This is a genomic window from Bradyrhizobium cajani, from assembly GCF_009759665.1.
GTDB classification, from domain to species: Bacteria; Pseudomonadota; Alphaproteobacteria; order Rhizobiales; family Xanthobacteraceae; genus Bradyrhizobium; species Bradyrhizobium cajani.
On the sequence record NZ_WQNE01000001.1, the window covers coordinates 457,563 to 515,233 of the forward strand.

The 57,671-nt window shown below is 61.7% G+C and carries 44 protein-coding genes (2 of these 44 cut by a window edge); 31 read left to right on the top strand and 13 right to left on the bottom strand.

Features of this window, described 5'->3' with window-relative positions; genetic code table 11:
• A protein-coding gene (locus GPL20_RS02055) for a hypothetical protein (RefSeq protein WP_157327196.1) crosses the window boundary here: on the top strand, window positions 1–164 show its end. The gene continues 217 nt to the left of window position 1, outside the view; the window shows 164 of its 381 coding nt (coding positions 218–381); its start codon lies off the left edge, out of view; it ends in the stop codon at window positions 162–164.
• Between the two features lie 53 nt (window positions 165–217).
• On the opposite strand, the gene GPL20_RS02060 is transcribed toward GPL20_RS02055, so the two are convergent.
• On the bottom strand, window positions 218–475 hold the full coding sequence (locus GPL20_RS02060; RefSeq protein ID WP_157327198.1) for a hypothetical protein: 258 nt from the start codon (window positions 473–475) through the stop codon (window positions 218–220).
• 252 nt (window positions 476–727) lie between these two features.
• Between GPL20_RS02060 and GPL20_RS02065 the strand changes: the two genes are divergently transcribed.
• The gene (locus tag GPL20_RS02065; RefSeq protein WP_157327200.1) at window positions 728–1,045 is read left to right on the top strand and encodes a hypothetical protein; all 318 of its coding nucleotides are present in this window, start codon (window positions 728–730) and stop codon (window positions 1,043–1,045) included.
• Between the two features lie 840 nt (window positions 1,046–1,885).
• Here the strand turns inward: GPL20_RS02065 and GPL20_RS02070 are convergent.
• The 3 genes from GPL20_RS02070 to GPL20_RS02080 all read right to left on the bottom strand — a co-directional run bounded on the left by GPL20_RS02070 (window position 1,886) and on the right by GPL20_RS02080 (window position 5,538).
• Window positions 1,886–2,095 (bottom strand): hypothetical protein, encoded by a 210-nt coding sequence (locus GPL20_RS02070; RefSeq protein ID WP_157327202.1) that lies wholly within the window; start codon window positions 2,093–2,095, stop codon window positions 1,886–1,888.
• A 372-nt stretch (window positions 2,096–2,467) separates the two neighbouring features.
• Complete coding sequence (gene glmS / locus GPL20_RS02075) at window positions 2,468–4,294, bottom strand: glutamine--fructose-6-phosphate transaminase (isomerizing) (protein WP_157327204.1); 1,827 nt, start codon at window positions 4,292–4,294, stop codon at window positions 2,468–2,470.
• 245 nt (window positions 4,295–4,539) lie between these two features.
• Entirely contained in the window at window positions 4,540–5,538 is a 999-nt protein-coding gene (locus GPL20_RS02080) for an aldo/keto reductase (protein ID WP_157327206.1), read from the bottom strand.
• 406 nt (window positions 5,539–5,944) lie between these two features.
• On the opposite strand from GPL20_RS02080, the gene GPL20_RS02085 reads away from it, so the two are divergent.
• A complete protein-coding gene (locus GPL20_RS02085) occupies window positions 5,945–6,913 on the top strand; it encodes an NAD-dependent epimerase/dehydratase family protein (RefSeq protein WP_254125346.1) in 969 nt (322 codons plus the stop codon).
• A gap of 398 nt (window positions 6,914–7,311) precedes the next feature.
• Window positions 7,312–7,548, top strand: coding sequence for a DUF6894 family protein (locus GPL20_RS02090; protein WP_157327208.1), 237 nt, complete (start codon window positions 7,312–7,314; stop codon window positions 7,546–7,548).
• Window positions 7,549–7,648: 100 nt separating this feature from the next.
• Here the strand turns inward: GPL20_RS02090 and GPL20_RS02095 are convergent, their stop codons facing one another.
• Window positions 7,649–8,341, bottom strand: coding sequence for a LuxR C-terminal-related transcriptional regulator (locus GPL20_RS02095; RefSeq protein WP_157327210.1), 693 nt, complete (start codon window positions 8,339–8,341; stop codon window positions 7,649–7,651).
• A 575-nt stretch (window positions 8,342–8,916) separates the two neighbouring features.
• On the opposite strand from GPL20_RS02095, the gene GPL20_RS02100 reads away from it, so the two are divergent.
• A complete protein-coding gene (locus GPL20_RS02100; RefSeq protein WP_157327212.1) occupies window positions 8,917–9,720 on the top strand; it encodes a LuxR C-terminal-related transcriptional regulator in 804 nt (267 codons plus the stop codon).
• Window positions 9,721–10,069: 349 nt separating this feature from the next.
• On the top strand, window positions 10,070–11,272 hold the full coding sequence (locus tag GPL20_RS02105) for a YncE family protein (RefSeq protein ID WP_246249999.1): 1,203 nt from the start codon (window positions 10,070–10,072) through the stop codon (window positions 11,270–11,272).
• A gap of 19 nt (window positions 11,273–11,291) precedes the next feature.
• Here GPL20_RS02105 and GPL20_RS02110 read toward each other — a convergent pair whose 3' ends face one another.
• A complete protein-coding gene (locus GPL20_RS02110) occupies window positions 11,292–12,290 on the bottom strand; it encodes a glycosyltransferase family 2 protein (RefSeq protein WP_157327214.1) in 999 nt (332 codons plus the stop codon).
• A 478-nt stretch (window positions 12,291–12,768) separates the two neighbouring features.
• Between GPL20_RS02110 and GPL20_RS02115 the strand changes: the two genes are divergently transcribed.
• The 19 genes from GPL20_RS02115 to GPL20_RS02205 all read left to right on the top strand — a co-directional run bounded on the left by GPL20_RS02115 (window position 12,769) and on the right by GPL20_RS02205 (window position 38,901).
• Window positions 12,769–14,073, top strand: a complete 1,305-nt coding sequence (locus GPL20_RS02115; RefSeq protein ID WP_157327460.1) for a lipopolysaccharide biosynthesis protein — start codon at window positions 12,769–12,771, stop codon at window positions 14,071–14,073.
• 167 nt (window positions 14,074–14,240) lie between these two features.
• The gene (locus GPL20_RS02120; protein WP_157327216.1) at window positions 14,241–15,113 is read left to right on the top strand and encodes a thioesterase domain-containing protein; all 873 of its coding nucleotides are present in this window, start codon (window positions 14,241–14,243) and stop codon (window positions 15,111–15,113) included.
• 2 nt (window positions 15,114–15,115) lie between these two features.
• Window positions 15,116–16,120 (top strand): NAD(+) synthase, encoded by a 1,005-nt coding sequence (nadE, locus tag GPL20_RS02125; protein ID WP_157327461.1) that lies wholly within the window; start codon window positions 15,116–15,118, stop codon window positions 16,118–16,120.
• 5 nt (window positions 16,121–16,125) lie between these two features.
• A complete protein-coding gene (asnB, locus tag GPL20_RS02130; protein WP_157327218.1) occupies window positions 16,126–18,153 on the top strand; it encodes an asparagine synthase (glutamine-hydrolyzing) in 2,028 nt (675 codons plus the stop codon).
• The gene (locus tag GPL20_RS02135; RefSeq protein WP_205751128.1) at window positions 18,153–19,727 is read left to right on the top strand and encodes a class I adenylate-forming enzyme family protein; all 1,575 of its coding nucleotides are present in this window, start codon (window positions 18,153–18,155) and stop codon (window positions 19,725–19,727) included. Before asnB (GPL20_RS02130) ends, GPL20_RS02135 begins: the two co-directional genes overlap by 1 nt.
• 34 nt (window positions 19,728–19,761) lie before the next feature.
• On the top strand, window positions 19,762–20,040 hold the full coding sequence (locus GPL20_RS02140) for an acyl carrier protein (protein ID WP_157327220.1): 279 nt from the start codon (window positions 19,762–19,764) through the stop codon (window positions 20,038–20,040).
• Window positions 20,041–20,378: 338 nt separating this feature from the next.
• Window positions 20,379–21,095, top strand: a complete 717-nt coding sequence (locus tag GPL20_RS02145) for a nucleotidyltransferase family protein (RefSeq protein ID WP_157327464.1) — start codon at window positions 20,379–20,381, stop codon at window positions 21,093–21,095.
• Between the two features lie 38 nt (window positions 21,096–21,133).
• The gene (locus GPL20_RS02150; RefSeq protein WP_157327222.1) at window positions 21,134–22,273 is read left to right on the top strand and encodes a DegT/DnrJ/EryC1/StrS family aminotransferase; all 1,140 of its coding nucleotides are present in this window, start codon (window positions 21,134–21,136) and stop codon (window positions 22,271–22,273) included.
• Window positions 22,270–23,001, top strand: a complete 732-nt coding sequence (locus tag GPL20_RS02155; RefSeq protein ID WP_157327224.1) for a sugar transferase — start codon at window positions 22,270–22,272, stop codon at window positions 22,999–23,001. The genes GPL20_RS02150 and GPL20_RS02155 overlap by 4 nt, the downstream gene beginning before the upstream one ends.
• 12 nt (window positions 23,002–23,013) lie before the next feature.
• The gene (locus GPL20_RS02160; protein WP_157327226.1) at window positions 23,014–24,054 is read left to right on the top strand and encodes an NAD-dependent epimerase/dehydratase family protein; all 1,041 of its coding nucleotides are present in this window, start codon (window positions 23,014–23,016) and stop codon (window positions 24,052–24,054) included.
• A gap of 60 nt (window positions 24,055–24,114) precedes the next feature.
• A complete protein-coding gene (locus GPL20_RS02165) occupies window positions 24,115–25,389 on the top strand; it encodes a polysaccharide biosynthesis/export family protein (protein WP_157327228.1) in 1,275 nt (424 codons plus the stop codon).
• A 279-nt stretch (window positions 25,390–25,668) separates the two neighbouring features.
• Window positions 25,669–26,334, top strand: a complete 666-nt coding sequence (locus GPL20_RS02170) for a helix-turn-helix transcriptional regulator (protein WP_157327229.1) — start codon at window positions 25,669–25,671, stop codon at window positions 26,332–26,334.
• Window positions 26,335–26,605: 271 nt separating this feature from the next.
• Window positions 26,606–27,793 (top strand): glycosyltransferase, encoded by a 1,188-nt coding sequence (locus GPL20_RS02175; RefSeq protein WP_157327231.1) that lies wholly within the window; start codon window positions 26,606–26,608, stop codon window positions 27,791–27,793.
• A complete protein-coding gene (locus GPL20_RS02180) occupies window positions 27,790–29,046 on the top strand; it encodes an O-antigen ligase family protein (protein ID WP_157327233.1) in 1,257 nt (418 codons plus the stop codon). The genes GPL20_RS02175 and GPL20_RS02180 overlap by 4 nt, the downstream gene beginning before the upstream one ends.
• A gap of 3 nt (window positions 29,047–29,049) precedes the next feature.
• Entirely contained in the window at window positions 29,050–31,038 is a 1,989-nt protein-coding gene (asnB, locus tag GPL20_RS02185) for an asparagine synthase (glutamine-hydrolyzing) (RefSeq protein WP_157327235.1), read from the top strand.
• A gap of 11 nt (window positions 31,039–31,049) precedes the next feature.
• Complete coding sequence (locus tag GPL20_RS02190) at window positions 31,050–32,924, top strand: GumC domain-containing protein (RefSeq protein ID WP_157327237.1); 1,875 nt, start codon at window positions 31,050–31,052, stop codon at window positions 32,922–32,924.
• 200 nt (window positions 32,925–33,124) lie between these two features.
• Complete coding sequence (locus tag GPL20_RS02195) at window positions 33,125–35,854, top strand: non-ribosomal peptide synthetase (protein WP_157327238.1); 2,730 nt, start codon at window positions 33,125–33,127, stop codon at window positions 35,852–35,854.
• A 316-nt stretch (window positions 35,855–36,170) separates the two neighbouring features.
• On the top strand, window positions 36,171–38,048 hold the full coding sequence (locus GPL20_RS02200) for a coiled-coil domain-containing protein (RefSeq protein WP_157327240.1): 1,878 nt from the start codon (window positions 36,171–36,173) through the stop codon (window positions 38,046–38,048).
• Window positions 38,049–38,214: 166 nt separating this feature from the next.
• Window positions 38,215–38,901 (top strand): N5-glutamine methyltransferase family protein, encoded by a 687-nt coding sequence (locus tag GPL20_RS02205; RefSeq protein WP_157327243.1) that lies wholly within the window; start codon window positions 38,215–38,217, stop codon window positions 38,899–38,901.
• A 103-nt stretch (window positions 38,902–39,004) separates the two neighbouring features.
• Here GPL20_RS02205 and GPL20_RS02210 read toward each other — a convergent pair whose 3' ends face one another.
• From GPL20_RS02210 to GPL20_RS39140, 3 genes are all read right to left on the bottom strand, one after another.
• A complete protein-coding gene (locus GPL20_RS02210) occupies window positions 39,005–40,510 on the bottom strand; it encodes an HlyD family type I secretion periplasmic adaptor subunit (RefSeq protein ID WP_246250012.1) in 1,506 nt (501 codons plus the stop codon).
• Window positions 40,510–42,351: a type I secretion system permease/ATPase gene (locus tag GPL20_RS02215; RefSeq protein WP_157327468.1), complete on the bottom strand. Its 1,842-nt coding sequence runs from the start codon at window positions 42,349–42,351 to the stop codon at window positions 40,510–40,512. Before GPL20_RS02215 ends, GPL20_RS02210 begins: the two co-directional genes overlap by 1 nt.
• A gap of 206 nt (window positions 42,352–42,557) precedes the next feature.
• Window positions 42,558–44,018: a calcium-binding protein gene (locus tag GPL20_RS39140; RefSeq protein WP_205751129.1), complete on the bottom strand. Its 1,461-nt coding sequence runs from the start codon at window positions 44,016–44,018 to the stop codon at window positions 42,558–42,560.
• 2,530 nt (window positions 44,019–46,548) lie between these two features.
• Here GPL20_RS39140 and zigA point away from each other — a divergent pair.
• Complete coding sequence (gene zigA, locus GPL20_RS02225; RefSeq protein WP_157327244.1) at window positions 46,549–47,754, top strand: zinc metallochaperone GTPase ZigA; 1,206 nt, start codon at window positions 46,549–46,551, stop codon at window positions 47,752–47,754.
• A 12-nt stretch (window positions 47,755–47,766) separates the two neighbouring features.
• Window positions 47,767–47,964: a hypothetical protein gene (locus GPL20_RS02230; RefSeq protein ID WP_157327246.1), complete on the top strand. Its 198-nt coding sequence runs from the start codon at window positions 47,767–47,769 to the stop codon at window positions 47,962–47,964.
• 501 nt (window positions 47,965–48,465) lie between these two features.
• On the opposite strand, the gene GPL20_RS02240 is transcribed toward GPL20_RS02230, so the two are convergent.
• Entirely contained in the window at window positions 48,466–48,966 is a 501-nt protein-coding gene (locus GPL20_RS02240) for an Lrp/AsnC family transcriptional regulator (protein ID WP_157327248.1), read from the bottom strand.
• 442 nt (window positions 48,967–49,408) lie between these two features.
• Between GPL20_RS02240 and GPL20_RS02245 the strand changes: the two genes are divergently transcribed.
• From GPL20_RS02245 to lpdA, 4 genes are read left to right on the top strand one after another with little or no spacing between them, the layout of a single operon-like run.
• Complete coding sequence (locus GPL20_RS02245) at window positions 49,409–50,641, top strand: 3-methyl-2-oxobutanoate dehydrogenase (2-methylpropanoyl-transferring) subunit alpha (protein WP_157327249.1); 1,233 nt, start codon at window positions 49,409–49,411, stop codon at window positions 50,639–50,641.
• Between the two features lie 4 nt (window positions 50,642–50,645).
• Complete coding sequence (locus tag GPL20_RS02250) at window positions 50,646–51,662, top strand: alpha-ketoacid dehydrogenase subunit beta (protein WP_157327251.1); 1,017 nt, start codon at window positions 50,646–50,648, stop codon at window positions 51,660–51,662.
• The gene (locus tag GPL20_RS02255; RefSeq protein WP_157327253.1) at window positions 51,662–52,954 is read left to right on the top strand and encodes a dihydrolipoamide acetyltransferase family protein; all 1,293 of its coding nucleotides are present in this window, start codon (window positions 51,662–51,664) and stop codon (window positions 52,952–52,954) included. The genes GPL20_RS02250 and GPL20_RS02255 overlap by 1 nt, the downstream gene beginning before the upstream one ends.
• A gap of 21 nt (window positions 52,955–52,975) precedes the next feature.
• Entirely contained in the window at window positions 52,976–54,373 is a 1,398-nt protein-coding gene (lpdA, locus tag GPL20_RS02260; protein WP_157327255.1) for a dihydrolipoyl dehydrogenase, read from the top strand.
• A 418-nt stretch (window positions 54,374–54,791) separates the two neighbouring features.
• On the opposite strand, the gene GPL20_RS02265 is transcribed toward lpdA, so the two are convergent.
• The 3 genes in view from GPL20_RS02265 to GPL20_RS02275 are tightly spaced (at most 21 nt apart) and all read right to left on the bottom strand, a layout consistent with a single transcriptional unit that may run on beyond the window.
• The gene (locus GPL20_RS02265; protein WP_157327257.1) at window positions 54,792–55,553 is read right to left on the bottom strand and encodes an SDR family NAD(P)-dependent oxidoreductase; all 762 of its coding nucleotides are present in this window, start codon (window positions 55,551–55,553) and stop codon (window positions 54,792–54,794) included.
• Window positions 55,554–55,574: 21 nt separating this feature from the next.
• Entirely contained in the window at window positions 55,575–57,314 is a 1,740-nt protein-coding gene (locus GPL20_RS02270) for a nitrilase-related carbon-nitrogen hydrolase (protein WP_157327260.1), read from the bottom strand.
• Window positions 57,315–57,327: 13 nt separating this feature from the next.
• Window positions 57,328–57,671, bottom strand: partial view of an acetamidase/formamidase family protein gene (locus GPL20_RS02275; RefSeq protein WP_157327262.1) — the end only. It continues 646 nt past the right edge of the window; 344 of the gene's 990 nt are visible here — the last part of the coding sequence; the start codon falls outside the window, past its right edge; its stop codon occupies window positions 57,328–57,330.

The following is a 57,671-nucleotide window of genomic DNA, read 5'->3' on the forward strand; positions in this document are numbered from 1 at the left end:
CGCTGCGTACCGGCCACGCCGGTGGCGTCCATGTGCGCCTTGTCCCGATGGGTGTCGGCTATCGCTATGCCGGTCCCGGCATCTGGGTCGATGGCTTCCGTGGAAATGCCCTGCTCAATTTCGGCAAGCACAGCCAGGTCGCCTGCACGATCGAGAACTACTGAATGGCGCGTGCGGGCGGCGCCTCTGCAAGGCGCCGCGTATCGCGCCCCGTGCGCTAGCCTTTGGTGCGAACGACGACCGCCCGCGCTCGCGGGTACATGTAAGCCTTGGGACGAACGTAGACCGGACAGTAATTGTCCCACTGGTATTGCTGCCAATTCCATTTCCAGCAGCCAGTCGCGATCTCGGGATCGGGATACCAGTTCAGCCGATACGGTTCATCGCCGAAGGGGTAAGGACCAGCCTGAGCGCTGGCAGGCGAAGCAAAAAGACAGACGGCGGCAGCAATCGCAAGGAGGCATGACTTGGACATGACTTTCTCCGAATATGCCGGCATAGTGTCAAACCAATACATCGGGATCAAGCCTGCAAACCTCGGTCGGCCCGGCGCTCCCCTCCTCGCCCAATCGCCTGCCTCGATGCGACGGGGCCGTTCGCCTGGTGCTCGCGCCTCATCTCGAGCTCGTTGACCGCGCGCCAATCGCAAGGCCGGTCAGATCATTGCATTCTCAGATCATTGCATTCGAAGTGATTTATTCGCCAGCCCACGAAACAAGTATCGTTCATGAAACAGTCCATCTCCCTCAATGCAAAGCTCCGGTGGCCGGACGTCAAGGACCATTACATCATCCTCCACGACGGACATGTGATCGGAAACGTACATCGGTCCGGAGACAGTTGGTCCTGGTCGATAAGCATCCCGATGGGTTTGCCTGACTGGTCAGCCGGAAACGCCTCCAGTCTGCACGACGGCATCAAGGCGCTCGGTAACGCCTGGGCCGGCATATTGAAATCGACAAGCGCCGAGCGCCTGCAGCGGGCTTGGGATCTCGAACGAGCCGCCGAGGCACGAAACAACCGTTTGGACTCGAACACGTCATGACAGGACGTCGAAGGCGTTCGCGCCCAGAAGCCGCACGCGGCGATCTCATCCTCAGCAAGTCATGCTCACCATGCCCCAACGACCATTAGTCCGATAATCGTCAGGCACGAGACGCAAGCCACCATGGCAGTATAGCATTCGGGTGTATTCATTGCGGCCTTCCAAACTGTTGCAAATCACTTGGTCACCGCTGCGCGGAGTGGCCGCCGGTCCTTGCGCCGCTTCAATGCGGCGCGCCGTGACCGGTTTTGCGGAGCGCGTCCGTCCTTTTTTCGTCGTCCTGAATCGCAGGATGATGACGATCTGCTTCTGGCCCTTCAGAGCGTGCAGTTGCGATCAGAAGCTGTTTCCGCATTTCAGCGAGGCGGGCTCGGCAATACTCACGATAGAGCAGGTCCAATATGGCGGGCATGATCACCCCCATCGTTGACTTTCGATCTACAATTATTCCCTTGCAAATTTTCTTGGTGATCGTAGCCCGCCAGATGGCTCTTCGATATGAGCCCGTTCACAGACTGCGTCAATTCCGAAGCTCAGGGCCGTTTGGTCGACCCGATCGTCTGTGCGATAAAAAGAGCAGGGCCAATTACCTAAACACCAGTCTAGCAGACGTCTGTTTCACCAAGACTTCGTCAAACAACCCAAGGGCGCCAAGGCGCGACAAAAACGCCAACCACAGCGCGAAATGACTTACCACGAAGTGCAAACACGGTTCGATGCAACGCGGATCGCCGCGATGGAGATCGCCGCACTTCAGGTGCTGGACGTGGAGGATTGCACGCGAGATGCGGGGCCCCTACCCGCGTCGACGGGCGCGCTTGCTGACTCCAATGAGCCCCATCAATGGGCCTTAGGAGGGGCGGCATCCGGCGGCATCGCGCGCCACACCTTGTCATTGAGGCAATAGGCGCAAGCGCCCTCGGGAATGTCTTCGGCGGCGCCGCCATCATATCGTTCGTAAAGCAGCGCCGGGAACAGCTTCCCTTTGACAACCTTGACCATGTCACCACGTCGAATGTCTGCGCCGGCCGTTTTGGTCAAGACGGACATGATCCCTCGTGAAACGAGCGTAGGACTGGACAGGCTCGGTCTGACGCTATCTCGAAGCGGAACTGTCTTCCATTGCTCGAAAGGGCTACTCCCCTGACCGCGCTACCTTCGCGACTGGAGTGAACGAATCGCCAAGCCATGCGGCGGGCGTGAAGGCGACGATGCACAGCACCCATCGCACGCTCATCGGCAGCAGCGGCCCCGCCAACGCGCTTACAACATGGCGAGGCCGCCTGCTCCACGGACCTCGGTGTTCAGCCTGGGCCCGAAGGCCGCCAGATCTTACGCCGGGCGGCTGAGAACGAAGATTGCTCAAAAGAGGCACTCACTTCGGGGCGCCCTGGTCCGTCACACCGGCGCGCAACGGAAACGCTATTCGACGGTCACGGACTTGGCGAGATTGCGCGGCTGATCGACGTCGGTACCTCGGACCACCGCTGTGTGATACGCCAGCAGTTGCAGCGGCACGGCAAAAACCAGCGGCGTCACGATTTGCGGCATGTCTGGCAACTCCAGCACCGACCAGGCCCCGTCTGCCGCCAGCCCGGCGCCTCTCTGATCAGTCAGCAGGATGATGCGGCCCCCACGGGCGATCACCTCCTGCATGTTCGACATGGTCTTCTCGAACGTCGCGTCGTGCGGGGCGATCACGATCACGGGAAGATCCTTGTCGACCAGCGCGATCGGCCCATGCTTGAGTTCGCCGGCCGCATAGCCCTCAGCGTGGATGTAGGTTATCTCCTTGAGCTTGAGCGCCCCTTCCAGCGCAAGCGGATAGTTGGTGCCGCGGCCGATGAACAAGGCGTCGCGGGCCGGGGAGATCTTCCGCGCGAGCTGGCGAATTTTCGGCTCCAGCTCGAGCGCGCGCATCATATGTCTTGGAATATCGCCGAGCGCCCGAACCAGGGACCGCTCGTCTTCTGCGTGAAGCACTCCCCGATCGCGGCCCGCTGCAATTGCAATGCAGGCCAGCGTTGCGAGCTGGCAGGTGAACGCCTTGGTGGAGGCGACCCCGATTTCCGGTCCCGCCAGCGTCGGCAATACGATCTGGCTGGCCCGCGCCATCGTCGACGTCTGCACATTAACGACGGAAAGCACACGCTGTCCGTGGCTCGCGGCGAACTCCAGCGAGGCGAGCGTGTCGGCGGTCTCGCCGGACTGCGAGACGAAAATCGCCAGATTGCCCGCACCGAATGGCACGTCGCGATAGCGGAATTCGGACGCGATATCGAGTTCAACCGGCAGCCCGGCATACCGCTCGAACCAGTACCGCGCGATCATGCCCGCATAGAAGGCGGTCCCGCAGGCGGTGATCGAGACGCGGTCGATCTTGCGAAAGTCGAGATCCACGTTCTTCGGCAGCCTGATCGTGGCCTTGCGACAGTCGATATACTGCGTCAGCGTCTGCTCGACCACCTTCGGCTGCTCATGAATCTCTTTGGCCATGAAATGGCGATGTTCGCCCTTGTGAACGATCACGGCCGACCTGCCGATTTTGGACGACGCACGACGCAACGGCGCGCCATTCACGTCGAGAAACTCGATCTGGTCTCGCGTCACGACGGCGAGATCGCCGTCCTCGAGGTAAGCGACAATGTCCGTCAGGGGTGCAAGCGCAATCGCATCCGAGCCAAGGAACATTTCGCCGCGCCCATAACCGACCGCAAGGGGCGAGCCCTTTCGGGCACCGATCAGGAGATTCTCGTGCCCCTCGAACAGGAAGGCGAGCGCGAACGTTCCGCTCAAGCGCGGGAGCACCTTGCGCACCGCCACGATCGGTTCGCATCCGTTCTTCCGCTCACGGCTAACGAGGTGCGCAACCACCTCCGAGTCGGTTTCCGTCGTGAAGTCGGCGCCAGCCGCCTTGAGCTCATCGCGCAACTCTCGATGGTTCTCGATGATTCCGTTGTGCACGACCGCAACGCCGCTAACCATGTGAGGATGCGCATTGTTCTCATCCGGACGGCCATGCGTCGCCCACCGCGTATGCCCGATTCCGATCCGCCCCGAAAGCGGCTCCGAGACGAGCAGATTCCTGAGATTGGCGAGCTTTCCGACCGCGCGACGTCGGGTCAACGAGCCGTTTTCGAGAGTGGCAATTCCCGCGGAATCATATCCGCGATATTCGAGTCGTCTCAGCGCATCCAAGAGAATAGCAGAGGCAGGACTCTGCCCGACGACACCAACAATTCCGCACATAGTCCGTCTCCGAGCATCTGCATACCAGTCGCGGGCCAGAATCAGCGCGTCACGCTTCCGAGGCCAGCTTCCTTTCGGCCGCCCGCACGCTCGTCGATATCGTTGACGGAACTGGCGGGCAGGATCGTGAGCTGCGAATTCTAACACACACATCTGCCGATTGTATGATCATGACGGAGTAGACCTCATGCCGATATTCAGGACATCGCAGACGGAAGGCCGGCTCCAGCCAGGCCGCCCGCAGATCAGCATCTCTCAAAGAGCCGTCCACTCGAGCCGCCAATGATCCGCTGGGTTTGCTCACCCGAGAGCTCGCTGGCGATGCGATTCAGCGGATGAAACGCCGGCGCCTGCGCCAAGCGAAGCAAGTTGAACGCAAGATGCTTCTTCCGAAACATCGAGAAAAGCGTCACTCCTGCCGAATTTGATGCAAGCGCATAATCCACCACGAACGCGATAGCGATCTCGGAGAGATCGCCCCGGTATCCCAGCTCGTGAAGGTCATTCAGCACCCGTTGCCTTGCACCTATTCTCGCCACAAGTTCATCGACGTTCGAGAATGTTCCATACGTCACAAATGTCCTGCCCCGCTCAGCCTGCCTTGATCTGAGAACATTCGGCTCGAGCGGGTTGTTGGCAATCTGCAACAGCCGAAATGGCAATGATTGATCCAGGCCATCAATTCCCACTTGGTTGTTACCGGCAATCGAGATTGCGCGAGCCTTCCCGTCCTGGACGATGCGCTCAACCGCCCGGATGATGTCTTCGCGGACGATCTCTTCGCGAGTGGGGCGGTGGAGCGCTAGCACGTCGACGTAGTCCGTCCGAAGACGCCGCAAGCTGCTCTCGATGCCTGTCCTGATCAGCTCGGCTGAAAGCGGTACTTTGAACGGCTTTGGCTTCATTGTGGAGAGCCGCGGCTGAATTCCAGGAAACAGCGCAAGAGAAGCGCGTGCTATCGGCTTCAACACTCGCATGGCGGCGGCTGTCGTACTTGGGCGCATGCCAATCTTGGTGCAGATATAGACACTGCCGCGCCTGGCAGATGCGAATTGGCCGCAAATCGATTCTGCCATCCCATCCCCGTACGACGGCGCCACATCGTACCAGTTGATTCCGGAGTCGTATGCCCGCTCGAGCGCCTCGAGCCCGGCGCGCGCCCCAACGCGCCCTCCGAGAGACGCGCAGCCGAAGCCGATGCTTGATACGCACGCGCCCAGGGCTTCAACACAGACGGTCTTCATCGTCGACACCCTTGATCTGGAGTATGTCGCCTGCGCTCACGTCACCGATGTCGATCGTTCGACCGCACGCACACCCAAGCCGGCCGTCGCTCGGTCAAGCCGGCCGCCGCACAAGTCTGCAGATCCGAGCGGCCTTATCCTCATGCAAATGGATGATGACCGGCTCGTTCGGACATTGTAGCCGTGCCCCTTCGAATCCGGGACAGTGGCAGCATGTGCGGAGTAGTCCGTTCGAGTGACCATTGGCTGCTAGCTCGGCTCGAGCGCCATCGTCAGGTCGGCAGAGTAACGGCTGGGTTGGGGGCCGCTTGCCGCGATCAATGATGGCTTCTTCGCCGTTCGAAAACCGACCTGACCTGGGAACCAAGTGTCATCGCATTCAAAACCAGCTGCCGACGATGTTCTGGTGACGGGCGCCGCGGGCTTCATCGGCTTCCATACTGCACGCCGGCTGCTCGACGAGGGGCGCCGGGTCATCGGATTGGACAACCTCAACCGTTACTACGACCCCGCCCTCAAGCATGCCCGTCTCGACATTCTGCGGCAGCATCCACGTTTCTCGTTCATCCAGATCGACCTTGGAGACCGGTCGGCTGTGGCGGGGCTGTTCGCGAAGCATCGTTTTGCGAGAGTAATCCATCTTGCCGCTCAGGCCGGTGTCCGGCATTCGATCGATCATCCGCACGCCTATGTCGACGCCAATGTCGCCGGGTTCCTGAATGTCCTGGAAGGATGCAGGCATCACGGCTGCGGCCATCTGATCTACGCGTCGTCGTCGTCCGTCTACGGCGCCAATACTGAGCTGCCTTTTTCGACGCGACATAGAACCGACTCGCCCATCAGCTTCTATGCCGCGACCAAGAAGGCCAACGAGCTGATGGCCCACTCCTACAGCCACCTGTATCGTGTCCCCGTCACCGGTCTCCGGTTCTTTACGATCTACGGCCCGTGGGGCCGACCCGACATGGCTATATTCCTGTTCGCTGACGCAATCGTCAAAGGCAAGCCGATCAAGCTCTTCAACCATGGCAGAATGCAGCGCGACTTCACCTACATCGATGACGTCACTCGCGTCATCTCGCGCCTGATCGATTGCGCCCCGGAAGGCAGGGCTGATGCGGCGGCCGCCCCGGCCAAACTCTACAATGTCGGCAATAACCGCCCCGAAGCGCTGATGCATGTGGTCAGCTTGCTCGAGAAAGAGCTCGGACGAACGGCCGATAAGGAGATGCTGCCCATGCAGCCCGGAGATGTTCCTGAAACCTTTGCCGACGTCGGCGATCTGATGCGAGACGCCGGCTTTTCGCCGTCCACCCCAATCGAAACGGGCGTACGCAACTTCGTCCGCTGGTATCGCGACCACTATGAGATATGACTGATGTAGTCGCTATCGAGGGCAAGCATCCAGAGCCCCCGCCTCGCGGGACTGATCAGAGCATCCGAGACCGCAACATCTGCGCGACGGACTGCGATAGGTGACCACGCCCGCTTGCGCAAAGATCGCGGCCCCGGCGGGGGGCTAGGGCTTCGCAGGCCGGGGCCGCAACGCTGCGCCGAAGTGGGCTCCGTCGACGCATCACCATCGTAGTCATCGAGAAGCAACCGTTCATTCTGAATTGGTGATCATCCACGTCAACGTCGAGGTACCCATCCATGATGATGCATTCTCCGAAAATAGCAGCTTGCCAGGTGTCCCAATGTGGTGCGATGAGCCCATCTGATGCATAGGGCTCGCTGCAGTCGTCCGAGTGTTCGCGTTATCCGGGGACATCAATGCCGCGATATTTCTTTCACGTTCACGATGGCGATTCAGTTCTCGACGACGTCGGGTTGGATCTCCCCGACATCTTCGCCGCGCGGACCGCAGCGATCGAACTGAGCGGTGAGATACTCAAGCACGACCTGACGGTTTCGTTCGTGCCTCATGTCTTCTGGCAGGTCGAGGTCAGCGACAGCCCCAAACTCGGGGGACACTCGCTGTTCATTCTTCAGTTCTCCGTCGCAGGATAACCGACGATTCCTCGCCGTGCCCGATGCGGAAGATGGGGTGTCCGCCCGCGCTTCGGCAAGATCGCCGCATGCTGCGCTGCGATCGACGCGAGCTGATGGCTTAGCGCTCGCTGGTTACCGAATCTGATCTGGCCTGCGTCGGCTTGTCCTGCGCTGAATTGGCGCGGTCATCGTGAGAGATGGCGAGGGCAGCAAGTGCCGTGCGATTGCCGACTTCGAGCTTTTGGAAAATGTTGTGGAGGTGCACCTTGATGGTGCCATCGGCAATATTCAGCCGGCGGCCAATTTCCTTGTTGGAGAGACCGCGAGACACGAGGCGCATGATCTGCCGCTCACGCTCCGTGAGTACCGCAAGTGCGGTTTCCGGATTCGTACTCTGCTCCCGAGATTGGGCCTGATCAGTCGGCGGACCCGGAACGACGGTCTCACCATCGGTAATCGCTCGCAAACATTGCACCAGGGCCTGGCCCGCCATCTCCCTCAGCAGAACACTGTGTCCCGCGGGAGCGGCCGACAGGACGAGATCGCAATCCTCGCTGGACACGAAGAACACCAAACGCGTCGAGTGACCTTCCGAGCCGCTGAACGAATTGTTCAGCAACGCGGCAAGCTCCGGCATTGCCGCATCCACGACCGCTATGTCGGGCGCGAGGGCCAAAATTGACTTGATGCAGCTCGCAGCGTCGCCGCAGGATGCGACGATCTCAAAATCGGATTCTGAACCAAGTATGTTTGCGAGACCTTGCAAAACCACGGGGTGTCGGTCCGCAATAACCACAGTCGCACGACGCATCGGGCGCTCCTGAATCTGCCGCCCCAACTCCGCCGAATGAAGCTACAGGCCCCAGCCATTGCCGCTTCGAAATAGATTGATCACCACGAACGTTCTACGAAAACGAAAGTGCCACTCGGCGAAACAAAACACGTGAGGCAGTGACGGCACGAGTCTGATGCTTCAGATAATACACGAATTTGCGAGATCCAGAGGCCGTATGAAACCGGGGTCGGCCAGTCCGATCTCCTCCGGCAAGCAATTAACTAGTTGAGCTACTTGGTCATTCCGAAGCGTGGAGATGGAGCAAGGAGCTGGCGAAAGCCATTCTCATACGATCAACATTCGAAAGTTGAATCGCGATTCGCGCTCGCCCTCAGATGACTGCTCACAGCGGCAATCGGGCTTCATGAACCAGTTGGAAAACCCACGCAATCTATAACGAAAGGTATATAGGCACAATCGAAAAATCGAATCTAACCTTCAGAAAAGGCTAACAAACGCTTAACTTCTGTGAATCGGAAGCTTCGGGTCTGTTGAGCTTTGTTCTTTTGTTCGTTTTCAAGTGGTGTCATTGCGTTAGTGCGGAGGGCGTTATGAGGAGGCGACAATCTGCTAAAGTCGTTTTGATTGGACGAAATATTTTAGTGAGAGAGGGAATTTCACGAATACTGCGCGAGGCGGATTTCCACATCGCGATGTCAGCTTCGAGCGCTGACGAATTACCAAGCGCATTGCAAGGCTGCAAGCTGTTATTCGTGATCGTCCACAATCCCGACGAGTTCGACCTCGCGGTGAAGCATATCGGATTTGTAAGGGAGCATTATCCAGCCGCCCGCGTGGCGATTGTATCTGACCACTACCGGCCTCATGAGATGATCTCGGCCTATAAGGCCGGAGCGAGTGGCTATTTCGTCGACGTGAATTCGTGCGACGCTTTCGTCAAGTCCATAGAGCTCGTGACGATGGGCGAAACTGTGTTTCCACCCGCATTTCTGTCATTCGTGCTCGATGGCAGTTCCGATCGCGAGCCTCAATTGCAGCCGACGGGTGAGGAGAGATCGAGCCTCATCGTTACGGCTGAGGAGCGGATCGCCCCTCATCTATCGCCGCGAGAGCAGGCAATTCTCTCCTTTCTGATCGAGGGCAATTCCAACAAGAGCATTGCACGAAAGATCGATATTGCCGAAGCGACGGTGAAGGTTCACGTGAAGGCGATCCTGCGCAAGATACGGGTCCAGAACAGGACGCAGGCCGCGATCTGGGGGATGAACAACGGATCACTTGTCAGGCCCTCCAATGGTCACGTGCTGTCACTGTCGATCGATCGGACGACTGCTCCTGGCCTGGCCCCACACGAGCCCGGACGTCACGAAGCCGGGGTCTCCGAAATGGAATAGCTGGACAATCAGTTCGACCCGCATCGAACTCTTGAGAAAGCACCGGGTGGCAGCCGCATTTTGCTGCGCAACGCCCCCGGTCCGAATGATCGGCAATCGAATATCTGAGCTTGCGCGAGGATCACAAGGTCCCACGAGGTGGTGTCCTGCATTCGGATGATGCGCGTTGAGACGTAACGGCTAAAAGACATCATCGCGACGTATCCTTGGTCGCTCCGGGAGCGTCATGACCGGCGGCCCCCTCGGGTCGGCCGCTTGCGCATTTGAACGATCCAAGCCCCTGCTTGCCATGGAGCATGAGACGATGTCTCCGTCCGTCTGCATCAGAATTGGTTTGGCGGGAGTAGCGATGGTCGTGCTTGCGTTGGCAGGCATCGCTGCCGCACAGACGTTGGTCAAGGCGAAGCTTGCGACAGCCAGCCCCCTGGACTTGCCCGACTATCTCGTTCCGATCACCGACCCGGACACCGGCGCCACGATCGTCCGGATAACGACGCCGGGGCCGTTGGGCGCTGGCCTCGCCTGTCAACGAGCCTACTGCACCCACCGCTATTCGAGTGCACAGGCTTGGAATGCAGACCAAACTCTGCTTCTGATCGCCAATGGCTGCAACGGCCTCTGCTTTCTTGACGGAAAGACATACGCTCCGTTGTTCCGCCGCCAACGCGAGGACGAGTGCGAATGGCACCCGCGGGACCCCGAGCGCATGATCTGCGTGATCGGGCGCAAGATCTCGCTCTGGACGCCGCGCACCAATGCCGAGGAGATCATGTTGACGGCCGAGGGCTATCGCGGCCTCCAGTTCGGACCGGGCAAGGGTAATCCCTCTCGGGACGGCAGGCGCATCGCCGTGCGAGGCACGCGTGCAGACGGCGCCGTCGTCGCATTCGCATTCGATCTGGCGAACCGGCAGAAGTTTCCGGATATCGAAGTGGGAAAACTGCCCGGACGAGACGGTGTATGCGAGATATCTCCCCTTGGTGGCTACATCAGATGCAGCCGATGGGTCGACGGAAAGGATGAGGCATTCATCTTCACCGTCGCCGGCGATCTGGTGCAGAGCTGGACCGAACATCATCGGCCAAGTCATGGCGACATGACCGTGGACGCGGACGGACGCGAGGTCTACGTCGGAATCAGCAAAGCCGATCCCGACATATACCAGGTGATCAAGCGCCGGCTGGATGACGGCATGGTCACCGCCCTTGCTCCGCGGGGAGAGGCGTCACATGCGTCCACGCGCGCCATCGATCGGCCTGGCTGGGTCATCTTGAGTTATGGCGGCGATCCATCGGAGATTGCCCAGCTCCCCAAGTTTGCGCCCTTTGCCCGGGAGGTCATTGCTCTGCGAATTGACGGCAGTGGCGAGTTCCGGCGCATTGCGCACACGCGTAACGTCTCGCACAACTACTGGAGCGAAACCCACGCTTCGCCGTCTCCCGATGGATCGCAAATCATCTGGTCAAGCAATTGGGGCGTGCCGGGCGGCCCCGTGTTCGACTTTGTAACCCGTCTCGATCACCTTGATCAGACCAGCGCCTTGTCCCGATGACCGCCAGCGCCGACTCGCGTCAGATATGACCGACGCGAACGAGCGAGCCGGCTACCGGCGCACGCGTTCGCGCCTGGATGGCCTTGTTGGCTGCCTTGATGACCGAGGGACGCAGGATCTGGAGCGCGTCCCGGATCGTTGCCCCCCATGACTGGTGGCGAAATCTTCCACGCAATCTTGCGACTCGCAAAGCACGTGCCACCGTTTCGGGATCCGGGAGCCCCCGCTTGTCCTCCACGAGGCTCCAGGTCAGGTGTTTGAGATCCAGGGTCTCCCGATCGATCTGCGGGAACGATCCGGCAGCGGTGATGCTCGCGTGATCCGTCATGTCGTAGAAGATCAAACCGTCGTCGATCGCCACCATGTCGCCGTGACAGGCGAGGTCGACGAAGAACAGCTGGTCCACCCCCCATTCGATCGACTTATAGTTCCGCATCAGACAGCCGGCATGGATGACCTCGCTTTTGACCAGCAGAGTCGACGGAACGATCCCCAGCAACCGGGTCTTGCCGACCAGATAGAGATCGGTGAGGCATTGCTGGCTCGAATACAGCGTGACCTGGCGTCCGCGCCTGTATTTTATTCCGTCGTCCTGGACGACATGAGAAGAGGAGGTCATGAACGCAGCGTTGGGGTACGTCCTCGCCAGTTCCGCAAAAGTCTCGAGCGAACCTGGCACGAGCCAGTCGTCGTCGTGCAATACTTTGATCCAGCGGCCGCGACATCCGAGCATCGCGTTGTTTGTATTCTCGACCTGACCCTTGCCTCGGTGGTTCTCGATGACCCGGATACGCCGATCCCTGCGCTCGTATTCGGACAGGACGCTCCAAGCCTCTCCTTTCGGGCCTTCGTCGTCACTGATCACCATTTCCCAATCGGAGTGCTCCTGCTGCAGCACGCTTTCAATCGTGCGGCGCACCAGGTCCGGTCGGCGGAAGGTTGGAACCGCCACCGAGATGAAGGGGCGGGCTTGCGGATCTCTAGTCCCTTCCGACCCGTCGAGCTGCAACAGGTTCATCGGGTTTTCCCCTTAGGCTCACTTTGTCGACGCGCCGGCCCCGACGAACCCGGATGCCTTTCGGCTTTGCGAACAGCCTGATCTGATCCCGCGGCGCCGCGCACGAGGAACGCTAGGTAGGCCGGCGGGTCGGGTCATCCTTCATTCGCATGACAATGGTCACCGCGAGGCGCGACGTTTCGAAGCGGTCCGTTCGGGGTGTGAGTCGACCTTCGCAAGGCGCCGCGAAGACCGTCTCCAATTGCCGATGTCTCTACATAGAGGATTCCGAGCTCAACCTTCGGCGGCCCGGCACTCCGCGTGCGGAGCTATCTGACCTGCAAGCACAAGCTGCTGCTCCCGATCCGGTGGAATCTCGGTGAGCGTCATGCGAACGAATGATGGCGCGCGCGGCGCTCGATCCTACGCTCCGAGCAGAGTCCAGCGCTCAGCCGTACGATCTCGCCTTCTTGGAAATTCTGGACTGAGGAAGCTTCCCATGACCGCGAAAGCGGCGACTGGTCGGACGCGGACAGGAGCCCTTGTTCGGGCGGCGGCGGGCGTCTCCGCCCTCGCACTCACCGGCCAGCTCACGCTCGTCGCAGCCATTCCCGTCCTCACCCGGCTGTACTCGCCGGAGGATTTTGGAATCTTCACGATCTACCTCTCGATCGTGAACATCCTCGGCGCGATCGCCGGGCTTCGCTTCAGCACCTCGCTGTACGTCGTTGAGGACAAGGCCCAGGCACTGGTCGCGCTCAAGCTCACGCTCGTCGCGATCTGCGCTACGACGTCCATTGTGCTAGCCGCCGGATACCTGCTGTCGCCCGTGATACCGGAGCGACTGCAGCATCTTGCCTATCTCGTACCGGTGGGCATGGCGGGGATCGGCGTTGCCGACGCAATGAACTGCTGGTGCTTGCGCTTCAATCACATGCGCGACTTCGGAATGGGCCGCCTGATCCTGCCGGCATCAATGGCACTGCTCCAGGTTGGCTTCGGCCTCGCACGCCTCGGGGATGATGCAATGGTGCAGGCTCACATCCTGAGCCAGGCTGTGCTGATCGCATTTCTCTGCGGCCGGCTCCTGAAGCCGGATGACATCCGACGCATCATGCAGACCTCATGGGCGTCGATCGCGGCGATGGCGCGGCGGGAGTACAAATTTCCTCTGTTCGAGCTGCCCTCGGCCCTTGCGGGATTTGCGATCATCAATCTGCCCGCAATCTTCATCGGCTCGCTGTTCGGGACCGCCTTTGCCGGGCATTTCGGCGTCGCCGCCCGTCTCGTGACCGGTCCAGTCACTCTGATCGCGTTGCCTCTCAGCAACGTCTTCGTCGCCGAAGCAAGCAAGGGTCTTGATCGTCAGCATCTGCTCGGTACCGCATTCGGCCTCCTGGTCGTTGCGACAGGCCTGATCGCCCTGCCGGTGCTTGGGGTCGGATTTGTTTCACCCTATGTCGTCGTTCCGCTGCTTGGGCCGTCCTGGATGCCCACGGGCCAGATCATGGCCGCCTTGGCCATCATGTGCGCCGCCCAATCCTTGTCGACCCCCATTCAAGAGGTTCCGACCCTTTTTCGCCGCCAGGAGTTGCGCCTGCTGGTCGACCTGGTGCGGGCTCTGTTCGTATTTGCTCCGCTCCTCATCGGTGCACACCTTGGCCACGATCCGCTGCAGGTCATCTTCGTGATGGCTGCCGGAGGAGCGACCGGCTACGCCCTGGGAATTGCCGTGGCGCTGCATCTGTTGAATGGTCCAGGCGGCGCGCAGAGATCGGCCACCGGCATCAACAGGCGCGTATGACCCGCCGGCACCTCGGGTCCGCTGGGAGGCATGCCATGAACGGCAGATGTTACTCGCGCGAGAGCCATCAAATCCCCGGCGCGGTCACATGTTTCATGCAAATGAATGATGAGCGGATTTTCCGCGCCTTCATACTACGCTTCTGAAACTTGGTCGGTTGCGTTCCAATGACACTGCGGCCTTTGATTGACACGCACCAGGATCCCGGTTCTCCGCCATCTCCCGTCGTTGCGGAGGCGCTGCCCGTGCTATTCCTGTTACCCGGCTCACTTGGTTACGGAGCGAGCCTCGCAGCTCTGACCGCCTCGATGCGCGAAATTGCCCAGATCGTCCCGATCCGATACCCGGATCTCGGCAGGATCTTGCAGGGCCAGGACAGCGTTCGTGATATGGCCACTGCCGCGCTGGAGCAGATCAACCGCGTCCAGCCGCATGGCCACATCAGGCTTCTCGGCCATTCCCTCGGCGGTGCGGCCGCCTTCGAGGTCGCAACGCGTCTGCTTGCCTCCGGCCGGTCCGTGAAGTTCTTCGGGATTCTCGACACTAGCCTCATGGGCGAGCGCAGCTCCGCATGGGAAACGGTGAGCCGCACGATTCACCGAATCCGCAACAACCGGGTAACCGCGTCCCGGATGATCTGCCGGGCCGTCGCCAAGGCAACCGTTGCGATCGGCCGTGAAGCTGCCCTCGCCCGAGTGATTGAGCCCCGTGCGAACGGCCAGTTCAACCTTACCTCCTTCAGGCTCAAGCAGGAATTGCAGGAGGTGTTGCGCGCCAAGGCCTACTTCCGCTGGCTGGCGGAGCCCAAACCGATGCTGCCGATTTCCGCGGTTCTGTTCCGCTGCAAGCGGAAGAAGATGCCGCAAGCGCTGGGGTGGGACCGTGCATTTGCCCATGTCGAGGTTATCCCAAGCGCAGGCACCCACACCGACCTCGTCGTACCACCTTACCTCGCAATGAATCTGAACCTGATTCAGAAGGCGCTCTCGCAAACCTACCCACCAGCCGAGTTTCCCGAGAGAGGCGGTTTGTTCACGTGACCATGCAAGCAACTCACAGCAAAACTGCAGGAGCGTTCAGTAAGGACGCCTTGGCCCTGGACGCGCCACTGGAAGTCGCGCGCATTGTCGCATTCCTGCGTGACCGGGTTCTTGGCGTACTTGGCCGACGCGGCGCCGTCGTCGGACTTTCCGGCGGCATCGATAGCTCTGTCGTCGCAGCGCTGTGTACGCGCGCATTCGGAAATACGAAGGTTCTCGGGCTACTCATGCCCGAGCGCGACTCGTCCGCCGATTCACTGAGGCTCGGCCGGGCCGTTGCTACGCAGCTGCGCCTGACAACGACTGTCGAAGACATCGCGCCGGCTCTCGAAGCATTGGGCGCATACCGCCGTCAGCGAGAGGCGATCCAGGCGGTCGTACCCGGGTACGGTCCCGATTGGAAATGCAAGCTGGTACTTGGCTCGGTTCTGGAGCGCGATGGCATCAACATCACGCGCCTGACCGTGCAGGACCCGAACGGCGAAGTCTCCACCATACGTCTTCCGCCTGACGTCTACCTACAGATCGTCGCTGCGACCAACTACAAGCAACGTGTCCGCAAGATGACCGAATATTATCACGCGGACCGCCTGAAATACGCCGTCATAGGCACGCCAAATCGGCTGGAGCACGATCAAGGCTTCTTCGTCAAGCAGGGTGACGGAGATGCGGACGTGATGCCGATCGCGCATCTCTACAAGAGCCAGGTCTACCAACTGGCCGAATACCTCGGCATCGACGAGGAGATCAGGCGACGGCCGCCAACGTCCGACACCTTCTCGATGCCGCAGAGCCAGGAGGAATTCTATTTCGCCGCTCCCTATCGCTTGACCGACATCTGCTTATACGCGGTCAACCACGGTATCTTTGCCGATGAGGTGGCGGAAGCGGTCGGTTTGACCGCAGCGCAGGTACAGAAGGTTTTCAACGATATCATCTCCAAGCGTCGAGCAACACGCTATCTTCACACCCCGCCTCTGCTTGTTGACGTGGAGATCGAGGACTAGAGGGCATGTGCGGCATCGCAGGCATCGTGGCGCTGAGCGCAAACGCTCCGGGTCCTTCGCGGAACGCGCTATTGCGGATGATTGGGGCGCTTGCACATCGCGGACCCGATGAGCAGGGGCTGTATCGGGACCAGTTCGCGGGCCTGGCGCATGCCAGGCTCTCGATCATCGATATAGCAGGTGGGCAGCAACCTCTCTCCGATCCCGACGGTCCTGCCTGGATCGTGTTCAACGGCGAAGTCTTCAACTACATCGAGCTGCGCGAGCAGCTGACCTCCCTCGGCCACCGCTTCCGTACCCGGAGCGACACGGAAGTCGTCCTTCAGGCTTATCGCGCGTGGGGCGAGGCAGCGTTCGCCCGGATGAATGGGCAATGGGCCGTTGCAATATGGGACGCCTCCGCCCGCCGCCTCGTCCTGTCACGTGACCGGACCGGAATCTGCCCGCTCTATCTCTGCAATCATCGGGGCCAGCTTTACTTTGCCAGCGAGATCAAGGCGATCTTCGCTGCTAATCGGGCTATCCCCCGAGCGATCGATCCGGCAGGCATCGACCAGACCTTCACCTTCTGGAGCACCGTGCCGCCGCAGTGCGTATTTGAGGGGATCACGGAAGTCGAGCCAGGACACGTCCGCAGCTACGAGCGCGGCAGGGTCAGCGATTACGCATACTGGACCCCACGTTACCCGCTCCGGTCCGATCAGCACTTCATTTCATCCACCGCCTGCAACGACGATGTGATCGACGCTGTGCGCAACGCGCTGGAAACAGCTACGGCGCTTCGAATGGTCCGCTCCGACGTCCCTGTGGGGAGCTATCTCTCCGGCGGGCTCGACAGCTCGCTTGTGGCGGCGATGGGGAGCCGATTTGCAGGCCGGCGATTCCAGACGTTCTCCGTACGCTTCGCCGACGCCGAGTATGACGAGACGTCCTATCAGCGCCTCATGGCCCGCACGATCGGGAGCGAGCACCACGAACTCCTGGTCTCCCGCCAGGACATCGCAAAAACCTTTCCCAACGTGATCCACCACACCGAGCGCCCCATCCTGAGAACCGCTCCTGTACCGCTGTTCCTGCTCTCGAGACTGGTACGCGAACGCGGCATCAAGGTCGTCCTGACCGGCGAAGGCGCTGACGAGGTCTTCGCCGGATATGACCTGTTTCGCGAGGGTAAGATACGCCGCTTCTGGGGCCGCGCGCCGGCCTCAACGCGGCGAGCCGCGCTCCTGAAGCGGCTCTATCCCTACATCTCCCGATCGCCCGTCCATATGCAGGCCATTTCTCTCAAATTCTTCGCCCACGGCATTTCTGCCACTGATGCGCCGGGCTTTGCTCACGATCCGCGTTGGCGCAGCACAAGCGCGATCAAGCGACTGTTCTCCGAAGACATGCGTGCAGCGTCTTCGCGAAGCGACCCCGTGACCGAGTTGCTCGATCGTCTGCCGGCGGATTTCTCCGACTGGACGCCGCTTGCACAAGACCAATACCTGGAGAGCAAGACCCTTCTGGCCGGATACCTGCTCTCCTCCCAGGGAGATCGGATGCTGATGGCGAATTCGGTCGAGGGCCGCCTTCCATTCCTTGACAACGACGTCGTCGAGCTTGCGAATTCGCTTCCTGACGCCTGTAAACTTCGCATCCTCGATGAGAAGCACGTCCTGAAGCGTGTCGCGCAGTCGCAGCTTCCCGCCGAGATCGTCAGACGAAAGAAGCAGCCCTACCGTACGCCCAATGCGCTTTGCTTCCTCGGCAAGGATAGTCCCGCTTACGTCGATGAAGCGCTCTCAGGCGCAAGCATTCGAGCCGCAAACATCTTCGATCCGGCGGCCGTCGAGCGGCTGCGCACAAAGTGCCGAGCGCATGCGCAAGCTGGCGACGGCGATCTGTCCAACTTCGACAACATGGCGCTGGTCGGCGTCTTGTCCACTCAGCTCCTGTTCCAGCAATTCGTCGCAGACCACCCGGAGAGATGCCCTCGCCTGACCCTCAGCGTGGACGTCGACCACCAACACGTATCGGGAGCTTACGCCTGATGAACGATCCTGTGCCGCTCCTGCACGATTACCTGGTTCAATCGGCGCGTTGCAAAGGCGCGAAGATCGCTCTGGTGTGCGACGGTCACCGGGTCACCTACGACCAGCTCGAGACGTGGTCCAATGCGGTCGCACACCACTTGGTCACGGCCGGCATCGAGCGCGGCGACCGTGTGATGATCTTTGCGGACAACACAGTGGAGGCAGCCGTCAGTTTCTGGGCCTCGCTCAAGGCCAATGCGGTCGCATGCCTCATCAATCCCCTGACCAGGCCGGACAAGCTCAGCTATCTCCTTCGTGATTGCCAGCCGACTGCGCTCATTACGCAATCGCGCCTCCACGCAACGTTCTGCGAACCTGCGCGACATTGCCTGTCCTTGCGCCGCGTGATCGTCTCCGGCACCATTAGCGAAATCGATCTGAACGCACTGCCACACGCCGTGCGATGGAGTGCAGCGACAGCCGACGAGCACGACACAGCACCCGCACGCCGCTGCATCGATATCGATCTCGCCGCCATTATCTACACCTCTGGTTCAACAGGCGAGCCCAAAGGGGTGATGCTGACGCACCGGAACATGATGACGGCGTGTACGTCGGTCGCATCATATCTGGATGTGCGCGAGGATGAGATCATCCTCAACGCGCTTCCGCTCGCCTTCGACTACGGCCTGTACCAGATGATCATGGCCGTACGCGCCGGCGCGCGCCTCGTTCTCGAGCGTTCGTTTGCCTTCCCTGCCGAGGTTCTCCGGCACGTTGCGGAAGAGAGAGTTACGGGTTTTCCCGGCGTGCCGACCATGTTCTCGACCCTGCTGCAGCTTGAATCGTTGAAAGATTACGATCTATCCAGCATTCGTTACCTGACCAGCACCGGTGCAGCACTGCCGGTCGGGCACCTGCGCCAGCTCAGAGACATTTTTCCCGGCGCACGCATCTACTCCATGTACGGTCTCACCGAATGCAAACGCTGCACCTATCTGCCGCCGGAGGATCTCGATCGGAAACCGTCGAGTGTCGGCATTGCCATCCCAAATACCGAAATGTGGATCGTTGACGAGTGCGATCAACGGGTCGGCCCCGGTGTTGTCGGACAGCTCGTGATCCGCGGCGCGACTGTCATGAAGGGCTATTGGCGAAAGCCGGAGGCTACTGCGAAGAAGCTCAAGCCCGGACCGCTTCCCGGCGAGCAGGTGCTGTATACCGGCGACCACTGTCGAATGGACGCCGACGGATATCTGTATTTCGTCAGCCGTAGCGACGAGGTCATCAAATCGCGCGGTGAGAAGGTCGCGCCCAAGGAGGTGGAGAGCGCACTGCTGGACATTCCCGGCATAAGGGAAGCGGCGGTCATTGGCGTCCCGGACGACTTGCTGGGGCACGCGCTCAAGGCCTTCGTTGTGCTCGACCAGGGACGGTCGATCGGCCCGAAGCAGATTCAGCGAGAGTGCCAGAAGCGGCTCGAGAGTTTCATGGTGCCAAAGTATGTCGTAGTGGCGGCGGAACTGCCGCGCACGGACACTGGCAAGATCAACAAGCGAGAGCTCACCGCCGGATCGCTCATGATCGGCTAATGGACCCAGCGCGTTTACATGGAGTACGACTGCAATGACACTCGTCCTGGCCCCCCACCGCTGCAAGGAACAGATCCGCGCTTTCCTGACGTCGAATTTCTATGTTAGCGACATCGCAGCGTTGAAGGACGATGCTTCCCTCCTCGACCATGGCATCATCGATTCGACTGGGGTGCTTGAGGTGGTCGGGTTCATCGAAACGACCTTCGGCATCGCCGTCGATGACAGCGAGATCCTGCCCGAGAATCTCGATTCCATTCAAGGCATGGCGAACTACATCGCCGGCAAGATCAGTTTGACCGCCGATACGTGACCTACCGGCGAGCTCGGCGGGCACAAGAAGCGAGCTCGCGGACCGCTCGATCGCAACCTGCTGCCGGGGGCCACACTGGACCGCCGGGCGTCAGCCTTTTCCTCTTTTGCGAGCGGCCCCTTCCGCGTCGGTCTCGTCGCCAAGACCGCGCTTCCATCTTCCGAAGGACATACGCCTCGGCTGCGCGACGGCATGGACAGGCCGCCGGAATTGCGCCGTTCGGTCGCGACGCTCTCATGCAAACGCACGAAGACGAACGCCCGGTTCGCTCCTACTTTTTCCGCCTGCGATGATATGCCGATTTTTTTGAAGCGTATTTTTTGTACATGGAGGTGACGATGAAAGCGGTAGTTCAGTGCGGCGGCAAGGGAACTCGGCTTCGCCCACATACGTCCATTTTGCCAAAACCTCTCATGCCGATCGGCGCGCGCCCCGTGCTCGAACTCGTCCTGAAGTGGCTCAGACGAAACGGGATCAGCGACGTTTTCGTCACGACCGGCTATCTCGGCCATCTGATCCGCAGCGTCTGTGGTGACGGCAACCAGTGGAATATGCGGATCACCTACACACAGGAACTCGAACCCCTCGGCACGATCGGTCCCTTGTCGTTGTTGCGAGAGCAGCTCGACGAGCCGTTCCTGGTCCTCAACGGCGACGTGTTGACTGACCTGAGCCTGAACCAGCTCATCCACAATCACCGCAAATCCGACGCCAACATCACCATCGCGACTTCCGTTCGAAGCACGAAGATGGATTTCGGCGTGATCGACGAAACGGACGGACGCGTGACCGGGTTTCGCGAAAAGCCGGAGCTGATGAACCTCGTTAGCATGGGAATCTACTGCATGAATCCGGTCGTCCTTGAGCGCATTCCGTCGGGCGTTCCGTTCGGCTTCGACGACCTGATGTTCCAGATGCTCGAGGATGACGCCCGCGTCAACGTGTTCAAGCACACCGGCCTGTGGCTCGATATTGGCCGGGTCGAGGACTTCCTCAAGGCGCAGGACATCGCGTGGGACGAGCAGTCACCCGCATTCGCCATTGCGGCTGCGTGACGCGACGTCGTCTTCGCACACGGAATGAAGAGGTACACATGCTGCTGGTATCAGAACCGACCTTGGGCCCCGACGAAAAGGAAGCGCTTGCCGCCGCAATCGATTCGGGCTGGATCACCATGGGAGATCGGGTGCGGGAGTTCGAACAGACGTTCGCCCGCATGCACGGCGCTGACGAAGCGATTGCCGTGGGCTCGTGCACGGCCGCACTTCACCTCATTCTGCATGCGCTCGGGATCGGTCCCGGCGATGAGGTGCTCGTACCGTCTCTCACGTTCGTTGCCACGGCCAATGCCGTGCTCTACGTCGGAGCACGGCCGGTGTTCGTCGACATCGAATCCGGGGCAGTTCCCCTGATGTCCGTGGCAGACGCGCAGCGCAAATGCACTTCGCGAACAAAGGCAGTGATCCTCATGCACTTTGCCGGCTACCTCGCCGATCGCGAGGAGTGGCAAGCCTTCGCTCGCAGCAAGGATCTGCTCCTGATCGAGGACGCCGCACATGCGCCCGGCGTCAAGGGGGTCGGCACGTTTGGCGATGCCGCCGCCTTTTCCTTCTACGGCAACAAAAACATGACGACTGCCGAAGGCGGCGCCATCATAACCCGCCACCGCATCCTGAGCGACATGATCAAGCGTGCCAGGTCGCATGGCATGACGAGTAACACGCGCCAGCGTCTCGTCAGCCGCAGCCCTGAATACGACGTGACGCTTCTCGGATTCAACTACCGCATGGACGAATTGCGCGCCGCGGTCGGTCTCGTGCAGTTGCGAAAATTGTCGGGCTGGAACGACACGAGGCGCCGTCTGTCGCTTCATTATCGGCAGCGCCTTGCCGAACGTTGTCCGTCGGTCCTGGTGCCATTCAAGCCATCGTGGGTGTCGGCTCACCATCTGCTCCCGGTCGTGCTCCCGGCGGCAAGCTCCCGGCAGGCCCTGATCGAGGAGCTCAGAAAGTGCGGCGTTCAGACGACTATTCACTATCCTCCGGTGCATCGATTGACGTTCTACCAGGATCGGTATCCAGGCGTCAGCCTGCCCAACACCGAAGATTTTTGCGGACGTGAGCTCACGTTGCCGCTCCATCCCGCCATGACTCCCGCCGACGTCGATCACGTGGCGGACAGCCTCGCAGAAGGACTTCGGGCAAGCCAGCCAGCGGAGGTCGTACAGGCATGAGCGAAACGGTAAATGCGGGATGCACACAGGCGGCCGTTCCGGCCGTGCGCTTGCGGCGTCTTGTCGATATCCTTGGTGCAGGGACGGCGATGTTCTTCTTGCTGCCGGTCTTCCTGGTCATTGCGCTCGCAATCTGGATCGAAGGCGGGCGACCGATTCTGTATTCACAGCTTCGCCTCGGGCTGAACGGGACACCGTTCCGCATGTACAAGTTCCGGAAGTTCAGAGCCGATTGCGACGATCGCGGAAGTCCGCTCACCGCGGTGAATGACAACCGCATGACCGCGATCGGCGGGCTGCTGGCGGCCTTCAAGCTGGACGAGTTGCCGCAGTTTTGGAACGTCCTGCGTGGGGACATGTCACTCGTCGGTCCGAGACCCGAGACGCTCGTATTTGCCGATTGTTTCAGAAACGGATTTGAAAAGATTCTCGAACACAGGCCGGGCCTCATTGGGCCGTGCCAGGTTCTGTTCCGACACGAAAACACGCTGTTCCCGCAGGATGGCGATGTGGCGACTTTCTATCGCGAGGTTCTGTTTCCCGCCAAGGCGAAGATCGATCTGGCTTACTACCCCAATCGAACCATCGGGTCGGATCTCAAGTGGGTCGTTCATACCGCCTGGATCATTGTGGGAGATCCGCTTCTGCGCCGCGTGCGAAGACGTCGGCACAACGACCAGAGTGGCATGGAGCCGGGATCTCTCGGCGCGAATCTTTTTCAGAAGTAGACGGGTGCTCAAATGGCTATTGAAAGACGAACTGTGCTGCTCGTTGGTGGTGCTGGTTACGTGGGGTCGGTGATCACCGGCCATCTCCTCAGGAAGGGTTGGCACGTTCGCTGCCTCGATCAGCTCATCTACCGGAACGAGAGCTGTGTCTGGCCCTATCTGAGCTATCCGAACTACGAATTCATGCACGGTGACATTCGCGATCCGCGCTTCACCTCCCAGGCGCTGAAGAACGTCGACGATGTCGTTGTCCTGGCTGGACTCGTCGGCGATCCGATCACGAGCAAGTATCCCGACGAAAGTCATGCGATCAATCGAAACGGGGTCGGGTCCTTCATCGACTCCATCCAACATCACCCAGTCGGCCGGCTCATCTTCGTCTCGACCTGCTCGAACTATGGGCTGGTGGAAGAGGACAAGGCGGTCGATGAGAACTATCCGCTCGCGCCGCTTTCCCTTTACGCCAAGCATAAGGTCGAGATGGAGCACAATATCCTGGGTCTCAAGGGAAAGGTCGGATTTCACCCAACGATCCTCCGCTTTGCGACCGCCTTTGGTCTCTCCTCGCGAATGCGTTTCGATCTAACAGTGAACGAGTTTGCGCGCGAGCTCCATTTGGGAAGGGAGCTGCTGGTGTTCGATCCCAAGACCTGGCGTCCTTACTGCCACGTTCGTGATTTTGCTCGCGCGGTCGAGGAGGTTCTCCGCGCGCCTGCCGGTAAAGTCGCCTTCGAAGTCTTCAACGTCGGCTGCGAGGAGAACAACTTCACCAAGCTGATGGTCGTCGAGGAAATCCTGAGGCACATTCCGCGATCGAAGGTCACCTATCAGGAGCGCGGCGCCGACCCCCGGAACTACCGCGTGAATTTCGACAAGATCCGTCGGGTGTTGAATTTCAAACCCGAAATCAGCGTTCAGCAAGGCATCAGCGAGATCCTGGCTGCCTTGAGCCAGGGCCTGTTCGACCACGTCGAAGAGCGGAGACACTTCTTCGGAAACTACGAGATCTTCCTTCCGACCGCCCACATCTCGGACTTGAAGAGGGCCGTTTAGAAAGGACGAGCGGCATCTCAGATCGCGAAGCGTCCAGGGACGTTGCATTGGGAGTTTGTCATGAAATGCAAGAAGCGAGGCAAACCCTCTGTAGCCCTCCTGCTGGGTGCGTGCGCGGCAATTCTGCTTGTCAGCACGAGCGGGATGTCCCTTGCCGATCCGTACAAGCTCGGACCGGGCGATACCATCGAGATTTCGATCGGCGGCCTGCCTGATCAACGTAACCGCACGCAGATCCAGATCGACGGCACCATCCCGCTTCCGGGAGGAGGAACGGTCGAAGTTGCGGGCCTGACCCCGGCGCAGATGCAGAGCCGCATCGAAACGCTGCTGCAAGCAAGGATACTGCGTCAACGCCTCACCGACGGACGCGATCAGGCGTTCGTGATCAAGCCCGGCGACGTCATGGCAAGCGTCGTGGAATACCGACCGGTCTATGTTTCCGGCGATGTGCTCACGCCTGGCCAGCAGCCGTATCGGGCTTCGATGACCGTTCGCCAGGCCGTCGCCGTTGCCGGCGGTTTCAGTCTGTTGCGATCGCGCGGCATGCAGCCCGGCGCCGCCGACCCGGCGGATCTTGTGAGGGACTATCAGTCCCTCGCGACGGAATACACCAAGGAGTATTTCCATATCGTTCGAATCGTCGCGGAGCTTGACGGCCGCGACACATTCGATGCCACGCCCCCAAGCGACATTTCGCTGCCTGCGAACGTGATCGCTTCGGTTGTTCAAGCCGAAAGGGACTCTCTGAAGACGTCGCAAAGCGACTATCGCACGGAACAGCGCTTTCTGGAGGATGCCGTAAAGCAGACGGACGCACAGTTCGCTACGCTCAAGAAACAACAGGAAGGTGAAGAGAAGGGCGTACAGGCCGACGAAGAGGAACTCGAACGAGTCATGAAGGCGTTCGGGTCCGGGCTGCTGGCAAGCCCTCGCGTGAGCGAAAGCCGGCGTGCCCTATTGCTGTCGTCGACCCGGCGCTTGCAGACGAGCGTCGAGCTTATGCGGCTCCAGCGCCAACGCGAGGACTTCCTGCGGCAAACCGAACGGGTGACCAGCCAGCGAACCATCAACCTCCTCAGGGAGCAGAAGGATTCGAACGTTCGGTTGGCGGACCTCCGTGTCAGGATGCAGGCGCTCAGTCAAAAGCTACAACCGATCGGCGGGTCGGGCGCGATCCCCGTCAATTCAGGCGAGCTTAATCCCGATGTGGTCGTCGTGCGGCGGCTCGGGCAGCAGTGGGACAGGATACCCGCCTCCGTCGATTTCGACGTGGAGCCTGGCGACGTGATCGAAGTCACACTGCGCCCTGCGGCAGCGCGTCTCTCGAACTGACCCGGAGACGGAGTACCCCTCAAGGGTCAGTTCCAATCGACCCTTCCGGAGTAGTCTCCGACTATTTCCTGAATGCTCCCGCTGCTGCACGTGCGAGATGTAGACCCGCGTTGCTACCCCTTACTTGATCACGATCGGGAATTGGCGTGACGATCGGCGACTCTCGGTCGCTTCGCGCGCCGCGGGGTTACCCCTGATTCAACGTTTACACGTTGCGCAGAAATTTGGAAGCTTTGTGGCACGTTCATTCCATTAGGAAGCCCGGCTGGGGAAGTAACAATGTTGAATTTAAATCAGGCATTGCCGAGGACTATTGCTTTGCAGGGTCATTCTGCTGAATCGATGTTCAATATTTCGGACTCAGATACTGGACCAAACATTCATTCAGACGCCAACAGCCACAAGCACGACGGCTTGCGCGGCGTGCTCGCACGCATCGGATGCGGACAGGTCTTGCTCCGACGCGGTCGGGTGGTCGAACTCAGTCCAGCCGGACGCGCGATCCTGGAACGCGAGTCGCGCGCCAATGCTAGCCAGGAAACGCTCTATGGCGCGGTGAAGGAATTGGTCCATCGCGCGGGCGCACGGTTTCCGGCAGGTTCGACATCCTGGCTGGCGACGTCGACCAAGGAAGGGTTTACCGCTTTGGTCAACCAGGTCGCGAACGCATGGTCTGACGAGACCATCGCGCTGATCCTGTTCGATCTCGATGCTCATCCAGAGCCCTCGCCCCGAACGCTGCAGCGCCTGTTCGGATTTACCACTGCGGAAACTCAGCTCGCCATCGAGTTGGCGCGAGGCAACAACCTGATCGACATCGCTCGTGCGCGGCGACTGAGCCGAACGACCGTGCGCTCGCAGCTGGCCTCGCTGTTCGTCAAGACGCAGACACGCCGGCAGGCCGACCTGATCGCGCTGCTCGGACGCCTCGCAGTCCTGCCCTAGCGCAGACACGGAATGCGGTGCGTTGTCCGATGAAGGGACGTCGAAGTGCTCGTGGCGCGTTCGGCAAACATGCGCTCGCGCTGCGTTGTCGCGTGCAAAAAGCTCTATGCGAGCACGTCGGCGAACCACCCGCTGCCTCAGTCATTCGAATGCATGAAGACAGGCCGCAGACACGTCCTAACCTGCTCAGGTCCCAAATCTTCGCCGGGAAGGCGGGGCCTTTGAGGCCGGGGTCCAGGCGAGATTGCTCAAAGGGACGGAAGGAAGCAACATGGCGCTGCACTTGCTTTGCATAGGAGGCGAGGATCACGCGCTGCGTATCCCGTTCCTGGAGGCTCTGCAGAACCGCGGACTGCGCGTGAGCGCGGCGGGCACCGGTGCAGCATCTGCATTCGCGCAAAATGGCATCACCTATCATCAATATCAGTTCGACAGATTTGGCATGGGCGCCTCTGATCGGGCCGCCATTGGGCAACTGGCGCGGCTTGTGAAGTTCGCTCGTCCAGACGTGATCCAGACCTTCGACACCAAGCCGAACCTGTTTGCACCATTGGCACTTCGCGGCGCCGTTCCCGTTGTCCGTACGATCAACGGAATGGGGTGGGTCTTCTCCTCGACCGAGCTGAGAGCCCTCGCCTTTCGCCCGGTCTATCTGGCCATGCAACGCCTGGCTGCCTGCTGGACCGCAGCGACCGTATTCCAGAACAAGGCGGACAGGAGCTTCTTCCACCGTCACCATCTGCTTGGAAAGAGCCCGTCTGTCGTCATCGGAAGCTCGGGGATCGATGTCGGCGCTTTCGAGACAGCGCAAGCGCGGATGGCCTCGCCTGCCGAGCTACGCGCCGAACTCGGGCTGGGCGACGCCGAAATCGTCCTTACGGTAAGCCGATTGACGGTGCAAAAGGGCATTGCGACGCTGCTCGAAGCGGCGGAGATCGTCCACCAGGCACGTCCCAAGGTTCGCTTTCTGCTCGTTGGTCCTCGCGAAAGCGAAGGTGCATTCGCGGTGGATCAGGCGCTGATCGAGCGGCACGCGCCATATGTGATTGCCACCGGCGCCAGATCGGATATTCCCGCGCTTCTAGGACTCGCTGATGTCTTTGCCTTTCCAACCGAGTATCGCGAAGGCATTCCCCGCGTTTTGCTGGAAGCCGGGTTGGCAGGGGTGCCGATCGTCGCCTCGCGCATGCCGGGGTGCGATGACGTCGTCGTCGAAGACTGGAACGGCCACCTTGTGCCTCCACGCGACCCACGCGCGCTCGCGGCCGCAATTCTTGGCCTCCTTCAGGATTCCTCGCGTGCAAGGACGATGGGCCAACGCTCGATCAACGTGGTGCGCCGCGAGTTCGACCTGAACTTCGTGGCTGACCGCTATGCGGAGCTTTACAGGCAGCTGCTTTCCCGCGGCCATTCGAGTGACGGGCGGGCGGCGGCGCACAGCAGCAGTGAAATACAATGATCGGTAGCGCCCTCCTTGCGCTTGGGCTCGTGCTTGGGACGGCTTCGCAGCTGCGCCTTCCCGGCTTCCCCTTGGGCATCGGGGAGGCCTGTCTCGCCGTCTGGCTCGGTCTCGCGTCCCTGCAACTCCTGACCAGCTCGAGAGTCTGCAACCCTACGGCTCTGCTCTGGCTGCTTGTATTCTGGACCTGCTTTATCTTCATCCAGAGTTTCGGGGCATTCCTGGCATTGCTGCGCCCGGAAATCGTCGACCCCGATCTCGTCGTGCACGACATATTCGCATATCTCCTCGTGGCCGCCGTCACCTGCCTGGCCGCTGCGACATTGAGGCCGGAGGGTTCTCTCCGCGACACGCTGTGGTTTCTGATCGGATTCTGGATCATCACCATGGCCGCGCAACTGGCATTGGGCTGGGGTTACTTCAGCATCTCGTCAGTCAATCCATGGTACTGGGACCGGTTTCGCGGCTGGTCGGAGAATCCAAACCAGCTCGCAATCTACTGTGCAGTTCTGACACCACTCTCGCTTCACATGGCTCTGACTGCCAAGCGGTCTGGCCGCTTTGTCGCGGGATTGAGCTGCATCGCAACGTTCGTCGTGGGCCGGCTGACGAAGAGCGACACCTTCCTTGTCTCGATGTCGCTCTCGATACCCCTGTTCGTCGCGCTGCGCCTGCGAACCTGGCTGACATCACCCGAGTATCGATGGAGCCTGCGTTTTGCAGCTGCAGCGATCGCCGTTATGGCCATAGTTCCCCTTTCGCTCTCACTGCTCCCTTACGGCGCGGCAACGGCGGGCGATGTCGGGGGGCTGGCCGCGGGAATGATGAAGGACCGTGGCGGCGAGGCAACCAGGGCAACCGCCAATCTGCGGCTGAGCCTCTGGCAGGACGCTTTGCACGCAGGTCTGGAGTCCGGATCGCTTGGCCTTGGACCCGGGCCGCATTTGGAGAAACCAAGCGGCATCACGGACAAGGGTGTCCCGCTCCCCTTGGAAGCTCATAGCACCCTGCTGGACGTCTTCACCCAGGGCGGACTGCTTGGCGTGATCGCCGTTCTCGGTCTGCTCGCGGGTACGCTTGCGCTCCTGCTCCGCGCGCGACTTGACGCCTTGGCCGTTCTGATCCTCGCGCTCGCCTTCTTCAGCATCAGCCATTTCATTCTACGGCATCCGACCGTGTGGTTTGCCATCACACTGGGCCTCATCCTGGGCTCGGTTCGGCGGACATCGGCGCATGCGCGCATCGGAAGCTAGGTCATGTGCGGGATTACCGGAATACTTCAGACGCAGCACGCTTCTCGATCCGCCGACCTGGCGGCGATCGGGCCGATGACGGCTCGCCTGCGCCACCGCGGTCCCGACGCAGACGGGTTCTGGATCGACCGGGACGCCGGGGTGGCGTTCGGACACCGCAGGCTAGCGATCATCGATCTTTCTGATGCCGGTCGACAGCCGATGATTTCGAACGACGGCCGGTTCGTCATCACATTCAACGGCGAGATCTACAACTTCAAGCCGTTGCGCCGAGAGCTCGAGCGGGAAGGCGAGCGCTTCACCGGCAATAGCGACACGGAGGTCTTGCTTGGCTTGATCCAGAGATGGGGGCTCGAGAAGGCGCTCCAACGCACCAACGGCATGTTCGCAATCGGATTGTGGGACCGCCGGAACCGCACGCTTCACCTCGCCCGCGATCGAATGGGAAAAAAGCCGCTCTACGTCGCGCGGACGCCGAATGCGGTCGCGTTCGCGTCGGAGCTGAAGGCCATATCTGCATTTCCTGACTTTCATCAGGAGATCGATCCATGTGCCGTCGCGGAGTTCATGGAGCGCGGATGGTTGCCGGAGGACCAGTGTATCTGGCGCGGCGTCTTCAAGCTTCCACCCGGTGGCATCCTATCCATCGGTGCTGCGGACCTCTCTGTCTGGCGGGACGCCGCAGCGCTACGAGAACGCGCACGTCTGTGGTGGTCGTTGGCCGATGTTGCGCGCGAGGGTCGCGCAGCCCCCGCAGCCGCAGATGACCAACAGCTCGTGTCCCACCTGAGCGGTCTGCTCCAGGCCGCCGTCGCCGACCGAATGGTCGCCGACGTGCCGGTCGGGCTGTTCCTTTCGGGCGGAATCGACAGTTCGACCATCGTAGCCCTGATGCAAGCCCAATCGAGCCGGCCGGTGCGGACATACACAATCGGCTTCGGTGAACGCGCATTTGATGAGACGGCCAACGCCGCGGCCGTGGCGCGGCATCTCGGCACCAGCCATACCGAGCTACGTCTCACGCCCGCGGAAGCCAGAGCAGTCATTCCCGAACTTCCGACCATCTGGGATGAGCCGTTTGCCGATGAATCGCAGATCCCGACGCTGCTTCTGTCTCGGCTTGCACGGCGGGACGTCACCGTCGCCCTGTCCGGCGACGGAGGTGACGAGTGCTTCGCCGGGTATTCCAGGCACGTTCTGTCTGCCCGTTTGGCGCCTCTGCTGAACTCCAACCGGTCGTTGCGGACGATGGCCGCAAGCGGCGTGGCGCTGCTCGGACGGGGAGTGCGCGACACTATCGTCGAAACGCTTCATCTTCCGGGCTGGCTGCAACGGATGACCCGCGGCGATCGGATCAACCGCCTGGCGGATCTCATCGGCAGCCGTGACATTGGCGAAATGTACCGCCGATCCACGCGGCTCTCCGAATTGCAATTGATGCAGGCACAGGCAGGCGCGACTTCTGACTCGATCCCGCCGCTCAACGATCTTCTTTCTGATCTTGTCGTCCGGGATATGCTCGAATATCTCCCGAGCGACATTCTCGTGAAACTCGATCGCGCCAGCATGGCGACCAGCCTGGAGGCGCGCTGCCCGCTTCTCGACCATCGCGTTGTTGAGTTCAGCTGGACGCTGCCCAATTCCGCGAAGGTGCGCAATGGTCAGGGAAAATGGCTACTGCGCCAGGTCCTTGGCCGCTACGTGCCCCGACAATTGTTCGAGCGGCCGAAACAGGGCTTTGACGTACCGATCGGCGCCTGGCTGAAAGGACCGCTTCGCTCATGGGCATCAGACCTCATGTCCGAGTCTCGCCTTCGCAATCAGCATCTTCTCGACGCCACGCGCGTGCAGGACTGCTGGCTGCAACACCTTAGCGGACGCCGTGATCTCTCACGACCGCTGTGGGCTGTTCTGATGCTGCAGTCCTGGCTCGACGCATCAGCGGCCTCCGAGACGTCCAAAATGGCGGACGTGATGGAACCGGCGCAGTAGAGGAGCACGCGATGGAAGCGTTCACAGGTAAGCGAATTCTCCCGGTGACGGTTCTGTCCCAGGCACGGTCAAAAGCCGATGACAATCCTCCTGATGACGCCGTTGCGGCATTCAAGCACGTGCTGGAGAGCATTAGGCGATACAGGCGCTTCATCATGAAGATGATCGGCGCCGGCGCGCTGCTCGCGGTGCTGGGTAGCCTGTTTATGTCCCCGTCCTATCTCGCGACGGCACAGCTTGTCGTAAACGCCCGGGGAGGCCCGGACGGTGCCGGCACGCCCGGGAATTCCGCCGCGCCGACTGGCGGCTCGGACGATCCGACCATCGACACGCACGTGACCGTGATGTTGTCCGATGCCTATCTGCGTCGTCTCCTTCCAGCGGTGAGGTCGCTCGACAACGCAACGAGGGCGAAGGCGACGGACTCGCTCCTCGGCACGACATGGTCGAAAATCAAGGCGCTGCTCCCGTTCCGCAAGGCTCAACCGCGCGATGGCGCAGCTTTGGCGGCCTTGAAGGGACGCCTGAAGATTAGTCAGGAACGCAGGTCCAGAGTCATCAGCGTCATTGCCAGCGATGCCAATCCGCAACGGGCGGCTGACGTCGCAAACCTGATCGCACGATCCTACGCCGATGAGCTGGTCCGGCAAAAGCACGCCATGGAACTCCAGGCTCTGGACGCCATCGCAGCACAATCGGCCATCGTGCAGCATGACCTAACCAAGGCAAAGGAGGAATGGGACGCCAGCCACGCGGGTCAGACCACGTCATCGCAGAGCGCCGCCGCGTTGCAGTGGAAGATCACCACGCTGGCCCAGCAGTATGAAACTCTGTTGCGAAAACGGCAGGAACTGACCACGAAGGGCATCGTCGCCGAGCCGGACGTGACCGTCATCGCTGATGCCTCGCCACCGGAGCTCCCCAGCTCGTTGAATCCGTTTCTCCTCGTTCCCCCAATCACTATTGTGTTTGGGCTGCTGGCTTGTCTCATCGCAGTCATCCTCAAACGCCTCGACCGAAGCCTGCACACGGAGGCCGAAGCCACAGACGCATTGGACATCCCGTGCGTCGGGGTGATCCCTTCGATCCCACTGGAATTGAGCAACTTCCCGCGGCGGCTCGCAGAGGAATCGGCTGTCTCGTACAACAGGGCCGTTCGCTCAACCGTCGTATCGCTAATAGCCGCCGATCCAGTCTCGCCACGGTCGCAACACGTCGTCCTGGTGACGTCCTGCTCGCACGGTGAAGGCAAGAGCGCGATCGCCTGGAGTTTCGGCTTTAGCGCAGCACAGCTGGGACAGCGCGTTCTGTTCCTGGATTTCGCCCAAGTACCTCGGCGCGCCGGCGGCGAGTCCGCCGATCTGTTCAAGCTGCTGGCGCACGACGGAGCCGCGGCGAAGGCCGTTCAGCACATCCCGGAGCTCGGTATCGACTACATATCGTCGAGACTATCCGAGGGGAGCCGCCTGGGGCCGCTGGTGGGCCCGAAGGTGGATTCGTTGTTCGAGCATTTTAGAACTAACTACGACCTCGTCGTCATCAACGCTCCCTCGCTGGATGATGCGCCGGAAGTGAGACTTCTCACCTCCTGGGCCGATCACGTTCTGCTTGCGGTCCGCGCCGGCAGCACGAGCAGAGACGTCGTACGGAGCGCCTTGAACCGGTTCGCCCGGTCGTCGGACCTCGATACCCATATCAAATTCTGGTGCGTCCTGACGCATGGCGTGCCGTCCGAGCTCGCGCCATCCGAAGTCGCGCCGTCGTCGGAGTCGACTTTGATGCTCTATTATCGCCGCCTCAAGGCAGCAGCGGCACGGTGGATAAGCATCGAGCCGGTCATCGACACCTCTGACCGCGCTGAGACCGCGCTGAGGGCCCGGAAATGATTGCGCGGCTCGGGTGGGCGTTGGTCACTCGGACTTCCGATATGCGGGGACGCCGAACAGCCCGGCGGAGGCCAGGCATGCGAACCAGCTCCTGAAATCCAATGCCGCGTATTGCCGGGCAGCCACAATCAGAAGGCAACCACATCCTTCATTTGAAGTATGCGTGCCGAGACCGCAATGGCATACGTTAGGACGGGAACATGACGAGTACGGTGATGCAGCTTCAGACCCTTAGCGGTACACATCCGTCTGGTCGTTCAAGCGACGCTCTCGGCACGGACCCGTCCTCCCTCGTTCAGCAGCCCGTGCGCTGGCTCACACCCGTGGACGTGCATCTTGATCTCAACGGTCCGACCGATCGATCATTCGATCGCCTGGGAGACGGCTTTGCCGGCGTCTCCGCGATCGATCACCTGATTGCGGTGACGGCGAGGTTCGCCAACAAGGTCGCAATCAGCGACGCCAATCATAGCTTCACGTACTCACAGCTGTTGTCCCGGGTCTTGACCTTGGCCCAAGCGATCGAGGCTCTGATCCCGGAGGGGGAGGCCGTCGGATGGCTGTTGCGCGCGTCGGCTTGGCAGCCAATCGCCATGCTAGCCTGCATGGCGGCCGGACGAATCCTCGTCCCCCTCAACCCGCGCGACCCAGTTCAGCGTCTCATGGGCATCGCCAAAGTCGCACGGATTTCCGTGCTGATCGGGCAGGATGCCGGCGATTCTGCCGAGTGGATCAAGCAACACGGCCTGCTCTGGCTCGACGTTGCGAGCGCCAGCGAACCTGCATCACCGACGCCGACGCTCGGGCAGGTTTCGGTCGATGCGCCTGCCGTAGTGCTCTATACGTCCGGCAGCACCGGGGCGCCCAAGGGCGTCGTCAATAGCCAACGCAATTTGCTCCAGCGCGTTCAGCAATACGTGGATGCATGTCACATCAGCGCCGCCGACGTTTTCATGCCTCTAAGCGGTCCCACCACGATCGCCGGTTGCCGGGAGATGCTGTCGGCCTTGCTGACGGGGGCAAAGCTGCACATCGTGGACATCGAGGTGCTCGGGTTGCGCGGCGTTCTTCGCCAGATCACGGCGCAACAGGTGACGATCACCTACGTCGTACCCGCCCTGGCTCGTGCTCTGATCAACGCCAGCCGACAAGGCGATCTCGATTCGCTTCGCGTGATCCGCGTCGGCGGGGAGAAGGTGCTGTGGACCGATATTGCCCTCATCCGAAGAGCGGTGAAGGCAAGCTGCTTCATTCAGGTCAGCTATCTGTCGACGGAGACCACCGGCACCCAGTGGTTTCTTCCCAAGGACCGGCAAGAGGATGGCGTCAGCGTTCCGGTCGGCTATCTGCTTCCCGGCATATCATATGCCGTGGTCGACGAAAGCGGAAATTCGGTCCGGTGCGGTGAAGTCGGCGAACTGGTTATCAAGAGCGGATACGTCATGCTCGGATACTGGGACGGCGGCCAGCTTTCTCCGGCATTGCACGCCCCGGACGATCCAAAGTCTCGCATCTACCCGACGGGCGACCTCGTCGTCGTGGATACGCATGGCCTCGTGCGGATCGTCGGACGGAAGGGACGCCAGCTCAAGATCAATGGTCAGCGTGTCGAACCGGCCGAACTCGAGAGTGCGCTGCGCAAGCTCGCCTATGTGAAGGACGCCGTCGCCGTCGTGACGGACGCCAACGAACTGGTTCTTTTTGCATCGCCGGCCGCCCCGCTGAGACCGCACTTCCAGACCGAAGTCCGTGAGCTGATCCGGCAGACCCTTCCTGCGGCCTTGCATCCGACCAGACTGCACGAGGTCCTGGAGATTCCCCGCCTTCCAGGAGGAAAGATCGATCACGCCAGGCTGAAACTGCTCGATCTGGAGAGCAACAAGACCTCGCCCATGCCGATGCCGGCGGTGCAAAGAATGGCCGAGGCCAACAAGGCCGTGCATCAGGTGTGGAGCAATATCCTGGGCGCGCCGGAAGCCGCTGGACGTTGGGACGAAGCCGGCGGCGACTCGCTGAAGCTACTGCGCTGCGTCATGGATCTCGAAGAGCTGATCGGCCGTGAGCTCAACATGGAAGCGTTCACGGTCGATATGAGCGCTGAAGACATGATCCGGGCTGTTGCCACGGGGCATCGGCAGGAGCGGCAGCGTCTCGACCATCAAATCCTCCCATGTCTCGTCATACTACCCGGCTCCATGGGGTACGGCCCGAGCATGGCCGCCTTTGGCGCTCAGCTGAGCAAGGTGGCGCGGGTCATACCCATTCGCTATCCGGACCTGAGCTGGAGTCTCGCTGGAGGCGACTCGGTCCAGGAGATGGCCGCGCTGGCGGTCGAGCAGATCAAGGCGGCCCAGCCACGCGGCGATGTTCGAATGATCGGCTATTCCCTCGGCGGCGGCGTCGCCTTCGAAGTTGCAAGCCGATTGATTGAACAGGGTCGTGCGGTCAAATTCCTGGGCATTCTCGACACCAACGTGGGCCCGCGCAGAGCAAATCATCGGGAAGCCTTTTCCCGCACGTTGCAGCGGATTCGATCCCATCGCGTGACGATCTACCGCATGCTTTGCCGCTCCGTGGCGAAGCTTGCAACGCGAATGGGCCAAGAGGTTCGATTCTGCAGGCTCATCGACTCCATTACATGGTCTCGCCTGGCAAACACACGTTTCATGCTCAGGCTCGAACTCGAGGAACTGCTCCGGATGCGCGCATTCGGACGCTGGGTTTCGGACAGCAAACCTCGTTTGCCGATCAAGGGAACCGTCTTCGCATGCCATCGGCCAGGCGTAACGCCGCGCCTCGGATGGGACTTCCTGTTTGAAGAACTGGACGTGATTCCGATCGCCGGCGGACATCTTGATCTGGTGGTGGAGCCGCACCTCTCGGTCAACCGGCCCGTGATCGAGCGCGCGATCAAGGCGTCCTCCTCTTGATTTCGCGATCGAGCCTTTGAGGTGACGGTCCTGACGCGTAGGTACGAAATTGCACCGGTCGCGCTCACCGGGCTGCGCGCCGCCTTCAAAAGCGGCCACGCCGACGAAAATGGCAAATGATCTGCTCATGTTGTGCTTCCTGCGCGGATGATGAAGCGTGCGCTTCACAAGCCATTTAAGCGAAGACGTCGGGGCAAGAAGCTTTGGGCGATGGTCCGCTTGATCTACCTAATACCCATTGCCGCCCCTCCTTCTACTCCGTTCTGGCTACCACGACTGCGATATCGACAGCGCGCCGATGAAAGCGGTGTCATGAATGCAAGCCATATTCCCCGCCAAGCATTGGGCTGTCGCAATGGGGGTGCACGGTTTCGATTTGTCGAAAGCAAAAGCTGTCGCGCTGGCCTCTGCGCGCCGGCCGCAGCATCCGCAATTTTCGTCCCGCGGACGCGGATCGCTCGACATCGCTCGCCGACCCCGCGCTTGCGCAATCGCGGGCGGGTTCATTGTGGTTCTGGTCACCTGCCTTTTTCCGCTTCTGATTGGAGCCGCCGACGCCAAATCCCCCGACCAAGACGACGGCGGTGGCGCTCGCTTCATCGCAATGGCAAGGTTGGATCGGGGGAACTCCATAGCCGGACGAGAGCAGACCAGCGGGAGGCTGATCTTGGCTCAACGCGCGGACAAAGCTCAGCCTGCCGAGGCACAGTCCGTTCACCGGCCGGCGGCACCGGCCCCTCAAGGGGCGGTGCCCACCAGGGAGCAGCAACGCGCTCCGGCTGACAGTCCTGCACTCGAAACGACGGCCTCATCACCCGCCGGATCAAGGGCTGTTCAGGCCGCTTTCGAAGCGGAGCGGGTCAGCCTGAGGCTATTGCTGGATCAGGAGCGAGACCGAAGGGAAAAGCTTGCGCGCGAACTGGCTGCGGTCCGGGCGGAACTCGACGCGACGCGGCAGATCCAGACGCACACCGGCCGCGCCATCGAGATCGGGATCCAGCAGACGCAGGCGCTCGAACACGAGCGGGAAAAGACGAGCAATCTTTCGCGTGAGCTCTCCTTTCTCAGGGCCGAACTCGAGGTCGCACGCGTCGCGGCTTCAAAAGCCATGCAGGCATCTGAAGCCGAACTCAAGCAGGAGCGTCCGCTCGATCGACGAAACGGAGCCAAACGCTTTGCGCTCCAGCTTGCCTCGCTTGGCTCGGAACTCGACGCTGCGCGGAGCGAAGCGGCCGAGGCCAAGAAGTCTGCTGCGGCGCAGGCCGTACAAACGGAAACTCTCGAGCGCGAGCTGAAGCAGGAGCAGGACAAGGCGGAAACCCTCATCAATGAACTCGGCCCCCTCCGGATTGCGGTGTCCGAGACTGCCAAGCTCAACGCTGCAGATACCGGTCAGAAGCAGGCGCTGACGCGCGAGCTCGAGAAGCAACGGGACCGGGCAGAGAGCGCGGTGCGCCAGCTGGATTCCGTTCAGGCCCAACTCCGTGCGGCCCAGACGGCGAGTTCAGAATTGGCTGCTCACCGCGCCGCGGACGCCGAGCACAAACGGGCGCTGGAGCGCGAGATCGAACAGCAGCGCAGCCGTGCGGACGCTCTCGCACGCGAGACGGCCGCAGCCGCCGCAAAGGCCCAAGCCAGGCTCGAAAGGGAGCAAGCAGACAGTGGCGAAGCGCGGCCTCCGGCGCCCGAGTCTGCCCGCTATCAACTGAGCGCATGGAATGCATTCGCGGTCGTGGAGGCGCCCTGGTATGACGGCGGGGGCCGCGCAACAAGCCAAGGCGTCGTCCAGCCTACCGCCTCGCCTCCGACAAAGCCTCCTGCTTCCGGCGTAACACCGCCGGACGCACAGCTCACAACGGGCGCAGCCCTGTCCGGCCCTGATGCGAAGGTGGAGCGGCCGGCTGCGAGCGCGCCACCGCGTCCGCTCGCCAACGAGGAGAGACTGCTCGCCCGTGCCAGCGCATTGCTGCGGCAGGCGGACATCAACGGTGCCCGGGGGTTGCTCGAATACATTCTCGATCATGGCAGCGCACAGGCTGCCTTCATGCTGGCCGAGACTTACGATCCTCACGTGCTGCGATCCTGGGACGCCCGCGGCGTCGCCGGCGATAGGGCGAAGGCGCGCGAGCTGTATGAACGCGCTCGGGCCGGCGGCATTCACAATGCGGACGGACGGATCAGAGGGCTCAGATAATTGCCGGAGCGAGCCTTCCCAGATTGGCCCAGAGAGTGGAGAGATTCATGTCCTTGAGCAAGCTCGCATTCACGGTCCGTGACGATGCTCGGCCTGCAGCTGACTGCGAGCTGAACGGCATTCGCCACGTTGGCAGAAGATGCATCACGCGCGAGGTCTGAATGCGATGAGCGAATCCATCAACGTAGCCGAGGCGTACGGGCGAGGATGCACCATGTTCATGGGAATCGAGCTGCTGGTTGCTCCCGGCGCGCTGGTGCCGCGGCCGGAGACAGAGTTGCTTGGCAGAACCGCCGTTGACGCCTTGCGGCAGAAACGCCTCCCCGCGCCGCGGATCGTCGACATGTGCTGCGGCGCCGGCAATCTGTCATGCGCGATCGCGCTCAATATTCTCGACGCTCGCGTTTGGGCCAGCGACCTGACCGAAGGATGTGTCGAGCTCGCGCGGCGCAATGCCGCGCGTCACGCTCTTGAGTCTCGCCTCGCCGTGCTCCGGGGCGATTTGTTCGGGGCTTTGTCGGGCCTGCAGCTCGAGCGAACGATCGATATGATCGTCTGCAACCCACCCTACATCTCGGAAGCGCGGCTCAAGGGTGATCGCGCTTCTCTACTGATAGACGAGCCGCGCGAGGCATTCGCCGCGGGACCGTACGGACTGAGTATCCATATGCGCGTGGCGAAAGACGCACCTCGGTACTTGCGGCCGCAAGGATTGTTGTTGTTCGAGGTCGGCCGTGGCCAGGATCGGCAAGTGGCAACCCTGCTCGAACGCAACGACGCTTACGAGAATGTCCGCGTGGTCATGGACGAGACGGGCGCCGGTCGCGTCGTCATGGCCTACGCGAGGGGATAGCCGTCTTCCCGCACCTCCCGCCACAATGATGGCTGGCACCGCACCGTTAGGACTCCGGCTCCCGCTCCCTCCGCGCGGGCCGGCCCGCGAAGGCAACGCGTGCTCAGCTCTCCCGCATGCCGCGACGGATCGCGTCGGTGATCGGCTGGGCCAGATAAGCAAGAATCGTGCGTTCACCGGTTGCGATAAGGACGTCGGCCATCATGCCTGGCTTGAGCTTTTCGCGGACCTTGTCGGGGAATTGCGTCACCTGGACCGAGACCTTCACCTCGTAATAGGGTTGATGCGTGGCATCGTCGCGAGTGGCATCTGCCGCGATCGATAGCACCTCCCCAAGAGCGATCGGGGTGGAACGGGCCTTGAACGAGGGAAGCCGCACCTCGGTCGGCAGGCCGAGCTGGACGTGGTTGATGTCGAGCGCCGATACCTTCGCCGCGACCACGAGCACGTCGTTGTCCGGCACGATCTCCATCAACACATCGCCCGCCTTTATCACGGCCCCGATCGTATGAACCTTGAGGTTCACGATCCGCCCCGATCGCGGTGCGCGTACTTCCATCCGGGCGAGGACATCGACGGCGACGCGCAGCTTCTCACGCGCATCGGCAAGCTGGGCACGGGTGTCCGCGAGCTTGCCGGTCGCTTCCTCCAGCACCTTCTGCCCGACCTGATCGATCTGGAGGCGCGACTCGTCGATGATGCGGCCATAGCGTGCGATGTCGGCCTCATATGCCCCGATCTTGCCCTCGAGATCGGCTTTGGAGCGCTCCAGCGTGGCGATGCGTGCGAACGGTACGATGCCTTGATCGGCGAGCGGCTTGAGCTTGTTGTATTCCTGACTCACGCTGTCGAACTGCGCCCGCGCGCCTTTGTTTTGCGCAATATTTCCCTGGATCTGCCGCTGAGCCTGCGCGATTCGCTCCTCCAGGATCGATATCTCGATCTTTCGGGCAGCGCGGCGTTCGTCGAAACGCCGCTTCTGGTCCCCCATTGCGCGCGTTGCGCCGGGATCGGACGTCTTTTGGAGCAGATCGCCCGGAAACGTGATGCTGTCCTTTCCTTCTGCTTCCGCCTGCAGACGTGCCTCCTCGGCGATCGCCGAGTACACTGCCGAGCGGGCGATCTCCTCTTTGGCGCGCTCCTGGGTCGGATCGAGCCGCAACAGGACCTGTCCTTCCGCGACATGAGCATCGCCCGTCACCAACAGGTTCTGGACAATTCCGCCCTCGAGGTGCTGCACCACCTTGCGGTCGCTCTCGACAACGACGGAGCCGGCCGCCACGACGGCACCGTCAATGGATGCGAGGGCAGTCCAACCGCCGAATACGCCAAAGGTGAGGAAGACGATCAGGAAGCCCCGTCGCGCGGGTGTCTGCCAATCGCCCGACGGCCCCTCATTGTCGCCCGTTGAGGACCCCCGGGACCACAAGGCCGGCAGTTTTGCCTTTGCGAGCTGGATCAGCGACTTCGTCATCGTTATCGCCTTCTCAAGGAGCTTGCCCGGAACATGCGGCGCCCGTGCCGGTTCACTGGTCCTGTTGAACTGCTTCAGGATCTCCGCCAATTCGTCGTGAAGAGCGTCCGCTCCCCGCCGCAGCATCTTGTCCATTATTGCCTCGTTGCATGCGCCGAGCGCATTTGACTTGAAAGCTGCACGTTACGGTGAGCGCCATCGGCACGATGGTGAGTGTCAGCGGGGTGATGGCGGTCAGCACGACGATGTTCGGCGGACTCGCGTAAGTCACGTCGCATCGGAGCAACCGTCTGTCCGAGCAGCGCCGGCAGCATTTCCTCGCGCGTGCCGATTTGCCCGAGCCGTCCCTCGTGCATGAACACGATCTTGTCCACTGCAGCGAGCAAGTTCGGGCGGTGATTGACAATCACGATAGTCACCTTGTTCTGCCTAAGTCGCTGGATGGTATCGGCCAGTGCGCGATCGCCGTCGCCGTCGAGATTTGCATTCGGCTCGTCGAGCACCACCAGCACAGGCCTGCCGAAGAGTGCGCGCGCGAGCCCGATGCGCTGCCGCTGACCACCGGACAGACCTGCGCCGTTGTCCCCGATCACGGTGTCATAGCCCTTCGGAAGACGCTGGATCATCATGTGCGCCGACGCCAACTGCGCCGCCTCGACGACCGCCTCGTCGGAGGCGTCGTCGCGGAAACGTGCAATGTTGTCGCGCACGGTACCGGCAAACAGTTCGACGTCCTGCGGAAGGTAGCCGAGGTTCTGTCCAAGGAAATTGGGATCGAAATGTCTGACGTCGTTGCCGTCGATGCGCACGCAGCCGTGCACCAGCGGCCAGGCGCCGACCAGAGCCCGCGCCAACGACGATTTTCCAGAGCCGGACTGGCCAACCACGGCGACGACTTCGCCGGGCGCCAGGCGGAACGAGACGTCGGCGATGGCCGGCAATTGCGATCCGGGAACGAGGACCGTCGCGCCCTCGAGCGAGACCTGCCCCACCAGTGGCGGCAGCCTCGTCGGCCGCCCCTCTGCCGAACGCCCCTCGAGCGCTCGCTTGAGCCGGGCATAGGCCGTCCGCGCGGCAACGAGCGCCTTCCATTGCGACACCGAAGCCTCCACGGGCGCGAGCGCGCGTCCCATGATCAGCGACGCGGCAAACAGCACGCCTCCCGAGATTTCCTGCTGGATCGCGAGGTATGCGCCCACTCCCATGATGGCCACCTGAATCGCCATGCGCAGGAATTTCGAGATCGCGAGCAAAGTCCCGCCTCGCTCTCCCGCCGTCGCGCTTTGCAACAGCGCCTGACCGTGAGTTTCCGCCCAGGCGGCGCGGACCGCGGGTCCCATTCCAAGCGCGCGGATCGCTTCGGCGTTGCGCAGCGACGAGGTCAAGCGGTCCAGTGCATGAAGATTCTTCGATGCAGCCGCATTCAGCGGCGTCTTCGTGAGACGCTCGTTGAGGAAGGCCAGCGTCAGGATGATGACCGCGCCGATAAGGGCGACGAGGCCGATCAGCGGATGGAGCAAAAAGCAAATCGCGAGGAAAATCGGCGTCCACGGCACGTCCATCAGCGATGTGATGACGCCGCCCGACAGCACGTCACGCAAGGTGTCGACGTCGCGCAGCAGCTGAACGTGATGCGAGCTGCTCGTGCTCAGCGCCTGTCCGAGCGCCGTCTCGAACGCCTCTCCCGAGAGGAGCCGATCGAAGTGAAGTCCGGTTTGCACGAGCACCCGACTGCGAAAATGCTCGAGCGCCGCGTAGCTGATGAAGAGAGCGAGCGCGATCACCGTCAGCAGCAACAGCGTCATCCCGTTTCGGCTCGTCAGCACCCGATCGTAGATCTGCATGGTGTAGAGCGGCGAAACGAACACCAGAAGATTGATGAAGATGGACAGTCCGCCGGCCGCGAGCAGGCCGGGACGTATCCGACGGAAAGCGTCCGCGAGCGCAGACTGTTTTGCCGAAGCGTGCATGTGCATATCCGGGCCGCCCTTGGCCGGGCGGCGGTAAGCGGTTGAAAATTGCATGCGATCGGACGTCAAGACGCCCGCATTTCAACATTCCGCCGTGCGCGGAATGGCACCCCGCCTCTCGACCGCCCTGTGGTCGCGAGGAACTCCCCCAGATTGGACATACGCGCGGCGCACCGCGCGTATGTCCTTGTTGTTGTAGACGACCTACGAGCTTACGAGTGCCACGCGTGATGATCGTTGTGGTGAGACATCAGATCAGCAAGATGCGCTGCGAACGAGCCTGTGTCCGACGTATCCGCCTGCTCAGATGCTGCATCCGCAGTCGTGGTCGACGTCGCATTGTGACCCCGCCACCAGGAATGATCTCCGGACGCGGACGACGTGGCGGCATTGATCCACTGCGAGAAATCGAGCCCACCGCCGCGGTGGCAGTGCCCGCCATCGCCGTCGCTCGTCTGCCAACCGCCCGACCAGTTGCCGCGGTGATGGCCACCCCAGCCGCCAGTGTCCGTCGTGCCGCCGGTCGACGGATCCGTCGTTCCGTCCGAGCCCGACACGGGAGGGGTGCTTCCGGTGCTACCGCCAGCGTCGGCAACCGGCGGCGTCGTGGTGCCGTCCGTGCCGGTGCTACCGCCAGCATCCGCAACCGGCGGCGTCGTGGTGCCATCCGTGCCGGTGTCACCGCTAGCGTCCGCAACCGGCGGCGTCGTGGTGCCGTCCGTGCCGGTGTCACCGCCAGCATCCGCAACCGGCGGCGTCGTGGTGCCATCCGTGCCGGTGTCACCGCTAGCGTCCGCAACCGGCGGCGTCGTGGTGCCATCCGTGCCGGTGTCACCGCCAGCATCCGCAACCGGCGGCGTGTCGGTCACCGGATCGGTCACGGGCGGAACGGTCGTGCCACCCGTCGACGTGCCCTCGCTCGTATTGTGCGCCAGGAACACCTGCTGCAGCTCCGGCGAGCTCTCGAGCGCGGTATCGCCATTCTGCGAACCCCACGCGTAAGCATAGTCAAACGCCGGATTGGGAACGAGTTCGGCCCAACGATCGATCATTGCCTGCTCTTGCTCGGCAGTGGGCATCACGTGATGGCTGCCGGTTTCGGTGGTCCAGCCGCCGCCTCCGAAAGCCTGGTAAGCCGGAACGATGGAGTCGAGCGGAATTCCGGCCTGCTCAGCAGCAGCGACGTATTTGTCGATGGTACTGACGTCGACGTCGGGACGATCGGTCCAAACCGGATACCAATCGAGACCGAAGTAATCGATGTGGGTGTTCTCCTGGTTGTAGCTGTTCATGTAGTTCGGATCGTCCGCCGACCCCATGTTCATCAGGACGGTGAACGTCTTGGCGTCGGGATCGTGCTGATGAATCCAGTCGGATTCAGCCATCAGATCCGCGGGGTCGGCTTGCGGTCCCCACTCCCCGGTCATGTCGGGCTCATCCACAAGGTAGAAGCCGAACACTTTCGGATTATTGAGGAAAGGCGTCACCTGGTCGATGAAGTCCTGAGTCACGCCTTGGTACTGATCGAGCCAGACCAGACCTTGCACACCATCGGGCAGTGCATTCACCTGGTCGACATACTGGACGTCTGCGAGGTTGAAACCAGCTGCAGCTGGTGCGAAATTACCTTGATCGTCCAGGCCCCCGCCCGCGGCGTAATGTAAGGTAGTCAATGATATTCCCCTTCCTGTGTTGAAACCCCCAGTGACCTTTTGGGTCTGAGCGCCGACAACCGATCGCGCGTCCCACGGCGGTGAACGTATGTTTACGTTTGAGGCAGGAATTTCCGTATCATTGGGCGGAACCAAGGGATTGTTGTGCCTAAAGTTTGCACGACAATTCGACGGCGTTTTGCCTCCGATCCGCCGATCGAACTGTTTCAAAAGACGATTCAACGATCTGCGCGCCGAGGTGACCACCGAGAATCTGGCATAACGCCGGCAAATTGTTTCTGCCAAGGGCAGCGAACGAAGATTGTCTGCGGATTACTCCCGATGACGGATGTTCTCATCGGCGCGTTTCCGTTGTTGAGTACGAGGTGGCGCCGTTCGGCGGATTGAATTCATTGCGGACCGACTTCGCTATGAATCGGTATTGTGGCACCGAAATCGATTTCGGATGCCGGCCCAGGTAGCGCAGCTGCGGAAGAAAGGAATTTTGTCTTAAGCTCCGGGCTGCGTTTCAGCACCATTGCTGAAGAGCTCTTCTTGCCGAGCGCGCAATCGAATATGCCCCGGTCCAATGCGCCCGTTCGTTTAGTGCCACGCGCTGCCGCGGTTGTTCGAGCAGAATTGAGCGTTCGCGAGGACACCATGTCAGGATCGGCCGAGATCGAGCTCAGGTTTCCACCGGGGTCACGAATTCAGGTGAAGCCGGCTGCGGGTCCTCGCTTGGCTGGAAGGACCGGGACAGTGATCGGGGCTGGATACTACCCCAAGAGCCTGCGCGTGATTTTGGACGGATCGAAGGGTCCAATCACTCTTCATATGATCTACGTGACCATGATCGATACGTGAAGCGGCCGCATCCTCCCTCAATTCGGAAGCACGACCGAATAGAACGCGCCACCGAATGCAACGTCACCATGGCGTGCGACTTCTCTTACTACTCGCAAGCCTCGAACCAGCGAAAGAAGGAGTTGCGACACTCATTGCGGACACAAGATTCAAAGCAACTCTCGGTCGCGGCCGGCACAAATGTGGCGGCGCTCGATGACCGCGTCGGCCGCAGGATCGTCGGCGGTCGCCCTGCGAGTTGCCCCCCTTCTGATTTTGCGGCCGCGCTGCCGCCCTGCGTTTGTTTGGTCAATACGACGACAACTCGGGTGGACGCGCAACGAGAATCCACGCGCGTTCCTTGAGAGGGGACACAGTGGTGAACCCGCGCGGTGCGCCGATGTGACTACAGCCTTCAAATCGGAAACACAGCTGCCAGGCAGGGGATGCTTCCGCCGCGACTGAGCAAAGCCACGTGCTCACCGCCAAGTCGCACCGATCAACCTTGGTCGAGACACCTCGTGTCGGATCAACGCGATCACGTCGGTTCGCCGGCGACTTGGCGAATGATGCTGGCGACTCCGATCGGCGGCCGCCAACCAGACACACGGTGCAGCTGCGACTTCGGCACTGCATAGGAGAATTTCAGAAAGGGTCTTTTTAGACGCCGAGGGGGCGATAGATCGCCTGACGACGAAGCAAGGGAAGATTCTTAAATCAGCGGCTGCGGTCTGCCAGGCCGCCCTCAGGATAGTCCCGATCGCACGCTTCTCGCGCGCACAACATAGCGGGTGCGCGCAAGATAGCAGGCCTGCGACCGCTTTCCAACTCACGGAATAGGCTCATTCGCCCGCACAACGCATGAAACCTTTTGCGGGCTGGAGTGTTGTTTTGTCTGTTAGTTTTGGCAGCGTCGCGAACACCTTTGAGAGGGCGTTGCCAAGTTTTCCCGATTTAATTCACATAGGCGAATGTTTTGCCTGGGATCCGCTCGTACGCTTCCTCCTTTCAGCCAACAACCAGGAGCCCAATCGGTGGCCGATCCAACGGCATCGCAGAACAGATTTTTCATCCGAATGGGTAGCAGGGGCTGGATGGTATACGATCGACAGAGGAAAGGTCCGGCGGTGATCGGGTCCGATCTGGCCGAGAATCTGACGAGAGAGCACGCAGAACACGTCCAACGCATGCTGGTGTCGAGAGAAGGCAGCACCGACGTCCCCAAGCGCTAGGAACGGCGACTATCAAATTCGAACCACCTCACGAGCCTGAGTGGATCAGACCATCCGGTATTTGATCGCAGGCTGACGCGGCCGGACTTCACCGCTGCGATCACCTTACGTGGGTACGGCGGTCCCGGGGCAGGTACTTCAATCGGTGCGGCTTGCCTCTTCGCGACCGCCGTCAAGCGGCGAAGCCGCTGCGCTTATGCGAGATTCCGCTCCAGCCCTTCATCGGCGCCGCGTCCGGCCCAGCCACCGCCTGCCGTTGCAGCCACCCCGTGAGGGCAGAGAACATCGCCAGGATACCACGGGCTTCTTGTGCACATGCCAAGCGCCTGAATATTCGAGCGAATTCTAACCCGGTTGCAAGCGCCTTGACAGACGGCCGACCTTCGGAGATGTAATGTTATAACATTACATTGCGCCAACCGAGATGCCCAGCCCCAAGCGTCGCCCTATCCCCTTGAAAAGGCTCTTCGATCTCCATGCAGAAACTCCCCGTCACCGTCTTGTCCGGCTTCCTCGGGGCTGGAAAGACCACTTTGCTGAACCACGTCCTGAACAATCGGCACGGCCTCAAGGTGGCGGTGATCGTCAACGACATGAGCGAGGTGAACATCGATGCGGATTTGGTTCGCGATGGCGGTGCGAATCTATCCCGGACCGATGAGAAGCTCGTCGAGATGACGAACGGCTGCATCTGCTGCACGCTGCGCGACGATCTCTTGAAGGAGGTCCGCGCACTCGCCGAGCACGGTCGGTTCGATTATCTGCTGATCGAATCGACCGGCATCTCGGAGCCGCTGCCGGTCGCGGCGACGTTTGATTTCCGCTCCGAAGACGGCGAAAGCCTCTCCGACGTGGCACGTCTCGACACCATGGTCACCGTGGTCGACGCCGTGAATCTGCTCAAGGATTATTCGTCGACAGATTTTCTGGAGCAACGCGGCGAAGCACTCGACAACGACAAGCGCACGCTCGTCGATCTCCTCGTCGAGCAGATCGAATTTGCCGATGTGATCGTTCTGAACAAGGTTGATGACGCCTCGCCCGAGCAGCGCGAGGCTGCGCGGAAAATCATCCGCGCCCTCAATCCGGAAGCGGACCTGATCGAAGCCAGCCACAGCCGGGTCGCTTTCGATCGCATTCTCGACACTGGCCGGTTCGACTTCGAAAAGGCCCAGCAGCATCCACTCTGGTACAAGGAGCTCTACGGCTTTGCCGAACACGTGCCGGAAACGGAAGAGTACGGCGTGAGGAACTTCGTCTATCGCGCGCGGCGGCCATTCGACCCAGCCAAGTTCGACAAGTTCATCAAGGAGCCTTGGCCTGGCGTCATTCGCGCCAAGGGGCACTTCTGGCTCGCGACCAGGCCGCAATGGCTCGGTGAAGTCAGCCAGGCGGGCGCGATCATTCGCACCCAGACCCTTGGTTTCTGGTGGGCCAGCGTGCCGGCAGAACGATGGCCGGATGATCCATTCTGGCGCAAGAGGTTGCGCGCGAACTGGAACGACATTTATGGCGATCGCCGCCAGGAAATCGTGTTCATCGGCACCGGCATGGATGAGGCCTCAATCCGCGCTCGCCTCGATGCATGCCTGGTACAGGGAAAACCCGCCATGAATGTCGCGGAATGGGCAAAGCTCGCAGACCCGTTTCCAACATGGCGGCGCGCGGGCGAAACGGCCTAGGCGGGAGCACACATGGCCGACATCGTTCGATTTGTCCCGAAAGCCGAGCTTGAGCGGATTCGACTCATTCGGGAAGCTCGCGCAATCTACGACAGCATATTCCCGCCAACCGCTTTGATCGGCGAGCAGCCACATGGTTGCCCCGCGCAGAGCACGCAAAGCGTGTCCAATTCGATTTCCCTCAGGACTTCTGCGCTCGAAGACGAATGACGAATTCCTTTGTGCTCGAGCCAGAGTCATAGGTGGGCGCATCAGGGCTCGAACCGGCGACCCGCTGATTCAGCTGCGAGCTGCGAACGATCAAAGCCTTGCCGGTCGCAGACCGCAGGCTTATCCGACCGAAATTGGGCATCCGTCGCGCGATCGTGACGTTGATCTTGCACCGCGCCTGAATATGCGCAGTCGAACGACGCGAGGCAGTTGGCGCAGGCCTCGACCTGGGTCCGATCGGCGCGGACGTACCGCAAGCTCGGCAGAAATCCGACGATAAGCTCCACTTCGTTACGAGGTTCACGCGCTACGACGCCAACGACAAGCCGATATTGTCGGCCGATTCCCTCTATGTGATCGTCAAGAGGGATGGACGCTGGGGAGCCCTGGCGCGATCGAGCTATGTCGGCATCATCGGCAAGAAGACCGCGTTCTGACGAACCACGCCGTTTCAGTTTGCCCTTGGGGAGCAGACATCAATCCGATTGACGTCTGCTCTCGTCACGGCGGACTGGCCTTGGCAGGATCGATCGAGATCTGGCGCTTCAGCGTCCGCAATCCGAATGTCGTACGAGACTGCCGGATGCCTGGGATCCTGTACAACGCCTGTCGCAGGAAGCGCTCGTAGTGATCGGTGTCTCGCACGACGACCTTGATGAGATAGTCGTAATCGCCGGTCACCAGATAGGCTTCCATCACCTCCGGTATTCGCGAAAGGGCGCTGCCGAAGCGCTCGAGCGCCTTGTCGTCGTGCTTGTCCAGCGTGATCTCGACGAACGCGATGTTGTTGTATCCGAGATTGGCGTGATTGAGCACCGCAACATACTTCGCGATCGCGCCGGTTTCCTCCAGGCGCTTCACCCTGGTCCAGCATGGCGAACTCGAAAGCCCGACCCGCTCGGCCAGCGCGCTCGTGGTCAATCGGCCGTTCTCGCACAGTGCCGAGAGAATTCGCAGATCAAGTTGATCAAGCTGCTCGACGGGGCTGCGCCTGGAGGGCATCGGTCGATCCTTCTGTCTGTTGGCATTCGGACGGTAAAATTTTCCGCGATTTCGGCCGATCCGTCGGAATTTTGGGAAGTTTTCCGGAACAAAGAGATTATCATTGTGCCGCGAGAGAACGTACCATGCAACCTCGACAGCGCCGATGCGTCAGCGTGACGGCCACAACATCCGATCCCTTTGACGGGATCGTTCGGCTTGTCCTCGACACCGCGCGTTTCGGCTTCGGCCTCGACCAGGTCTCGATGACGACTTGTCCCGATGGAGGGCGGTCAATACGTATGGTCCTCGAGGTCCAGCCGTCGGCCGATTGCGCGGACATCACCGATCGATTGTCACGTCATCCGGTGATCACGGACCTTCGCGTCGCGGAGCTCTCGCGCGAAGACCTCGATCAACCGGGTGTCGTCTCGCCGGGACCTGCAAACGAGCGGATGCTTCCATGAACACCCTCACGCCACTTCGCTTTCACGTTCCGGAGCCTGCAAGCCGGCCGGGGGGCAAGCCGGATTTCTCCGGTGTCGCAATCCCAAAGGCAGGCTCGATCCGACGCCCGCCTGTTGAGGTCGCGCCCGAGGAGATCCGTGATCTCGCCTACTCGATCATTCGCGTGCTCAATCATGAGGGGCAAGCGATCGGGCCATGGGTGCCGGACCTCACCCAGGACGAACTGGTCGCCGGGCTGCGTCACATGATGACGCTACGCACGTTCGATGCGCGCATGCAGATGGCGCAACGCCAGGGGAAGACGTCGTTCTACATGCAGCACACGGGCGAGGAAGCGGTGAGCTGCGCTTTCCGCATCGCGCTCGGGCCCAATGACATGAACTTCCCGACCTATCGCCAGGCCGGTCTGCTGATCGCGCATGATTACCCGCTCGTCGACATGATGTGCCAGATCTACTCCAATGAGCATGATCCGCTAAAGGGCCGGCAATTGCCGGTGATGTACTCTTCGAAAAAACACGGCTTCTTTTCGATTTCGGGCAACCTCGCCACGCAGTTCGTCCAGGCGGTCGGCTGGGCCATGGCGTCGGCGATCAAGCGCGACAACCGCATTGCTGCCGCCTGGATCGGCGACGGCTCGACGGCGGAGTCGGATTTCCATGCGGCGCTCGTCTTCGCCTCGACCTACAAGGCGCCGGTCGTCCTCAACGTGGTCAACAACCAGTGGGCCATCTCGACTTTCCAGGGCATCGCGCGTGGCGGCTCGGGCACCTTCGCGGCGCGCGGCCTTGGCTTCGGCATCCCCGCGCTCAGGGTTGACGGCAACGACTATCTCGCGACCTATGCGGTCGCAAAATGGGCGATCGAGCGGGCACGGCTCAATCTCGGGCCTACGCTGATCGAATATGTCACTTACCGCGCCGGCGCGCATTCGACCTCGGACGATCCTTCCGCCTACCGGCCGAAACACGAATCCGAGGAGTGGCCGCTGGGCGATCCGGTGATCCGGCTCAAGCAGCATCTCATTGCAGCCGGCGCCTGGTCGGAAGGGCGCCACAAGCAGACCGAGGCCGAGATTCTTGCCACCGTCATCGCCGCGCAGAAGGAAGCCGAGGCCTTCGGCACCCTGCATTCCGGCGGCAAGCCCTCGGCGCGCGATATCTTCGAGGATGTCTATGCCGAGCTGCCGCCGCATCTGCGTCGGCAGCGCCAGCAGATCGGAGTTTGACGCGATGCCGCGCATGACGATGATCGAGGCGATCCGCTCGGCGCTCGACGTGTCGATGCTTCGCGATGACAATGTCGTCGTCTATGGAGAAGACGTCGGCTTTTTCGGCGGCGTGTTCCGCTGCACGCAGGGCCTGCAGCAGAAATACGGCGTCTCGCGCTGCTTCGATGCACCGATCAGCGAATCCGGCATCGTCGGCACCGCAATCGGCATGGCGGCCTATGGACTGCGTCCCTGCGTCGAGATCCAGTTCGCCGACTACATGTATCCGGCTTACGACCAGATCGTCTCGGAGGCCGCTCGCCTGCGTTACCGTTCGTCCGGCGACTTCACCTGCCCTCTCGTCATCCGCATGCCGACCGGCGGCGGTATTTTCGGAGGGCAGACGCACAGCCAAAGCCCCGAGGCACTGTTCACCCATGTCGCCGGACTGAAAACCGTGGTGCCGTCCAACCCGTATGATGCAAAGGGACTCCTGATCGCGGCCATCGAGGATCCGGACCCCGTGATCTTCCTGGAGCCGAAGCGGCTCTACAACGGTCCCTTCGACGGTCACCATGATCGCCCGGTCACCGCCTGGTCCAAGCATGAGCTTTCCGAAGTGCCCGAGGGGCACTACACCACGCCGCTCGGCAAGGCCGTGACCCGGCGCCAAGGCGAGGCCGTCACCATCCTCGCCTACGGCACCATGGTTCACGTCGCGCTGGCGGCGGTCGAGGAGACCGGTGTCGACGCCGAGGTGATCGACTTGCGTACCTTGATTCCGCTCGATCTCGAGACGATCGCCGCTTCCGTCGCCAGGACCGGCCGCTGCATCGTGCTGCACGAGGCAACCCTGACATCCGGCTTCGGCGCGGAGCTTGCCGCGCTTGTGCAGGAGCACTGCTTCTACCATCTCGAGGCACCGGTGATGCGCGTCACCGGATGGGATACGCCCTACCCACATGCGCAGGAATGGGACTACTTCCCCGGTCCTGCGCGGCTTGGGCAAGCCCTGCGTGACCTCGTGGAGGTACGCTGATGGGCGAGCACACCATCAAGCTTCCCGACGTCGGCGAAGGCATCGCCGAGGCGGAACTCGTCGAATTGCATGTCAAGGAAGGTGATCTCGTTCGCGAGGACGATCTGCTTGCCACCGTGATGACCGACAAGGCATCTGTCGAAATTCCCTCTCCGCGCGAGGGTGAGGTCATCTGGATCGGCGCTCAGGTTGGCGACACTGTGGCGATCGGCTCGGCGCTCGTGAAGCTCAAGGTCGCCGGTGGCGATGTCGCCGAGGCCGGCGACGAGACGCCGGTCGCAAAGCCCGCCGCGCCCCCGGCTGCGACCAGGGGCGAGAAGACGGTTGCGGCCCCCATCTCTTCCGCCCCGGCCGCGCCCCTCGCCCGGCGCACGTCCAAGGATCAGCCGGCGACACCACGCGCCGTCCGCCGCGCGCCAGGCGAGAAGCCCGCGGCCTCGCCCGCGGTACGCCTCAAAGCGCGAGAAGCCGGCATCGACCTGCGCCAGGTCCACGGCACAGGCCCCGCCGGACGCATCACCCACGAGGATATCGATGCCTTTCTGTCGCGCGGGCCGATGCCGGTCCATGGTCGCGGCCTGAGCCCAAAGACCGATGTGACTGACGTGAAGGTGGTGGGCTTGCGACGGCGCATTGCCGAGAAGATGACGCTGTCGAAGTCGCGCATCCCGCACATCACCATCGTCGAGGAGGTCAACGTTTCTCCACTGGAGGAGCTGCGCGCGACGCTGAACAGGAAACCAGGGCCGAACCATCCCAAGCTGACGCTGCTGCCCTTCCTGATGCGCGCCATGGTCAGGGCTCTTGCCGAGCAACCCGCGCTCAACGCCCTTTACGACGACGAAGCCGGCGTCATCCATCAGCATGCCGCTGTCCATATCGGCATCGCCACGCAGACGCCGTCGGGCCTCGTCGTCCCGGTCGTGAAGCATGCGGAGGCGCGCGACCTCCGGGATTGCAGCATCGAGCTCGACCGTCTGGCGCAGCGCGCCCGCGAAGGCACCGCGACACGCGAGGAGTTGACCGGGTCGACGATCACCATCACCTCGCTCGGCGCGCTCGGCGGCCTCGCGACCACGCCGGTGATCAACCATCCCGAGGTCGCCATCGTCGGTGTCAACAAGATCGCGGTGCGCCCGGTCTGGGACGGCACGCGCTTCGTGCCGTGCAAGATGATGAACCTCTCCTCCAGCTTCGACCACCGCGTCATCGACGGGTGGGACGCTGCCGTCTTCGTGCAACGGCTCAAGGAGCTGCTGGAGAATCCGGCAACGATCTTCGTCGATCCCTAAGGGCGGAAGCAGGAAGCAGCAATGACCGAGATCACCTGTCAGCTTGTCGTCATCGGCGCCGGGCCGGGCGGCTATGTGTGCGCGATCCGCGCTGGCCAGCTCGGCCTCGACACCGTCCTCGTCGAACGCGGCAAACTGGGTGGCAGCTGCCTCAATGTCGGCTGCATTCCTTCAAAGGCCATGATTCATGTCGCCGAGGAATTCGAGAAACTGGTCGATGCGGCGAGCGGCAAGACGCCGTTCGGCCTGTCGGCGGCGCAACCCGCGCTGGACTTCAAACAGGCGATTGCCTGGAAGGACGGTATCGTCCATCGGCTGAACAACGGCGTCGCCGCGCTGCTGCGCAAGGCCAAGGTCAAGATCGTGCAGGGCCACGCGCGTTTCCGCGACGGCAAGACGATCGTCGTCGAGACCGAGACCGGTCCGAAGACGATCAAGGCCGAGACGGTGGTGATCGCGACCGGCTCGGCTCCAGTCGAACTGCCGTTGCTGCCGTTCGGCGGCAACGTCATCTCTTCGACCGGAGCGCTGTCGCTCACCGAAGTGCCGAAGTCCTTCGTCGTCGTCGGTGGCGGCTATATCGGGCTCGAACTCGGGACGGCGTTCGCCAAGCTCGGCAGCAAGGTCTGCGTGGTGGAGGCGCAGGACAGCATCCTGCCGCTCTACGACGCCGAGTTGACGGCTCCGATCACCGGACGCCTGGCCGCGCTCGGCGTCGAGGTGCTGAGCGGCGCCCGCGCACTGGGCCCGACCGCCCGAGGCGACGGATTGCGCGTCGAGACGGCCGATGGCCGGGAGCGCAGCCTGCCGGCCGACAAGATCCTCGTCACGGTCGGACGCCAGCCGGTGACGGCCGAGCTGGGCCTCGAGCAGCTCGTCCTCGACATGGACGACCAGTTCATCCGGATTGGCCAGCGCTGCGAGACCTCGATGCGCGGCATCTACGCCATCGGCGACGTTACGGGAGAGCCGATGCTGGCCCATCGCGCCATGGCGCAGGGCGAGATGGTGGCGGAAATTGCCGCCGGTCTGCCGCGCGCCTGGGATGAGCGCTGCATTCCGGCGATCTGCTTCACCGATCCGGAGATCGTCTCCGTCGGCCTGTCGCCGAACGAGGCGCGTCAACGCGGACTCAACATCAAGGTGGGACAGTTTCCGTTTGTCGCCAACGGCCGTGCAATGACGCGCCATGGCGAGCCTGGCTTTGTACGCGTCGTGGCGAGGGCCGACAATCAACGCGTGATCGGGATGCAGGCGGTTGGACAGGGCGTTTCGGAGCTTTCTGCCGCATTCGGCCTGGCGATCGAGATGGGCTCGGTCTTGCAGGATGTCGCCGGCACGATCCACGCGCATCCCACGCTGGGCGAGGCTATTCAGGAAGCCGCGTTCAGGGCACTCGGCCACGCGATCCACATCTAGGCAGCTCAAATCTCACGCGATCCATCATGGGGCGGTGGAAAATGGATGATAACGCGATTTCGATCGGTTAATCTCTTTGCATCGGTGTTCCTGCATGGCGGCTATTGGCAGCGCAATTCCCGCGAGCTGTTCGTGCCCTGACGGACGCCTGGTCGATGCCGCTCGCCGGTTGCTGGATTAAAAACGCGAAAACAACCCCATGCACAGTAGAATGCCCTTGTTCGCAAAGGCAAATTTCTGAAGGAAAAATCTACGCCGCGGATGGCTTTGACACGTCGGGCAAAACAGGGGCATGATGGCATCATCGCCCCGGTTGTCGTTGCTCCGTCTCAAACTACGCTCGGTCGGTTGTCGACCTCTCCCCGGCGGGGACAGGTGAACCTGGGCACGCATCGCCTCCACCGAAAATCATCGCGCTTTAGAACTGCACGCCGCGCGTCAATGCGCCATCGACAACGAGGTTCGTCCCGGTGATGAAGCTCGCCGCACGGCTCGCGAGAAACACCGCCGCGTTGGCCATTTCCTGCGGCGTGCCCATCCGCCCCGTCGGATTGAGCGCCAGCGCGGTTTTGTAGAGCTCGGGATTGTTGTCCTTGATCTTGTTCCACACCCCACCCTCGAAATAGGTGTTGCCCGGCGAGACCGTGTTGGCGCGAATGCCCTTCCCCGCCAGTTGATTGGCGAGGCCCTGGGTGTAGTGGATGATCGCCGCCTTGAAGGTGCCGTAGGGGCCGGCTGCAAAATCGACCTCGCGCCCGGAGACGCTGGAGATGGCGACGATCGCGCCGGCCTCGCTCTTCTCAAGATAAGGCATGGCCGCATTCACCAGCCGGACCGTGCCCATCATGTCGGTCGAAAACTCCTTCTCCCAGCTCTCGTCGTCCTGGCCGATGGCGAGCGCGCTAACATTGGCGACGACGACATCGATGCCGCCGAGCTTCTGTGCCATATCCCCGACCCAGGCCTTCAGTGCGGCCGCGTCGGCAACGTCGACCGCACCTCCATAGGCCGCAACGCCTCTGGACTTGAGCGTAGCAACCGTGCTCTCGACTTCCGCCAGATTGCGCGAGCACACACCGACATCGGCCCCTTCAGCCGCAAATGTCTCGGCGATCGCGCGGCCGATGCCCTTGGTGCTTCCCGTGACGAGAACCTTGGCGCCCTTGAGTCCCAGATCCATGGCCTGTTTCCTTTTGTTGGTTCAGTAATTGTCGGCCGTCGCGCGGACCAATCCACGATAGCTGTGCGGCATTCGCATCGACACCAGATCCTTCCGCCGCACGACGTTGGTCGGATAGACGCTGTCGAGGTTGGTGGTATCGACGCGCGCGGTCGCAAGGCCCGTGCCGCCAGCCGCGATCGCTTCCCGCCGCGGAAACTCGAACGTATCAGGGCCGAACACACCGCTCAACCCGGGATAGCCGCGTTCGGGATCGACGACATTGGCGAAGGCGAAGAACAGGTTGTTCTCCCCTGCCCGAACGCGGAAATGATGCCAGTGATGCGGATCCGGGCCGATCGGAATCGGTTTTGGCTGCCGGACTTCCGTGCCGGCATGCGACGAACTGAAGCGCCCCTTGATCGCGGCGGGACACGCGATGAGATCGCAACCACGCAGCGCCAGCACGCGGCCCGTTTCCGGGAAGGACGCGTCGTGACCGATCAACAGTCCAATGCGGCCGATCGGCGTGTCGACGACGGTCCAGCCGTCACCGGCCGTCGCCCAGTTTCGCTCGTCGGCTGCGAGATGCGTCTTGCGATAGACCGAGATGTCTCCATCTGGCGCGACAAGGCAAGCGCTGTTGTAGACCAGATCGCCGTCGCGCTCGGCGAGGCCGCAGACCAGATAGAGGTCGAGGTCCTCCGCAAGCTTGCCAAGACTGTCGGTCGCCGGCCCCGGTATCGGTTGCGCTGATGTCGCGGGATCGGCAAGTCCCGTCAGGGCCAGCTCCGGAAACACGACGAGTTCCGCGCCCTCGGCCCTCGCCTTGTGCGCGAGCGCCGCGATCTCCTTCAGATTCCGACTGATGTCATCGCCGGGCGAGAATTGCGCGACACTGACCCGCGACGTCTTTCCGGCCGGCCAGGGCTCGTGGCCATAGAGGCCGAAGAAGTCCCGCGGATTCCAGCTGAAGGTATCGGTGAGCAGCTCCGGATAGAGTTCTGGCCGCCGCTGCGCGAATACGGTTTCGCCAAGCACGCGCCGCGCGCGCGCGGCTTCGAGGTCGATCTCGGACAGGACGATGCCATCGCCCTTGTCGAGCACGGCCGTCACCAGCCCGTCCGGTGCGATCACGCAGCTTCCGCCACTGAACTGCACGGTACGCTCGAGCCCCCATCGATTGCTCTCGATGACATAGCAGCTGTTCTCGAAAGCGCGGCTGATCCAGTAAGGCGCTGGTGTGCGCTCAGCTAGCCAGTTCGAGATGTGGCAGATGACGTCCGCGCCGCCCAGCGCCATCAGCCGCGCGGTCTCCACGAAATGGATGTCCATGCAGATCAGAAGCGCGATGCGCCCGATCGGCGTCTCGAACACCTGATTGTGCAGATCGCCGGCCGCCGCCCATTTCGGCTCGGAAATGTAGGGATGCGTCTTGCGGTGACGACCGACGATGCCGTCGGGCCCGATCAGAACGGCGGTATTGAAATAGATGCCGTCCTCGTCGACCTCCGGCATGCCGACGACGATGTAGCAATCATGCCTGCGCGCCAGCGCCGCGAAACTGCTGGTGGTCGGCCCCGGGATCGCCTCGACGAACGGGGCGACCTCGGCGCGGTCGAACCAGCAATAGCCCGTCGTGCCCATTTCCGGGGTGACGATGAGCTTTGCACCGGCCGCCGCCGCTTGCTCGCAGAGCTCGAGCAGGCGCGCGACATTGCGCTCCTTCTCGAACATGGTCGGCTCGAACTGGACGGCGGCGACCTTGTGGATGGTGGGCATGATCCGACCGGCCTCAAGCGAGATAGGATTTCTTGATGGAGGCACCGAGCGTATATTTTGGATCGACCATGTTGCCGAGGCGGATACGGCCAGCCTGGGTCAGGAGCATGTAGGCGTCGATCTCCTCGAAGCCGTAATCGGCCGCCATCCAGCGGCAGAGTTCGCGATAGGCAATGCGGGCCGCATCCTCCATCGGCCGCGCCGAGCCGATGGTCATGATGAAATCGCGGGTCTCGAGCCGCGGCCAGGCGATGGTCCAGCCCTTGATCAGATCGACCTGCACCGTGGTCACGGTCGGATGCTCGATGGCAACGCCGCAGAGTTCGCCGTCGCCCTGCGCGGCATGACAGTCGCCGA

Coding starts and splice junctions, on each gene's coding strand:
- GPL20_RS02060 (WP_157327198.1), bottom strand. CDS start 475: ATGTCCAAGTCATGCCTCCTTGCGATTGCTGCCGCCGTCTGTCTTTTT.
- GPL20_RS02065 (WP_157327200.1), top strand. CDS start 728: ATGAAACAGTCCATCTCCCTCAATGCAAAGCTCCGGTGGCCGGACGTC.
- GPL20_RS02070 (WP_157327202.1), bottom strand. CDS start 2,095: ATGTCCGTCTTGACCAAAACGGCCGGCGCAGACATTCGACGTGGTGAC.
- glmS (WP_157327204.1), bottom strand. CDS start 4,294: ATGTGCGGAATTGTTGGTGTCGTCGGGCAGAGTCCTGCCTCTGCTATT.
- GPL20_RS02080 (WP_157327206.1), bottom strand. CDS start 5,538: ATGAAGACCGTCTGTGTTGAAGCCCTGGGCGCGTGCGTATCAAGCATC.
- GPL20_RS02090 (WP_157327208.1), top strand. CDS start 7,312: ATGCCGCGATATTTCTTTCACGTTCACGATGGCGATTCAGTTCTCGAC.
- GPL20_RS02095 (WP_157327210.1), bottom strand. CDS start 8,341: ATGCGTCGTGCGACTGTGGTTATTGCGGACCGACACCCCGTGGTTTTG.
- GPL20_RS02100 (WP_157327212.1), top strand. CDS start 8,917: ATGAGGAGGCGACAATCTGCTAAAGTCGTTTTGATTGGACGAAATATT.
- GPL20_RS02105 (WP_246249999.1), top strand. CDS start 10,070: ATGGTCGTGCTTGCGTTGGCAGGCATCGCTGCCGCACAGACGTTGGTC.
- GPL20_RS02110 (WP_157327214.1), bottom strand. CDS start 12,290: ATGAACCTGTTGCAGCTCGACGGGTCGGAAGGGACTAGAGATCCGCAA.
- GPL20_RS02115 (WP_157327460.1), top strand. CDS start 12,769: ATGACCGCGAAAGCGGCGACTGGTCGGACGCGGACAGGAGCCCTTGTT.
- GPL20_RS02120 (WP_157327216.1), top strand. CDS start 14,241: ATGACACTGCGGCCTTTGATTGACACGCACCAGGATCCCGGTTCTCCG.
- nadE (WP_157327461.1), top strand. CDS start 15,116: ATGCAAGCAACTCACAGCAAAACTGCAGGAGCGTTCAGTAAGGACGCC.
- asnB (WP_157327218.1), top strand. CDS start 16,126: ATGTGCGGCATCGCAGGCATCGTGGCGCTGAGCGCAAACGCTCCGGGT.
- GPL20_RS02135 (WP_205751128.1), top strand. CDS start 18,153: ATGAACGATCCTGTGCCGCTCCTGCACGATTACCTGGTTCAATCGGCG.
- GPL20_RS02140 (WP_157327220.1), top strand. CDS start 19,762: ATGACACTCGTCCTGGCCCCCCACCGCTGCAAGGAACAGATCCGCGCT.
- GPL20_RS02145 (WP_157327464.1), top strand. CDS start 20,379: ATGAAAGCGGTAGTTCAGTGCGGCGGCAAGGGAACTCGGCTTCGCCCA.
- GPL20_RS02150 (WP_157327222.1), top strand. CDS start 21,134: ATGCTGCTGGTATCAGAACCGACCTTGGGCCCCGACGAAAAGGAAGCG.
- GPL20_RS02155 (WP_157327224.1), top strand. CDS start 22,270: ATGAGCGAAACGGTAAATGCGGGATGCACACAGGCGGCCGTTCCGGCC.
- GPL20_RS02160 (WP_157327226.1), top strand. CDS start 23,014: ATGGCTATTGAAAGACGAACTGTGCTGCTCGTTGGTGGTGCTGGTTAC.
- GPL20_RS02165 (WP_157327228.1), top strand. CDS start 24,115: ATGAAATGCAAGAAGCGAGGCAAACCCTCTGTAGCCCTCCTGCTGGGT.
- GPL20_RS02170 (WP_157327229.1), top strand. CDS start 25,669: ATGTTGAATTTAAATCAGGCATTGCCGAGGACTATTGCTTTGCAGGGT.
- GPL20_RS02175 (WP_157327231.1), top strand. CDS start 26,606: ATGGCGCTGCACTTGCTTTGCATAGGAGGCGAGGATCACGCGCTGCGT.
- GPL20_RS02180 (WP_157327233.1), top strand. CDS start 27,790: ATGATCGGTAGCGCCCTCCTTGCGCTTGGGCTCGTGCTTGGGACGGCT.
- asnB (WP_157327235.1), top strand. CDS start 29,050: ATGTGCGGGATTACCGGAATACTTCAGACGCAGCACGCTTCTCGATCC.
- GPL20_RS02190 (WP_157327237.1), top strand. CDS start 31,050: ATGGAAGCGTTCACAGGTAAGCGAATTCTCCCGGTGACGGTTCTGTCC.
- GPL20_RS02195 (WP_157327238.1), top strand. CDS start 33,125: ATGACGAGTACGGTGATGCAGCTTCAGACCCTTAGCGGTACACATCCG.
- GPL20_RS02200 (WP_157327240.1), top strand. CDS start 36,171: ATGCAAGCCATATTCCCCGCCAAGCATTGGGCTGTCGCAATGGGGGTG.
- GPL20_RS02205 (WP_157327243.1), top strand. CDS start 38,215: ATGAGCGAATCCATCAACGTAGCCGAGGCGTACGGGCGAGGATGCACC.
- GPL20_RS02210 (WP_246250012.1), bottom strand. CDS start 40,510: ATGGACAAGATGCTGCGGCGGGGAGCGGACGCTCTTCACGACGAATTG.
- GPL20_RS02215 (WP_157327468.1), bottom strand. CDS start 42,351: ATGCACATGCACGCTTCGGCAAAACAGTCTGCGCTCGCGGACGCTTTC.
- zigA (WP_157327244.1), top strand. CDS start 46,549: ATGCAGAAACTCCCCGTCACCGTCTTGTCCGGCTTCCTCGGGGCTGGA.
- GPL20_RS02230 (WP_157327246.1), top strand. CDS start 47,767: ATGGCCGACATCGTTCGATTTGTCCCGAAAGCCGAGCTTGAGCGGATT.
- GPL20_RS02240 (WP_157327248.1), bottom strand. CDS start 48,966: ATGCCCTCCAGGCGCAGCCCCGTCGAGCAGCTTGATCAACTTGATCTG.
- GPL20_RS02245 (WP_157327249.1), top strand. CDS start 49,409: ATGAACACCCTCACGCCACTTCGCTTTCACGTTCCGGAGCCTGCAAGC.
- GPL20_RS02250 (WP_157327251.1), top strand. CDS start 50,646: ATGCCGCGCATGACGATGATCGAGGCGATCCGCTCGGCGCTCGACGTG.
- GPL20_RS02255 (WP_157327253.1), top strand. CDS start 51,662: ATGGGCGAGCACACCATCAAGCTTCCCGACGTCGGCGAAGGCATCGCC.
- lpdA (WP_157327255.1), top strand. CDS start 52,976: ATGACCGAGATCACCTGTCAGCTTGTCGTCATCGGCGCCGGGCCGGGC.
- GPL20_RS02265 (WP_157327257.1), bottom strand. CDS start 55,553: ATGGATCTGGGACTCAAGGGCGCCAAGGTTCTCGTCACGGGAAGCACC.
- GPL20_RS02270 (WP_157327260.1), bottom strand. CDS start 57,314: ATGCCCACCATCCACAAGGTCGCCGCCGTCCAGTTCGAGCCGACCATG.